This window comes from Dactylosporangium sp. NPDC000244, from assembly GCF_040300725.1.
Classification (GTDB): domain Bacteria; phylum Actinomycetota; class Actinomycetes; order Mycobacteriales; family Micromonosporaceae; genus Dactylosporangium.
The window spans coordinates 407,078-451,090 of sequence record NZ_JBEPEH010000001.1; the positions used below are offsets into that span (position 1 = coordinate 407,078).

Sequence of the window (44,013 nt, forward strand, 5' to 3'; positions counted from 1 at the left end):
ACAACACGGCCGCGAACACCGCGCACCCCGTGGCGGTGTCGGGCCGCTACGTCCGCCTGACGGTCGGCACGCCGACCCAGACCACGGACGCCGCGACGCGCATCTACGAGTTCCGCGCGCTCGGCTGAGCGACACGGGTGAGGAGCCGGGTGATTCGTCTGCTCACCCGGCTCGAACAGGATCGGCGAGGGCCGATGGGGCTTACGTTCCTTGCATGCCTCCGGCCCTCGTTCGCCCGTACGTCCGGGTCATCCCCATCGCCTATATCCCGCCCGCCCCGCCGCGGCGCTCGACGATCCCGCCGCGGCCCGCCCAACCCACGTATCACCCGCGCCACGTCAGCCCGGTCAACCTCAACCCACCGCAGCAGCCGCCCCGGCGACGACACGCCCGTCGCCGCCGGGCCCCGGCTCTGGCCTGGGGCGCGCTGCTGATCACGCTGACGGGCGGCGCGATCGCCCTCAAGGGCGGCGACGACCTGATGACCCAGGCCCAGGCCGCCGAGTCCTCCCGCCTGGAGACCGCGCTCGTGCCGGCGCCCCTGGACGTCGTCACCCTGGCGCCCGCCCCGCGGCACCCCGACGCTCCCACCCGGGCTCACCACTGATCCGCGGGTTCACCCGTGATCTGTATGCTCCGCCAGATGGAGCAGCAGGACCGTGAAGTGCTCGACTGGCCGACGTTCGGCCGGGCGGCCCGCGAGCTGGCGCAGGCCATCGCCGACGACGGCTTCCGCCCGGATCTGGTCCTGAGCGTGGCGAGAGGCGGCCTGCTGGTGGCCGGCGCGCTGAGCTACGCCCTGGACGTCAAGAGCATCCACATGCTCAACGTCCAGTACTACACCGGCGTCGACGAGCGCCTGGACGCCCCCATGATCCTCGATCCCCGGCCGGACCTCGCCGACCTGTCCGCGGCCCGGGTCCTGATCGCCGACGACGTGGCGGACACCGGCGCGACGCTGGAGGTCGTGCGCGACTTCTGCGCCGGCCGGGTCGCCGAGGTCCGCTGCGCCGTGCTGTACGAGAAGCCCGGCTCGACCGTGACCTGCGACTACGTGTGGCGGCACACCGAGCGCTGGATCAACTTCCCCTGGTCGAGCCTGCCCCCGGTGACCGACCCGGCGGCCCCGGTCACCGGCTGATCCGCCCCGGTGCTCGCCCCGGGCGGCGTCTCGCGGCGGCGGGCGGCCAGCAGGAACGGCAGCGCCACGAGCTGTAGCAGGCCCGCGAGGACGAACGAGTTCGGGTAGCCCCACACGTCCGCCGCGCGGCCGAGGGCCGGCTGGAGCGCGACCCCGCCGCTGGAGGCGACCAGCGAGTCGAACGACAGCACGGTGGCGCGCCGGTCGCTCGGGACGAGCCCGTTGAGGTACGCCTGCCGCGAGGGCAGCACGCCCGCGGTGACGAGGCTGTAGGCGGCGAGCAGGGCCAGCGCGAGGGGCACCCCGGTGACCATGCCGAACGCGACCAGGACCGCCGCGTTGAGCAGCGCCCCGGCGAGGAGCACCGACACGCGCCGCCGGAAGACCGAGCGGAACAGCGGCGACAGCAGCCCGCCGGCGGTCTGCGCGACGGCCTGCATCGCCGCCGCGACCCCGAGCAGGCCGTAGGCGCGGTCGTCGCCGTCGAGCTGCAGCAGGTACGGCTTCATCGTGAACGCGACGTAGTAGGACACGCCGGCCGCGGCCCAGGCGCCGAGCATCACCCAGCGGACGGCCGGGCGCCGCCAGCCGTACCGCAGCGACGCCGACACGACCGTGCGCATCCGCGCGAGCGGGCGCCCGCCCCGGCTCGGGGTGAAGCCGATGTCGTGCATGAGCCGCCAGGCCACGGCGGTGAGGGTGAGCAGGAGCGCGGCGCGCACGAGGAAGGGCACGCCGACGTTCGTGGCCTGGGCGATGAACGCGCCGCCGAGGGAGCCGGCGAGGGAGCCGAGGCCGTTGCAGACCTGGGCCTGGGCGAACACCGGCTCCAGCGCGCCGTCGTAGCCCAGGGACCGCAGCGCGTCGACCAGCCAGGCGTCGGTCGCGCCGGAGAAGAACGTGAACCCGAGCGCGAGCAGGACGGAGACCACCGCCCAGATCGCGACGCCCGCGTGCAGGCGCCAGGCGAGCCAGTACAGCAGCGTCGTGACGGTGAGCGTCCCGCCGCCGAGCAGGTAGGACGCGCGGCGGCCCCGGGTGTCGGCGACGGTGCCGGTCGGCATCTCGAAGAGGGCGAAGCCGAGCGTGAAGCAGGCGTTGGCGGCCAGGGCCTCGGTGTTGGACAGCCCGGCCTCGAACAGCAGCAGCGAGTTGACGCCCCAGATCGAGGAGACGGCGAGGGCGTTGAGCAGGACGAGCGTCAGGTAGGTGCGCCGGACCGGCCGCATCCGCGCCGCGCGGTCACGTCTCGGGCCGGCCGGCGACCAGGCGGACCGTGAACCGGCCGTGCTCCTGGCGCAGGTCGACGTAGGCGCAGGTCTGGTGCGCGATCCACAGGCCGAGGCCGCCGGTCGCCGAGCGGACCGGGCGCAGGCCGACGAGCGGGTCCCGCGGGCCCGGGCCGGCGTCGCTGACCTGCACCAGGATGCGCCGCTCGGCGGTCCACACCCGCACCTCGACCGGCGGGACGCCGTGCACGATCGCGTTCGTGACGACCTCGTTCGCGGCCAGCATCAGCCCGCGCACGTCGGCCTGGTCGACGCCGCCGTGCGCGCCCGCGGCGTCGACGGCGGCGCGGACCTCGGCCGGCATCGGGTCGACGAGCAGGAGCCGGGGCCGGGTGCGCTCCAGCGGGTCGCGCCAGGTCGAGGGGCGGCCGCGCAGGAAGTCCGCGGGGTCGGCGAAGTCCGGGTTCGGGTGGTGCCCGGCGGCGGTGGCGAGGAAGGGGTGCGTGCACCGCACCTGCTCGAGCGCGTCCGGCGGGGTGACGCGCATGTCGTACATGCACAGCCCCCACAGCGGGAAGTCGTCGTACGCGTGATTGCACGCCGCCTCGTAGCGGCCCCACCAGTCCCACGGCCCCGCGGCGCCCAGGTGCGGGATCTCCCCGGCGATGCGGATCTGGGCGGCCCCGGCGGCCACGTGCTCGGCGAGCAGCTCGCGGTACCGGCGGATCGCCGTGGCCGGCCGCGCGTAGTGCTCCTCGCCGGCCAGGTAGTCCACCGCCCCGCCGGTGCCATCGGTGCCATCAAGGCGGTCGCGCAGCAGGGCCTGGCGGCGGGGCCCGAACGCGGCCACCACCGGCTCGCCCGCGGCCAGGCCCTCCTCGACGAACGGCGTGACGATCGCGAGGAACTCCTCGTCGGAGTGGTAGAGGGCGGCCTCGTGGAAGAACCCGCGGTGCCCGGCCGGGGCGCCGGCCCTCACGCGTCGGCCTGCCGGACGAGATCGAGCAGCCCGGCCAGCCGCCGGCTCGCGCCGGCAAGCCGCACACCGGGCACCCGGCGGGCGGTGCGCACGAGCGCGGCGGCCGCGGCGACGTCGGCGAACTCCAGGCCGGACAGGTCGATGGTGAGCGGGTCGTCGCCGGGCAGGTCGTCGCGCAGACCGTCGAGGACGGCGGCGAGCGCGGCCCGGTTCGCGATGTCGGCCTCGCCGGTCAGCGCCAGGCCCCGGGGCTCGCTCGTGTGCCGCATCCGCAGCTGGGGCGGCTGGGGATCGCCGGGCTCGACGGTGCCGGGGTGGGTGGCGATGTACCGCCGCAGCCGCGCCGGCGTGAACGTGCCCCGGTCGTAGAGGCAGACCCCGCGGACGAAGCCGCCGGCGAAGATGCGGTTCACCTCGGCCTCGTACCAGGGCAGGCGATCGGTGCCGGGCACCGCGCCGGTGGCCCAGCTCATGTCGGCGATGACCCGCAGGCCCGGGTGGCCCTCGTCGCGGGCCCGGGCGATCACGCCGCGCCAGCCGGCCGCGGTCCGCTCGGCGTCGAAGCGCCCGGTGGCAAGGTAGCTCTCCGCGGCGCTGCCGATCATGAGCTGCCCCCGGGCGAGCGCGTCGGAGATCCGCGGGTCGTGGCCCGCGAACGCGGCGGCGAGCTCGCGCGGGTCGTCCTGGACGGTGCAGCAGATGACCTTGTCACCCTCGTCGAGGGCGCCGCGGACGAAGCTCTCCATGATCCCGGTGCGCACGTCGTCGCCGCTGAACGGGACGCAGACGTGGTCGCCGGCCTGCAGCCCGGCCAGGGTCGCGGTGCCCACCACGTCGTCACCTCACTCGCAGTGCTCGGATCATCACACGGTACCGTGGAACGGTGATCATCGCCGATGGCTGAGCGCAGGTTCCATCCCCGCGGGCTACACCACTTGGCCGAACGGCCCAGCCCGATCAGCCGTCCCGGCGCCCCTGGCGGAGCACCCGCCGGACGAACTGCTCGAACTCCGCGGCCGAGTCGCCGGTCCACACCATCCCGTGCTCGCGGATGATGAACCACTCCGTCGACTTCGCGCGCAGCTCGGCGAAGAACCGCCGCCCGGCCTCGAACCGTCCACACTCGACGGTGTCGGCGGTCACCAGCTCGCGGTGGCGGGACCCGCGGGTCAGCTCGCGGTGGTGGAAGTGCACGATGAGCCGCGGCCGCCGCCCGTGCATGCTCAGCAGCGTGCTCAGCATCAGGTACTCGGGCGCGTCCGAGCTCGGCAGCCGCGGCCCGGTGTAGGTCAGCGCCCGCCGCCCCTCGTCGTAGGAGGTGACGAGGTCGAAGTCGGCCGCGGTCATGAGGGTCTTGTCGGTGACCGTCTGCGACACGAACCAGTGCCCGTCGTGCGAGAACAGGATCGACCCGTCCGTCCACGGCTTGCGCTGCCAGAGCCGGTGCTCCCGGTGCACCCGGGCCAGGTGCGCGATCTCCCCGGCGTGCCTGGCGCCGAGCCGCTCCCGCGCCGCGGTGTCGACGGGTTCGAGGCTGCGCGTCGGGGTGTACTTCACCCGGATCGTCTCGCCGATGACGTTGACGTACACGTCCTGCCAGGTGTTCGTCCGGATTCCGCGCCGCCGGTCGATCTCGTCGGGGTAGATGGCGTTGACGTCGAGCTCGTCGCACAGCTCGGGCACGACGGTGCGGGCCCGCTCGTAGCCGGGCCGGTCCTGCCCGTCGGCGGTCAGCTCGTAGGCCGAGAGCACGCTCGTGCGCACCCCGGCGGCGGCGAGCGCGGCGAGGTACGCCTTCTCGTCCTCGCCCATGCCGAGCGGATCGGTCGGCCCGTAGACGACGTAGGTGATGAGGCCCGGCCGCGGCGTGGGCAGCTCCCCGAACGCGAGCGGCTCGACGGAGAGCCCGTATTCGGCGCGCAGCGCGAGGAACGCCGGCCGGACGACCTCCCGCAGTGCCCAGCCCCCGTGCGGCGAGCGCGGATTGATCACGTAGAAGCAGCGGACCTCGGCCGGGCCCCGTTTGTGGCAATAGTCGGATGCCTGTGCATCCCCCGACGTCAGCGCCGCAGTGACCACGCGGTCACTCTACATTGACCATCCGTTCTCGCACGTCGAGCGGATTCGCCCCGCGAACCGTGCGGCGGTTGGAACCCGCCGGCGCCCGGGGAACCGGACGGGTTCCGGGCGTCGCCGGCGTCAGGCGGTGTGCTGGTACACGACCTGCCAGTTGCCGGCCACGACCCGCAGCAGCATGCTCAGGTGGTGCTCGCCGCACCGGGCGGAGCACAGGGCCTCCCAGCGGCCGGTGCCGATCAGCCACGCGACGTCGTGCAGCGCGCGGTCGTCCCGGAGCAGCGCGGCGACCACCGCGTCACGCCCGCGCAGCGCGACCCCGTGCCGCCAGGCCACCGCACCGGCGTCGACCAGCTCCGGCAGCCGCTCCGGCGAGCGCGCGTAGGCCTCGAGGAACGTGGCCAGCTCGCGGTCCGTCTCCTGCGTCGCGTCGATCGTCACCGCCTCGCCCGCGCGCAGCGGCCGCAGTGCGACGTCGCAGCCGCGCTCGAAGTCCTGGTAGCACGACGGGTCGTCGGCGTGGTTCACGTAGCGGGCCGGCGCCGGATACAGGTAGCGGCGGCCCCAGTAGCTGTGCACGAAGAGGTGCTCGCCGGGCGGGAGCGCCGCGTACCCGGCCGCGTCGAGCTCCCGCAGCCGGTACGCGACGACGACCTCCCCGGCGGCGAAGTCGCGCGCCGCGTAGACCCCGCGCCCGCCGAGCGCCCCGTCGCCGATCCGAACACCCTCCACCCGGATCAATCTAGTGGCGCACGACGGGACCGGTGTTCGCCGCGCGTCGTTGTGCGGATCGAGGACTGAAAAATTGAGTACTTGACGCGTCAGCTCTGAGAGTGTTTTCTGCAAATACTTGCGCGCGCCGCTACGCGGGCAGGTTCCAGAGAGGACACCCTCATGCCACGAGCATCGATGCGTGCGGCGCGGCGGGCGGTGGCGCCCCTCGCCGTCGCCGCCCTGGTCGGCACCGCGCTCACCGTCGCCTCCACCCCCGCCCAGGCCGCCACCGCCGGGGCCACGACACCGTTCACCAGCTACGAGGCCGAGGCCGGGACCCTCGGCGGCGGCGCGACGACGGTCGCACTGACCGCGGCGCCGACCACGCAGTACTCCAGCGCGGCCCTGGAGGCGTCCGGCCACGCGTACGCGCACCTCGCCGCCACCGGCCAGAAGGTGCAGTGGACGAACACGACCGGCCGGCCGATCAGCGCGATCGTGGTGCGCGCCAGCATCCCCGACGCGCCCGGCGGCGGCGGGATCACCGCCTCGCTGAACCTCTACGTCGACGGCGCCTACCGCCAGGCGCTCACCCTGACGTCGAAGCAGTCGTGGGTCTACGAGGGCAACAACCACTACAACGACAGCGCCGACCAGAACCCGGCCGACGGGAACCCGCGGGTGTTCTTCGACGAGGCCCGGACCTTCGTCACCGGCGCGCCCATCGCGCCCGGCGGGACCTTCGCGCTGCAGCGCGACGCGGCGAACACGGCCGCCTTCTACGACATCGACGTCGTCGACGTGGAGAACCCGGCCCCGATCGCCCAGCCGGCGAACTCGATCTCGATCACCTCGTGCGGCGCGGCCGCGGACAACCCGAACCTGGACAGCACCGGGCCGATCCAGACCTGCATCAACCAGGCGCAGTCGCAGGCCAGGACGCTGTGGATCCCGGCCGGGACCTTCTACCTCAAGGGGACCAGCGGCCTGCACGCGACCGGCATCACGATCGCGGGCGCGGGGCCCTGGTACAGCACGATCTACCGGGCCGTGCCGCTGCCGAACCCGCAGCCCCTGGGCGCCGTCTTCGACCTCACGTCGTGCACGGTGAAGGACTTCCACATCGACTCCAACGCCACCAGCCGGGCCTCGGTGGACGGCGCCGGCGGCGCGATGGACACCACCGGCACCAACTGGGTCGCGGACGACATCTGGACCCAGCACACGCTGTCCGGCTTCTGGGCCTCCGGCACCGGCGGCCAGGTCCGCAACAGCCGGCTCACCACCATCTGGGCCGACGGCATCAACCTCAACAACGTGTCGCTGAACAACTCGGTCGGCAACAACCTCAGCGCCACCAACAACTTCGTGCGGGGGACCGGCGACGACGGCATGGCGATCAACTCGGTGAACTACAACACCGACGCCAACGGCAACCGCACGTACTACACCCCGATGGCGAACATCTCGTTCACCAACAACACGATCGTCGCGCCGTGGGGCGGCAAGGGCATCGGGATCTACGGCGGCGGCGGGCACGACGTGCAGTACAACGCGATCAGCGACACCGCCCGCTACATCGGCCTCGGCGCCGGCCGCTTCGGCGTCAACGGCAGCGACCTGCTCGGCGCGACCGTCTCCAACAACGTCGTGACCCGCTCGGGCGGCAACGGCTACAGCCAGGGCCAGCCGGCGCTGCAGATCGGCAACGGCGGCGACGGGCAGAACGTCGGCGCCGTCGACCGCGTCACGGCGGCGAACAACACCGTCGTGAGCTCGCTGTACGACGGCATCGGCTTCTCCCAGTCGACGAACACGCTGCTGCAGAACAACACCGTCACCAACCCCGGCCGCAACGGCGTCGTCGTCGCACCGCCGTTCTACCCGGCCCCGAGCGGCTCGGCGAGCATCACCGGCAACACGGTGACCGGGCTCAAGAGCGGTTCCACGGCGTACCTCAACAACTCCGCCGGCTTCGCGGCCACCCTGAGCGGCAACAGCTGGCAGGGCGGCGGCGGCCCCGTGGAGGCCCCGTTCGGCGGCACCCCCGCGGCGATCCCGGGCACCGTGCAGGCCGAGAACTACGACACCGGTGGCCAGGGGCTCGCGTACAGCGTGAACTCGGTCAACGGCACCGGCAACGGCTACCGCGCGGACGGCGTCGACCTGGAGTCCACTTCGGACACCGGCGGCGGCTACAACCTCGGCTGGACCAGCGGCGGGCAGTGGTTCCGGTATACGGTGAACGTCGCCGCGGCCGGCCAGTACACGCTCACGGCCCGGGTCGCGGCCCCGAGCGCGGTGACCGGCGCCCTGCACATCGCGAACGCGGCCGGGGCCAACCTGACCGGCGCGGTGAACCTGCCGGCCACCGGCGACTGGCAGGCGTGGGGGAGCGCCACGGCGACGCTCACGCTCCCGGCCGGCCAGCAGGTGCTCACGCTCGTGCAGGACAACGGCGGCTGGAACCTCAACAGCCTCCAGTTCACGCAGGGCGGCGGCACGCCCACGCCGACCAACCTCGCGGCCGGGCGGGCCACCTCGGAGTCGTCGCACAACCAGGTGTACGGCTCGGGCAACGTCACCGACTCGAACCAGGGCACCTACTGGGAGAGCGCGAACAACGCGTTCCCGCAGTGGGTGCAGGTCGACCTCGGCTCGGCCCGCTCGGCCACGAAGGTCGTGCTGCAACTGCCGGCGACGTGGGGCGCGCGCAACCAGACCCTGACGCTGAGCGCGTCCGGCGACGGCACCTCGTTCACCACCGTCGCCTCGGGGACCTACACCTTCAACCCGTCCGTGACGCTCACGTTCCCCGCGACGACGCAGCGGTACTGGCGCGTGACGATCACCGCCAACACCGGCTGGCCCGCCGGGCAGATCTCGGAGTTCCAGGTCTGGAACATGTAGATTTCATGTGACAAGTAACAACGTAAGGCCACGTCCGGCGGCGGGTTTATGCCTCGCTTAAGTTTGGTTTACCGCCGCCGGACGCCCCATTTCGGCCCCTATATTCGCCGCGTGAACCTCGCCTTCTCTCGCCGGCACGTCGTCATTGCCGCGATCGCCGGTCTTGCGGTCGCGGCAAGCATCGGCGCCGTGGCCGCCTTTTCGTCCTCCTCGGCTCCGCCCGGGGAGCCGGCGGCCTCGGTCCAGTCCTCATCGGACGGTGGCGACACCGCTGCGCTGGCCGCGGCCGGGGCGCCCTCGAGCGCCGCCGCGAGCAGCGCCGCCCCGGCGAAGGAGACCGGGCCGTGCGGCCGCGCCGCGAGCGGAACCCCCGTGGTGAAGGTGACCGACGTCGCCGTCGGCAGCGCGGTCACCGGCTACGGCCGGGAGGGCGACACCGACCCGCTGCCGATGGCCATCGCCGCGACCCCGAACGGCGGCTCGTGGCTGGCCTGGCTCGGCACCAACGGGAAGGTGTACCTCGGCCGGCTCGGCTGCGACGACAAGCTCGTCGGCACGCCGACCAGCTTCGACGGCATCGACCTGCAGGACGTCTCGGCCGACGCGAACGGCGGCGTGCTGCTGCTGACCCGCAAGGGCGAGTGCCACGCCGGCCCGCTCTGCGGCGGCTCGTCGAGCCCGTGCAACACGATGCACATGGTCCGGTTCGACAACAACGGCCGGCAGGTCTGGGAGCGCCAGGTCACCAACCTGAGCTCGAGCCTCGGCGGCTACGACGACGGCGCCCGGTTCGTGTGGTGGTACCAGCACCACGGCCGCCTCGCCTCGGACGGCAGCAACTACGCGGCCTACTTCGGCGTGGCCATCACCGTGCGCAACGGGTCCTGTGTGGACATTCACGAGGGCGACCGCATGCAGGTCGTCAACTCCGGCGGCGGCCTGGTCAACCACAAGGACGCCTTCGAGGTCGGCTGCAGCCACAGCTGGGGCACGCGGATCGTGTGGGACCCGCGCACGAGCCACTACGCGATGGTCTGCGCGACCGACAACAACTGCCGCATCGCGCAGCCGCATCCGTACCGCACCGTCGCCGCCGGCGCCTGCGACAACACGCTCTTCGGCGGCGACCTGGTGCTGGCCCGCAGCTCCGGCTACTGGACCGCGTGGAGCCAGGGCGGCCAGGCCCGCCTCGACCACTTCGGCACCGGCGCCTCGGACGCGACCGTGAAGACATCGGCGAAGACGGCCCATCCGCACCTGGTGACCTACGGCACCGGCCGCATGCTGCTCGCCTGGGAGTCCGGCTCGTCGATGGCGGCGCAGGTCTACGACTCCGGCAGCGGCTCGGCGGTCGGCGCCCAGCTCACCATCGGCGTGAAGGACCACAACTACCAGGCGTTCAAGGCCTACCCGGACGGCAGCGCCGCCTACCCGGCCGCGGGCGCGAACAGCACCTCGATTCGCATCGCCCGCGTCATGCCGATGGCGTAGGCGCTCAGCTCTCGACCGTCAGCCCGGTCAGCCGGCCCTCGGTGTCGAAGACGGCGACGAGCAGGTTGTCGGTCAGGTCGCGGCCCGTGGTGTAGTCGAACACCACGGGCCGGTCGGACGAGTCCGGGTAGATGCCGATCCGCACCAGATGCAGGCGGTTCACGAAGTCGGCCGCGCTCAGGCCGGCGAGGGACGGCTCTTCGTCGAGGTAGTAGCGGACGGCCGAGTCCGGCAGCGCCCAGTCCTCGAGCATGCCCCGGTGCGCGCGGAGGTGGTAGCCGCCCAGGTCGGCGGTCACCCGCACGACGCTGGCCAGCACGTGGTCGCCCATCCGGTCGCCGTCGAACCAGAGGTCGATCTCGGTCTCGCGGCCGAAGAAGGCGGTGCTGGTCTCCCACACGATCTCGGCCATGCCGACCCCCTCGGAGAGCGCTCTCTCAAGTTTGGCTTACGACCCGCTTAAGTCGGTTCGTACCGCTTGACGAGGTCGCGCGGCATGGACGAGCTTAAGCCTCGCCAAGGTTCGCGAACCATCGAGGAGTGCCATGCGGCTCGGCCGAAAACCCCTGATCGCTCTGCTCGCCGCCGCCGTGGTGGGCGTCGGGATGGTCGGGCTCACCAACGCCCTGGCCGACACCGGCGCGCCGATCACCGGCATCGCGGGCAAGTGCGTCGACGTCGCCGCGGCGAACACCGCGAACGGCACCGCCGTGCAGCTGTGGGGCTGCAACGGCACCGCCGCCCAGAAGTGGACGGTCACCGCCTCCGACGCGAGCATCCGCGCGCTCGGCAAGTGCCTCGACGTGACCGGCGCCTCGAGCGCGGACGGCGCGAAGGTCCAGCTCTACGACTGCAACGGCACCGGCGCGCAGAAGTGGGCGGCGGGCGCGGGCAACCGGCTCGTGAACACCGGCTCCGGCAAGTGCCTCGACGCCAGCGGCAACAGCTCCGCCGACGGCACCCGGCTGCAGATCTGGACCTGCACCGGCAACGCCAACCAGCAGTGGAAGCTCCCGGGCGCCCCGGCCTCGCCCACGGCGACAGCCACCCGGACCGCGTCGCCGGCGCCGAGCGCGAGCCGCACCACGGGCCCGGTGGCCAAGAAGAAGGGCGTCAGCACCTGGCAGTTCACCGGCCTGTCGGACGCGGTGCGCAACGTGGGCGCGGGCTGGTACTACAACTGGTCCACGAACAACGACTCGATGCCCGCGAACGCCGAGTTCGTCCCGATGATCTGGGGCGCCGGCGCGGTCACCGACGCCGACTTGGCCAAGGTCAAGAGCGAGGGCACGGTGCTGCTGGGCTTCAACGAGCCCGACCTCAAGGAGCAGTCGAACATGACCGTGGAGCAGGCGCTGAGCCTGTGGCCGCGGCTGGAGGCGACCGGCATGCGGCTCGGCAGCCCGGCCGTCGCCTACGGCGGGGACACGCCCGGCGGCTGGCTCGACCGGTTCATGACCGGCGCGCGGCAGCAGAACCGGCGGGTCGACTTCATCACGCTGCACTGGTACGGCTCCGATTTCTCCGACGCCGCGGTGGGCCAGTTCCTCGGCTACGTGCAGCGGGTGCACGACCGGTACAACCTGCCGATCTGGATCACCGAGTACGGCCTGATGAACTTCAGCGGCACCCCGAAGTTCCCGAACACGGCCCAGATCACCTCGTTCATCACCCGCACGACGACGCAGATGCAGGCCACCTCCTACATCGAGCGCTACGCCTGGTTCTCGCTCCCGGCCGTCGGCGACTCGCTGCCCTACGGCCTCTACAAGGACGGCTCCACCCCGACCCCGGCCGGCGAGGCGTACCGAGCCGCGGGCTGACCCCACGGGCTGAGACCGGGGGCCACCCGGATGGGCATGCCGCCCGTACGCTGGCGGCATGTCCTTCCCGTCCGCAGTCGCACCGCCGCCGGCCGCCCGGCGCGTCCCGATGTGGTTCTGGCTGGTGCTCGCCCTCGTCGTGGTCCTGCTCCTCGCGGCCGGCATCACGGCCACGGTCCTGCTCGTCCGGCGCTTCGGCGGCGGCCCGGTGAAGGGCGACGTCGCCTACACGCTGCGGGTGACCGGCAAGGACGGCGCCGCGGCCGACGCCGGCGCGGTGGAGCGGACGCGGACGCTGCTGCTGGACCGGCTGCGCAGGCTCGGCGTCGGCCGGCCGAACGTCACCGCGGTTGGCCCCGACACCCTGAAGGTGACCGCCGCGCACGAGGACGCCGACCGGGTCCGGTCGGTGCTCTCGCCCGGCAACCTCACGTTCCGCCTGGCGACGGCTCAGACCATGGCCCGGCCCACGGACCAGCCCGGCGGCGACTGCAAGAGCGGCGCGCAGGCCCCGGCGAGCGCGGACAGCCCGCTGGCCTCGGCCCGGCAGAAGCTCGGCGAGTCCGTCTACCAGGCCGCGGCCGCGCTCACCGGCCCGGAGGACCCGAAGGCGGCCCAGTTGCAGGGCTTCGACCGGCTCAGCTGCGCCGAGATCGCGGCGCTGCCCCCGGCCATGCAGTTCGCCGTGCCCGCGATCACCTGCGCGATGCTCAACCGGCGCCCGGCCGGCGCGCTGCCGAACGACGCCGGGGTGACCGCGTGCGGCGACTCGGTGAAGTACCGGCTCGACGCGGCCAAGGCCACCGGCGCCGACGTCGAGGACGCCGAGGCGGCGCTGAACAAGGACATCGGCCGGTGGACGGTCATCATCCGCTTCACGCCGTCCGGCCAGGACCGGTGGGCGGCGCTGACCGAGGAGGCACTGCACCAGCAGGTCGCCATCCTGGTCGACGACGAGGTCGTGTCCGCCCCGACCATCCAGGCCGTCATCACCGGCGACGCGGAGATTTCCGGCGGGAGCCTGGACACGAAGGACGCCGCGTCGGCGCTCGCGGTCACGCTGGGCTCCGGCGCGCTCCCGGCCCAGGTCACCATCACGGCGACGGACACCGTCGGGTGACGGCCGAGCGCATCGCGATCGCGCGGCGGCGGCTGGGCGGGCCGGGCCGGTTCCCGCGGGCGTTCTGGCTCGCCGCGATCCTCGTCGGCGGGGTGGCGCTCGTGCTGCGCCTGATCAACCTCGGGCATCCGCCGCAGGTCATGTTCGACGAGGTGTACTACGCCAACGAGGCCCAGGACCTCCTGCAGCACGGCGTGGAGTGGAACCCGGAGACCATGCAGCCCGAGTACGTGGTGCATCCGCCGCTCGGCAAGTGGATGATCGGGATCGGCGAGCAGCTCTTCGGGTACAACGCCTTCGGCTGGCGCATCATGGCCGTGGTCTTCGGCGTCGCCGCGATCGTGCTCGTCATGACGGCGACCTGGCGGCTGTTGCGCTCCACGGTGCTGGCCGCGACCGCGGGGCTGCTCATGGCGCTGGACGGCATGCACTTCGTGATGTCGCGGGCCGCGCTGCTGGACATCTTCCTGCTGTTCTGGATCGTCGTGGCGTTCAACCTGCTGGTGCTGGACCGCGAGCAGCGCCGCGCGCGATGGCTGGCCGCGGTGGAGACCGGCGGGAAGGGCCGCGCGAAGCTCGGGATCCCCTGGTACCGCATCGCCTGCGCGATCTCGCTCGGGCTCGCCTGCGGCGTCAAGTGGAGCGGGCTGTGGTACCTGATCCTGTTCGCCCTCGCCGCCGTGGTCTTCGACATGAGCGCCCGCCGCAGCGCCGGCGTGCGGCACTGGATCTCCGAGAGCATCCCGCCCGCGGTGGGGTGGACCCTCGCGATCGCCGGCATCGCCCTGTTCGCCTACGTCAACGTCTGGTGGGGCTGGTTCCTGTCCGACGACGGCTACTTCCGGCACTGGTACGCCGCGACGCACAACCTGCCGCACGACCGCCTCATCGACCCGCTGGTCAACCTGGCCCACTACCACGACACCGCGTACGCGTTCCACACGACGCTGGACAAGCCGCACCGCTACCAGTCGTGGCCCTGGCAGTGGCTGCTGCTCGGCCGCCCGGTCCCGTTCTACTGGGACCCCAACGTCTCCTGCGGCGCGCCCGACTGCACCGCCGAGATCCTGCTGCTGGGCACCCCGGTGCTGTGGTGGTCGTTCACGCCCGCGCTGGCGGCGCTCGGCTGGCTCGCCGTCGCCCGCCGCGACGGGCGCGCGTGGCTCGTGCTCGCCGCGGCCCTGGCCGGGATCGTGCCCTGGTTCCAGTCGATGCCGGAGCACCGCACGATGTTCTTCTTCTACGCGCTGCCGGCCGAGCCGTTCCTGGTCCTCGCGGTCGTCTACGTGCTCGGCGCGATCATCGGCGCGCCCCACAGCGCGCGGCGCCGGTCCGGGGCCGTGATCGCCGGGGCGTACGTGCTCGCGGTCGCGCTGTGCTTCGCGTACTTCTACCCGATCTACGCGGGCACGCCGATCCCGTACAGCGACTGGCTCGACCGTCTGTGGCTTGGCAACCGCTGGGTGTAGCTATCCCAGCGCCGCGGCCACCCCGGCGCGCAGCAGGTCGCGCAGCCACGCGTGGGCGGGGTCGGTGTCGTCGCGCTGGTGCCAGGTCAGGATCACGGGCACCGGCGGCGCCGGCAGCGGCAGCGGCACGAGCCGCATCCCGTGCCGGGCCACGGCGTGCGCGGTCATCCGGTCGGGCACGGTGACCGCGGCGCCGATCGCGGCGGCGAGGCCCAGTGCGGCGTCGACGGTCGGGGCCGAGGCGACGGTGCCGCGGGAGAGCCCCAGCGCTTCCAGGGCATCGTCGAGCGGATCGCGCAGCCGCCCGCGGCGCGAGACGATGACGTGGGGGACGGTGGTGTACCGCCGCAGCGTCAACGACTTCCCGCGCCACCGCGCCGGGATCGCCACGACCCGCTCGGCGTGGCCGAGGACCTCGCCCCGGATCTCCGGCAGCTCCGGCTCGGCCGAGCCGAGCTCCGCGTCCACCCGCCCGTGCCGCAGGTCGCTGGTGTCGGCGCCGGCCTCGGCCAGGAACCGCAGCCGCACGCCCGGCGCCCGCGCGCGGACCGCGGCGAGCAGCCCGGGGCCGGCCGCGGCGGTGATGGCGTCGTGGAAGCGCAGCGTGAACGTGCGCGTGAGGGTCGCGGGGTCCACGTCGGCGTCGGGCGCGAGCAGCGCCCGCGCCTCCTGCACGAGCCGGTGCACGTCGGCCCTGATCCGCACCGCGTACGGCGTCGCCGTCATCGTCCGCCCGGTGCGCACGAGGATCGCGTCGCCGGTCGCGCGCCGGATCCGGCCCAGCGTCCGGCTCATCGCGGGCGGCGACAGGTGCAGGCGATGAGCCGCGCCCAGGACGCTGCCCTCCTCCAGCAGGGCGTCGAGCGCGGTCAGCAGGTTCAGGTCCAACGAGTGCACGGAGGTAACTTTAGAGGTACCAAGGATGCACTTGCCGCAACGCCGGCGCCGCCGAAGACTCGAAGGCATGGAGCTGCTGCAACCGGTCATCGAGACCGCCCGCGACGTCGGCGGGCGGCTGCTGGAGCTGTACTCGCCCGACGCCCGCCTCCCCGGCCGCAACGCCATGCTGGAGGCCGCCGCGCGCCTCGACGCCACCGTGCGCGACCCGCTGCGCGAGGCGCTCGGGCGCCTGCGCCCCGCGGCCCGCTGGGTCACCGACGACGAGGAGCGCGCGAGCCTCGACGCGGGGGAGTGGTGGGCCGTCGACGACGTCGAGGGCGCCGTGAACCTGCTCCACGGCCGGCCCGAGTGGTGCGTGAGCATCGCCCTCGTCCGCGACGGCGCCACCGCGCTCGCGGTCGTCTACCAGCCGGTCGGCGACCGGCTCTGGACCGCGGCGCCGGGCGGGGGCGCGTTCGGCGACGGCCGCCCGCTCGCGGTCTCGCCGAAGGCCGCGTTCGCCGACGCGATCGTCGAGACGAGCCAGGTCGGCGATGAGCCGGCCGAGCTGCGGGCCCGCATCGGCCGCGCGCTCGGCGCCCTCATGAGCCGCGCGCTGCTGGTGCGCACGACGATCCCGACGACGTTCCCGCTGCTGTCGGTCGCGTCCGGCCGGTCGGACGCGTTCTGGCAGTACGCCCCGGCGGTGACCGGCGTGGCCGCGGCGACCCTGCTGGCCACCGAGGCGGGCGCGGTCGCGACGGACCTGTCGGGCGCGCCCTGGCGCCCGGGCGCGGCGGATCTCCTGGTCGCACCGCCCGCACTGCACGCCGGGGCGCTCGCGGCGCTGGCGGACCTGTGATGGAGCTGACCGTGCTCGGCGCGACCGGCGGCACCGGCCGCGAGCTGGTGCGCCAGGCCCTCGATCGGGGCCACGCGGTCCGCGCGGTCGCCCGCGACCCGTCCCGCCTGCCCGAGGCGCCGGGCCTGATCCCGGTGGCCGCGAACGTCCTCGACCCGGCCGCCGCCGCCCGGGCGGTGCGGGGTGCCGAGGTCGTGCTGTCCGGCCTCGGCATCGCCGCGGGCGAGGCGCCGGGCGTGCTCGCCGCCGGAGCCCGGGCGGCCGCCGCCTCCGGCGCGCGGATCGTGTGGCTGGCGGCCCTGGGCATCGGCCCGTCGGCCCCGGCGGCGGACCCGCTGAGCCGGATGCTGCTGCGCACCTTCATGCGCCGGGAGCTGCCGGACCGGGAGGCGGCCACGGAGGCCGTCCTCGCGGCGGGCGGCACGGTGCTGCACGCCGGACCGCTGACCGACGGCCCGCTCGCGCCGCGGCGGCGCACCCTGGCGCTGCCGGACGTGCCCCGCCACCTCGTGCCGCCGCGCGTGAGCCGCGCGACGGTGGCGGCGGCGATGCTGGACGAGGCCGAGTCGCCCCGGCACGCGGGCGAACCCGTCGTCGTGCTCTAGGAACCGCTGCCGAACGCGTACAGGACGGTGCCGCCGTCCGGGGTGCGGATCGTGACCGGGAGCCGGCCCGGGCTGCCCGCGCGGCCGGTGAGCGTGTCGGCCAGGGCGGTCACCGACACCGGCTGGTAGTCGTAGGCGGCCAGGTAGGCGGGGGCCTGCGGGAAGTACGCGATGTCGTAGGGGCCGCCGACCGACGTCACGACGACCGGCCGGCCGGTCGCGAGCAGGGCCTCGACCAGCGCCACCTGGGTCGGGTCCGACCACACGTTGTTCGTCGTCACCACCGTCGCGTCGGCGGTCCCGGCCGCGGCCACCGCCTGGGCGATGACGGCCGGCGACGGCGAGCCGGTCCACAGCCGGGTCGCGGCCACCCCGCGCGCGTTGAGCCCGTCGGTGAGGTTCTGCGTGGTGCTCACGCCCCAGCCGGTGACGAGCACGTGCGCGCCGGGCGCGAGGGGGAGCCCGGCGCCGCGCAGCCGCGTGATCGAGCGGGCGGCGATCGTGGACATGGTCCGCAGGTGCTCGGGGGTGCCGATCACGGGCGTCGGCACGTCGCCCCGCCCGAACAGCCCGAGCTCCAGCTTCATGCGCAGGATCCGGCGGACCGACTGGTCGATCCGCGCCGTCGGCAGCGTTCCGGCCGCGACGGCGTCGAGCACCGCCTGGATGGCCGCGGGCGGGTCGGCCGGCATGAGGAGCTGGTCGACGCCCGCGTTGATCGCGTCGAGCGCGATCCGGTCCGGCGGGATGTCCGCGAGGGCGGCGGCGTCGAGCGCGTCGGTGATGACCACGCCGTCGTAGTGCAGCTGCTCGCGCAGCAGGCCGGTGACGATCGGGCGGGACAGGCTGGCCGGGGCGCCGGACGGGTCGAGCGCGGGCGCCACGATGTGCGCGGCCATGATGCTCGGCACCCCGGCGGCGATGGCGGCGCGGAACGGCGGGACGTGCGTCGCCATGATCTGGGCCCGGGACTCGTCGGTCACCGCGACGCCGTTGTCGGTGTTGACGGTCGTGTCGCCGAGCCCGGGGAAGTGCTTGGCCTGGGCGCCGATCCCGGCGAGCCGGTAGCCCGCGACGGCCGCGGCGCCGAAGAGCGCGACCTGGGCGGTGCGGTCGCCGAACGCGCGCGGCCCGTCGGCGGCGTTGCGCGGGTTGGTGTTGACGTCCACGACGGGTGCGTCGACCACGTTGATGCCGAGCGCGAGCAGCTCCTGGCCGCTGACCCGGGCCGCCTGGAGCGCGGCGGCCGGGTCCTGGGTCGCGCCGATGGCCATGTTGCCCGGCGACACGGCGAGCGGCGCGCCGATCCGGGTGACGATCCCGCCCTCCTGGTCGGTGCTGATCTGCAGCGGGATGCCGGTGTCGGCGCGGGCGGCCGCCTGCAGCTGGTTGGACAGCGTGGCTACCTGGGCCGGGGCGGCGAGGTTGTGGCTCCAGCTGAAGTAGATGACGCCGCCGAGGTGGTAGCGCCGCAGCACCTCGGCCCCGGTCCCGACGCCGTAGCGGGTCGTGTTCGCGGCGACGTCGGCCGGAGCGGGTGCGGTGGCGTTGTCGCCGTAGACGTACCCGACGAACATCTGCCCGACCTTCTCCGGCAGCGTCATCCCCGCGAGGAGCCGCTCCACCTGGTCGGCGGGCGCGGCCGAGGCCGCCGCCGGCAGACCCGCGAGGGAGAGGGCCACTACGGAACAGACCACCACCGACCGTCGCAACATGCATCAATCTCACTCTTGTCGATGTCCCGGGTCAAGTGGGCGGCCCTCGACGAGGGCCGCGACGCCGTCCAGGACTCGGTCCAGGCCGAACGCGAACTCGGCGGCGGCGTCGTATTCGGCGTCGTCGTCGATCGCGCCCGCCGCGATGGCCGCGGTGATCGCGGGAAAGTGCTCCGGGCCGGTCAGGCGGGTCAGGGCGCGGCCGTAGTCGACGGGCCGGCGCTCGCCCGGGTGCAGGGCGGCGGCCGCGGTGGTGGCGAAGCTGCGCAACGTACCCCGACAGCAGCATCACCACCGAGAGCTTCTCGCGCTCGGTCAGCCCGGTGCCGCCCAGGGCCGCGAGGCAGCGCTCCAGCCACCGGATCTGGTTGGGGAGGGTGTCATGCGCGTGCTGATCTCGGGTGCGGGCGTCGCCGGGCCGGCGCTGGCCTACTGGCTGCGGCGCGGGGGCGCCGAGGTGACCGTCGTCGAGCGGGCGGCCGGCCTGCGCACGGGCGGGCACGCGGTCGACTTCCGCGGCGAGGCCCACCTGTCGGTGCTGCGCCGCATGGGCGTGCTGGAGCAGGTCGAGCGGCACCGCACCGGGATGGGGGCCATGCACTACGTCAGCGAGCGTGGCCGGCGCATCAGCCGCCTGCCCGCCGACCTCTTCGCCGGCGACGTCGAGATCCTGCGCGGCGACCTCGGCCGCATCCTGCACGACGCGACCGCGCCGCTCGGGGTCGAGTACCGCTTCGGCGACGCGATCACCGCGTTGAACCAGGACGCCGACGGGGTGACGGCCGCGTTCGAGCACGCCCCGGCGCGCCGGTTCGACCTGGTCGTCGGGGCGGACGGGCTGCACTCGCGGGTGCGGGCGCTGACGTTCGGCCCGAACGGGACTACGTGCGCGAGCTCGGCCTGCACTGCGCGATCTTCCCGGTGCCCAACGAGCTCGGGCTGCGCAACACCGCGCACGCCTACCGCACGGCCAGCCGCCTCGTCATCGTCGGGCACTCGGACCGTAGCGAGTCGGCCTGGGCCCAGCTGTTCTTCCCCTCGCCTGCGAAGAACGACGACTCGAGCCGGAACGACGACCCGAGCCGGAACGACGACCCGCGCCGGAGGGTCGCCGAGGCGTTCGAGGGCGTCGGCTGGGTCACCCCGCGGCTGCTGGAGGTGCTCGGCCGGACCGAGGACCCCTGGGTCGACGCGGTCGCGCAGGTCCGCATGCCCGCCTGGCGCAAGGGCCGCATCGCGCTGCTCGGCGACGCCGCCTGCTCGCCGTGCCTGCTGTCCGGCCTGGGCTCCGGGCTGGCCGTCGTGGGCGCCTGCGTGCTGGCCGGCGAGGTCCTCCGCGGCGGCATCGCGGACGGGCTCGCGTCCTACGAGCGGATCATGCGGCCGTACGCCGAGGGAGCCCAGCGCGGCGCCGAGGGCACCGCGAGGATGATGGTGCCGGCGGGGCGGGTGGCGACGGCGCTGCTGAACCAGTACATGCGGCTGGTGCCGTACCTGCCGGGCAAGCGGATGATCGCCGACGCGACCCGCCGCACCGCCGAGAACGTGCGGCTGCCCGGCTACGCCGCGACGGCCTCGAGGTCGAGCACGAAGACCGAGCCGCCGTCCGGGTTCGGCTCGTAGTGCACGTCCGCCCCGTTGGCCTGGGCCAGGTTGCGCACGATGTAGAGCCCGAGCCCGGTCCCGCGCACCTTCGCCGCGTCGCGCTCGGCCCGGGCCAGCCGCTCGAAGAGCCGGTTGCGGAACTCCTCCGGCACGCCCGGCCCGCGATCCTCCACCGCGACCCGCACCCGGCCCTCGCCGAGGCGCACGCGCACCGCGGTGGCGCCGCCGCCGTACTTCGCCGCGTTGCTCAGCAGATTGGTCAGGATCTGCTGCAGCTGCACGGGATCGGCCAGCGCCGCCGCGTCCGGCCCGCGCACCGGCACCCCCTCGGCGCCGGTGTTGGCCAGGGCATGCGCGATCTGGCCGCGCAGCGGGGTCGGCACCCGCTTGGCGTGCAGGGTGCCCGCCTCGCTGCGGACCATCGTGAGCACCTCCTGCACGATGCCGTCGAGGCGGTGCGCCTGCCGGGAGATGCCCTCGACGACCTTGGTGCGCATGCCCTCGCCGAGGGCGGACCAGCTGTCGGAGGCGATCTCCGTGTACCCCAGGATCGCGGCGAGCGGATTGCCGAGCTCGTGACCGAGCATGCCGATGAGGTCGCGCTTGAGCCGGTTGGCCTCCTCGAGCTCGGCGTTGCGGGCGGCGAGCACGGCCGCGTCGTCGGCGTGGCGCAGCGCGGAGCCGAGCGCCTCGGCGAGCAGGGCGAGCTGCTGCTCGTCGGCGTCGTCGAACACGTCGGCGTGCCGTGAGGAGACCTTGAGCGCGCCGACCACGGCGTCGTCGGCGTGCAGCGGCGCGATGAGCATCGCCGCGATGCCGAGCCGGGCGCACGTCTCGCGGTCCACGCGCGGATCGCGGGCCGAGTCCCGGCAGTGCGCGGGCGCGTCGGCGTCGAGCACGGCGCCGCTGAGCGAGGCGTCGGCGCGGACCCGGGTGCCGAGCGCCCCGGCGAGGCTCCCGGCGGTCACGGCGAACACCAGGTCGTCGCCGTCGGCCAGCTCGACCGCGGCGCCGTCGGCCGCCGGGAACAGCTCGACCGCCCGCTCGGCCACCACCCGCAGCGCCGCGTCCCGGTCGGCGGCGGCCGCGATCAGCTCCCGCTGGACGCTCAGGGTGTGCTGCAGCCGGCGCAGCTCCCGCTCGGTCGCCTCCGCGGCGGCGCGCTCGGCGGCGATGTCCTCGACCTGCATCAGCCGCCACGGCTCGCCCGCCGGCCCCGGCACCACCGACAGCGTCACCCGCGCCCACACCGTCCGCCCGTCGGGGCGCAGGATCCGCTGCTCGTAGCGCGCCTGCCCGCCCGTGCGCAGCCCGGTTCGCGCGTCCGCGGCGGTCGCGAGGTCGCGCGGGTCCGTGACGTCGCCGAAGCGCAGCCCCGCCAGCTCCCCGGCGCTGCGCCCGGTCAGCGCGGCCGCCGCCGGGTTCGCCTGCCGGAACACGTCGTGCTCGTCGCACAGCACCAGCCCGAGCGGGCTGCCCGCGAACGCGGTGCGGAACTGCTCCTCGCTGCGTGCGAGCGCGAGCGCGGCGGTCCGCTCCCGGGTCACGTCCATGAGCTGCACCACGGCCGCCGCCGGGCCCTCGCCGTCGCTGATCACCGAGGTGTGCGCGGCGACCCGCACCTCCGTCCCGTCGCGGCGGCGCAGCACCGTCTCGCGCGCGCTGCGGCTGCGCCGGCCGTCGGCGAGGGCGGCGACCGCGGCGTCGAACCGCTCTTGGGGCACCGCCACGAGCCCGGCGAGCTCCAGCCCCACGACCGCGGCCGGCTCCCAGCCCACGAGCTCGCTGAAGGCCGGGTTCGCCAGCATGATCCGGCCGTACTGCGGCCCCCGCAGCCCCAGCACCGCCTTCGCCACCGGGCTGTGGTCGAACACCTCGGCGAAGCGCCGCTCGCTCTGCTCGTGGCGCTCCACGGCCGCCAGCGCCGCCGCCCGCTGCCGCGCGAGCTCGGCGTTGGCCTCGGTCGCCTCGTGCAGCAGCTCGCGGTTGCGCGCCGCGTGCTCGGCGTGCTGCAGCGCCCCGGTGAGCGCGTCGGCCAGCAGCGTCAGCTGCTGCTCGTCGGCCTCGTCGAACGCGTGCGGCCGGCGCGCCAGCACGACGACGACGCCGATCGGCCCCTCCGGGCGCAGCAGCGGCGCGACGACGAGCGAGCGGACGCCGGTCACCCGCCCGACCGCGGGGCCGATGCCCGCCCGCGGGTCCGTGGCGGTGTCGTCGCAGCGCAGCGTCGAGCGGGTGGACAGGGCCAGGCCCGCCACCGAGTCGCGCAGCGGAATCGCCGGCCCGTCCGGCATCTGCCCGGCGACGGCCGCCCGGGTCAGCGCCTCCCCGTCGAGCAGGTGGATCGCCGCGCCCTCGCTGCCGGGCATGATCTGCAGCGCCCGCTCGGCGGTCAGCGCCAGCAGCGCGTCGCGGTCGCCGGCGGCCGCGGCGATCTCGCGCTGCACCGCGATCGTGGTGCGCAGCCGCCGCGCCTCGTCCTGGGAACGCGCCGCGCGGTCGGCCAGGGCGTGCCGCTCGGTGCTCTCCACCGACTCCAGCACGACGAACCCGCCCCCGCACACCGGCAGCGACCGCGTCGAGATCCACAGGCGGGAACCGTTGCGCCGCACGATCTGCCGCTCGCAGGTCTCGTCGGCGAACCCGCGCCACGGCTCGTCCGGGTGCAGCAGCAGCGTGACCGCCCGGCCGGTGAGCTCGTCGCGGCGGTACCCGGTCAGCAGGCAGAAGGCGTCGTTGACCTCGATCAGCTCGCCGGCGACGGTGGCCACCGCCTTGGCGACCGTGCTGCGCTCGAACAGCTCGGCGAGCAGCCGGGCGCGCGACTGCTCGTCGAGCCGCTGGAGCAGACCGACGGTCACGCCTTCAGGATCGACCGGCCGGGACCGGATCTGAGCCATCGCGGAATGCCGCCCGGGCCGCCGCCGGCGCCGATATGTTGGAGCGGATGGCGACGGTACTGCTGGTCGACGACGACCACGGCGTGCGCACCATGCTGCAGGTCGTGCTCGACACCGCCGGCTTCGAGGTCGCCGCCCACGACAACGGCTCGGCGGCCGTGCGCGACGCGCTCGAGCGGGTGCCCGACGTCGCCGTCCTGGACGTGTCGATGCCCGGCATGTCGGGCCTGGACGTGTGCCGGGAGCTGCGCGCCGATCCGCGCACCGCCCAGCTGCCGATCGTCCTGCTGACCGCGCTCGGGCAGTGGCTGGACGTGGCCTCGGGCTTCGAGGCCGGCGCGGACGACTACGTGGTGAAGCCGTTCAGCCCGCGCGACCTGCTGCAGCGGATCGAGCAGCTACTGGGGCAGGCCTGAGGGCGCTTCCCTCGGCAGCCGCAGCTCCACCGCCCCGCCGTCCTCGGAGGTCGCCATCCGCAGCGTCCCGCCGTGGCGCGCGACGACCGCCCGGGCGAGCATGAGGGCCGTGGACGTGCGCGCCCCGCCCGTGGCCGTGAAGAGGCGGTTGCTGGTGAGCTGTTCATGCAGCGGTACCCGCACGAGCCACCCGTCCGCCGAGGACTCCGCGCTCACGTGCACCGCCGCGTCCCCGGCCGAGGCCACGGCGACCGACAGCAGCCGCTCCACCAGCGCGTCGAGCCAGACCGGGTCGGCCGTGATCGTGAGCCGGCCGGGGTCGGTGACCCCGAGAGTGACCGGTGCCGCCGGGTCCTGCCGCGCGTTCCAGGCCGCCACCGCGTCGCGCAGCAGCGTCCCGAGGTCCACCGGGCGCACGTCGAGCCCGACCGACCCCTGCTCCAGCGCGTTGAGCGTGGACAGCTCGTCGACGACGTCGCCGATGCGGGCGGCGTTGCGGCGGACCACGTCCAGCAGGTCATGCAGGTCCGGCTGCGCCGAGGTGTCCGGCAGCAGCTCGAGCATCGTGTTCGTCGACGTGAGCGGCGTGCGCAGCTCGTGGCACAGCGCGGCGACGAGCTCGGTCTTCTCCGCCACCTTCTCGGCCAGCGCCCGGTTGTGCTCGCGCAGCCGCTGGCGGATCTGCGCCTGCAGCGTCACGTCCCGCACCACGAGCACCCACCCGGACTCGAGCCGGTGCCAGGCCGCCTGCACGCTGCGCCCGCCGGCCAGCCGGAGCTGCCGCGGGTGCGTGACCGGCGGCCAGGCCAGCGCCGCGGCCACGGCGTGCGCGCCCCGCGCGACGAGGTCCCCGGCGAGCGCGGCCACGGACCGGTCGGGCGCCACGTCGGCCGCGCTGAGCCCGAGCAGGCCCGGCAGCGCCCCGTTGACCTGCGTCAGCCGCCCGTCGGGCCCGGCCACGGCGACGCCGACGTCGAGGACGTCGAGCACCTCCGCCACGGTGACGCCGACCGCGGTGCCCATCTCAGGACCGCGCCGACGGCTGGTGGGCCCGCCCGGCCGGCCGGTCTTCCTCGCCGGTGTTGCTGTCGCCGGTGCTCCCGTCGCCGGGGTCCCCGGGGCGGGCCAGGAAGGCGTCCACGCGGGCCAGGAGGTCGCCGGCACCGAAGGGCTTCACCACGTAGTCGGTGGCCCCGGCGCTGAACCCGTCGGCCACGTCGCCGTGCATGCCGCGGGCGGTCACCAGCAGCACCGGCGTGCGGGCGGTCGCGGGCGCCCCGCGCATCGCCGCGCACACCTCGAGGCCGCTCAGGCCGGGCATGTTGACGTCGAGCACCGCGATGTCGGGCCGGTGGGCGTTGGCGAGCCGCAGCGCCTCCTCCCCGTCGCCGCACGCGAGGACGGCGTGCCCGGCGCCCGCGAGCATGAACTCCATCAGCTCGCGCACGCCGCAGTCGTCCTCCGCCAGCAGCACCGTCGCCATCCCAGTCCCAGGCCCTTCCGGGTCGGTTGCATTCCGTCCGACGGTACCGAAAATGCCATGATCCAAATGCTACGTTCGGCAGGATAAAGCCGACATGCCGGAATGACACCCGTACGGGAGGACCACCGTCCATGCCCGCGACGCCGCGGGGCGAGCTGCTGCGCATCGCCTCGCACGAACTCCGGACGCCGCTGACCTCCATCCGCGGGTACGGCGAGCTGCTGGCGACCGGCCGCGCGGGCGCGCTCACCGAGCAGCAGCAGCGCATGGTCGGGCTCATCGACCTGTGCGCCGGGAAGGTGTACGGCATCGTCGAGGACCTCATCGTGCTCACCGGGCTCGAGGAGGGCACGTTCGGGCTCGCGGTGGAGCCGATCCGCCTGGCCCCGCTGGTCGTCCGGGTCGCGGGGGAGCTGGCGAGCGTGGCCCGCGCGGCCGGCGTGGCGATCGACGCCGCCGTGCCCGGCGAGGTCGCGCTGCTCGCCGACCCCCGGCACCTGCAGCGGGCCCTGGCCAACCTGCTGTCCACGGCGATCGGCTACGCCCCCGAGCACGAGACCGTCCGCCTCGCCGCCACCCAGGAGCCCGGCGGCGCGACCCGCCTGGTGCTGAGCTGCCCGAGCGCGGGGGCGGCGGCGGGGGAGCAGCTGGAGCTGTACGAGCGCTGCCTCGTGCACGGCCCGGGCGCGGCCGATCTCGAGGGCGCCGGGCTCGCCCTGGCCGTGGTGCACGCGGTCGTCGGCCACCACGGCGGGCGTCTGCGGGCCGAGGCCGGGGACGCCGGCGTGGCCGTCACCGTGCTGCTGCCGCCGGCGCCCCCGGCCGACCCCGCGCACGTGGTCCTGCTCCGCCGCAGCCCGGTCCGCGCCTGACGGCGTTCGTACGGCGTTCAGCCCGTGGTCGCTCCCGCACCCCAGGATTCCTCAATCGACGTCTGCTGATCGATGGACGCCGCGAACGCCTTCGGCGAGAACCTCAGCGGCCTGTCCTACGAGTCCGCCGGCGTCGTGTGGGCCGTCAAGAACGGCCCCGGCACGCTGTACCGCCTGGTGCCCAACGGCAACGACAAGAGCCGCGCCATGCGCTCCGGCACCCTGTCCTGCTGACGGGCCCTGTGCTTCGGCGAACCCGCCCGCGCGGCTGGTTCGCCGGGCCGGCGATGTGCACCAGGCGCGAAAAAAACCAAGCGCTCAGCTGCTCAGCGATGAGCCCAGGGACGCGAAGAAGTCGCCGAAACCGTTGGCGATGTCGAGCAGCCCGCCGCCGATGGAGCTCACCACGTTGGCCGCGGACTGCGGGCGATACGCGACGAAGAACACCAGGAACGCCAGGCCACCCCATCTGAGGATCTTCTTGACCATGGTCGCCTTTTCCTCCCCATCAAGGACGCCGAGCATTCAGCGTAGCCGTTGAATGACGCTCAGTGAAGTTGCCCTATGTCATTGAACGACCCGCAGAACGATAGCAACACACGAACCTCGCATTCACGATCGTTCACTCACCGCCCGCCGTCGCCCGGCGGGGCACATCGCCGCTGCTGTGTCGGCTTTCGGGCACGCCGGTGTCCCCGGTTGGAACGCACCTCCGGTGTCCATCGATCGACGAGGAGTTGCCAATGTCATACCCCGGATACCCGCCTGCCGCCGCCGTGGCCCCGCCCGCGAGCCGCCCGACGACGCTCACCCTCGCGTTCCTCGGCGCGCTCGTCTCCGGTCTCGCCGGCCTCGTCGCCTCCGTGCTGCTCATGGTGCACGCGCACGACCTGGCCGCCGACACCGTCGACGACATCGCCGGGGACCTGCTCGGCGACGAGCTCACCAAGGCCACCGTCGACGAGGCCGCCGCCACGCTGCAGACCCGCGGCGTGGCCGGCATCGTCTCGGCCCTGCTCATCATCGGCTTCGCGTTCGCGATCCGGGGCGGCGCCATGTGGGCCCGGATCGTGCTCGCCGTCGTGCTGGCCGGCTTCCTGTGCGCGGGCGGCCTGCAGGTCGCCGACGTCGCTCCGGCCGCGACCAAGGCCCTCGACGTGCTCGCGTGGCTGCTCGGCCTGGCCACGATCGTCCTCATGTTCCTCCCGCCGTCCAACGCATACGCCCGGGCGCGCAAACAGGGGGTCGTAGCATGAGCTGATGGCCTACGACGAGGTGCTCGCCGAGCGGCTGCGCGAACGGCTCCCGGCCGCGGCGCGGCGGCGCATGTTCGGCGGCCTGGCCTTCCTGACCGGCGGCAACATGACCGTCGGCGTGTACCGCGACGACCTGCTCGTCCGCCTGAGCCCCGAGGACGCCGACGCCGCCCTGGACCGCCCGGGCGTGCGGCCGTTCGACATGACCGGACGCCCGATGCGCGGCTGGGTCCTCGTGGCCGGCGAGCACCTCGACGACGCCGACCTCGACCGGTGGGTCGCGACCGCCTCCGCGTTCGTGGCCACGCTTCCCCCGAAGTAGGGTGCAGCGGATGGGTCACGTGCGCACGGCGTTCTTCCTCGACTTCGACAACGTGTTCAGCGGGCTGTTCAAGCTCGATCCCGAGGTCGCCGTGCAGTTCGCCAGTGAGCCCGGGGTGTGGCTGCAGCGGCTGTCCACCACCCTGACCGCCGCCGAGGCGCCCCGGCGCTGGCTGATCCTGCGCTGCTACCTGAACCCGGCGGGCTGGGTGAACACGCGCGACGCGGCGGGGGAGCCCAACCGGCTGTACTTCTCGCGCTTCCGCCCCAGCTTCGTGCGCGCCGGCTTCGAGGTCATCGACTGCCCGCGGTACAACGCCACGAAGAACGCGGCCGACATCCGCATCGTCGTGGACGCCGTCGACGCGCTGGCCGACGACACCCGCTACGAGGAGTTCGTCATCGCCTCCGGGGACTCGGACATGACCCCGCTCCTGCAGCGCCTGCGCCGCGCCGACCGCCGCACGATGATCGTCTCCCCGGCCGACGCCGCCGAGGCCTTCACCTCGATCGCCGACCAACTCCTCGACAGCCAGCAGCTCATCGCCCTCATCCAGGGCGAGCCGGTCGACCTCGACGACTTCGAGGGCGGCCCCGACACCGGCGCCGACTTCGTGCCCGACGAGGCCTACGAGCAGTTCCGCGCCATCGTCACCGCCGAGTACGAGGCCGCCGATGCGCCCCTGAACATGGCGGCGCTCGCGTACCGGCTGCGCACCGAGGTCGGCCCGGTCGTCGGCAGCACCAACTGGTTCGGGTTCGGCTCCTTCGCCCGCGCGCTGGAGACGCTGGAGCTGCCCAACCTGCACCTGTCCCAGCACCTGCTGTGGGACGAGAGCCGGCACGAGGCCCCGGAGCCCACCGCCCCCGGGGCGCCCCGCACCGTCCTGCCCGAGCCGGTCGAGCGCCTCGCCGACCAGCTGAGCCTGCCCCGCCTCCCGCAGGCGTGGTGGCCGTCCATCTACGAGACGCTCGCGGCCTACGCGCGCGAGCACCGGTTCAACCTCACCCAGTGCACGAGCTGGTCGCGCGACCGGCTGCGCGACAACGGGGTGCCGGTCAGCCGGGGCGCGGTGGCGTTCGTGGTGCGGGGGACGTCCTTCGGCGGCTACCCGCTGCACCGCCAGCCCCCGCCCACGCCCGCCGAGATCGCGTCGGCCTTCGTGAACAACGTGCTCTCCCGCGCGGAGGCGGCGCAGATCCCCTTCACCGATGAGGAGGCCGCCGCGGTGCGCGCCTGGCTCGGCGAGTCGGCCTGACGCGATAAGTCGGGCGCTCCGCGCCGGCCGGCGAGGGGGTCGCCGTGGTGCGCTCGGCCTGACGCGATAAGTCGGGCGCTCCGCGCCGGCCGGCGAGGGGGTCGCCGTGGTGCGCTCGGCCCGACGCGATAAGTCGGGCGCTCCGCGCCGCGACTTATCGGACTTATCGCCCGCCGGGCCATATGTCGGTTCTCAGGCGTTCTGCAGCACCCGCGGCTCCGCGACCGGCTCGGTGCGGCCGCGCGCGGCCAGCGCCAGGCCCGCGAGCACCACGACGGCGAGCCCACCCGCCGCGAGGAGCGTCAGCGCGTCCGGCTCCAGCAGCGGCTGCCCCCGCAGTGCCTGCCACGTCAGCAGCGCGATCAGCCCCGCATAGCCCACCGCCGCCACCCGCACGACCCGCAGCCGCGTGCGCACCGCCCCGAACCGGGCCGGGTACCGTGCGGCCAGCAGGGCCAGCACCAGGGCCAGCAACGGCAGCGCCTGCAGCGCGTGAATCCCGGCGAAGTGCGGGATGCGCAGGTCCCCGCCGGTGGTCGACCAGCCGGTCACCGGCATGGCGGGCCCGCCGTCGGCGACGCCCACGCTGTGCGCGCCGACCATCGCGGGCGCGCCGCCGTTGTCGAGCTCGACCTGCTGCGCGCCCGTCGGCTGCGTCATGAGGAAGCCGAGCGCCATCCCGGCGAGCGAGAGCGCGAACCCGAGCCGGGCCGCGGAGCGCACCACCGGATCGGTGTCGCGCTGCACCGCCACCACGACCGCCACCACGAGGCTGGCCGTCCAGAGCACCATCACCGTGGCGCCCATGAGGTTCCAGATCATCGCGTCGAACGGGGTGGCGACGTCGAAGTGGCTCGCCCGGCCGCGCACCGCCTGCAGCACGATGGCGACCATCTCGCCGGCGGACGCGAGCGCGACGACGGTCGCGGCCCACCAGCCCGTGCGGCGCCAGCGGTTCACGAACCGCAGGAGCCAGGCCAGCGTCAGGGCGTACAACCCCAGGGAAACGGCGAATTTGCACGGCTTGAGCCACGCGGGGCTGCCGCCGATGCTGCGGTCGTCGACGGCCAGGCCGACGAGCGCCACGATGGTGAGCACGCCCATGACGGCGGCCAGCCCGACCAGCGGCCGGTGCCAGCGGGCGGCGGTGACGGGGGAGTTCGACATGCCTCGACCATCCCGTTCGCGGCGCCACGAATCAGCCCCGCGCACCCCCGAATCGATGCTGAGGCTGTCCCTACCATCGACTACCGTCGGCGAATGACCAACACCTATGCGAACGCCGCCGGGCTGGACGGCACGGCGTGCATCGTCACCGGGGCGGCCCAGGGCATCGGGCGGGGCATCGTCCAGGCGCTGACCGAGCGGGGCGCCGCCGTGCTGCTCGTCGACCACAACGCCGAGACGCTCGAGGCCACCGTCAAGGGCCTGGAGGGCCGGCGGGTCGCGTCGCTGCTGTCGGACATTCGCCAGGCCGGCGAGGCGGAGCGGATCGTGGCCGCGGCGGTGGAGGCGTTCGGGCGGCTCGACGTGCTCGTGAACAACGCGATCGCCACCCGGGCGGCCGGGCCGTTCACGGAGCACAGCGACGACGACTACGACCTGGTCTTCGAGACCGGGCCGCGGGCGACGTTCCGGCTCATGAAGGCGGCCTTCCCGCACCTGGCCGCGAGCGGCCGCGGGTCGGTGGTCAACCTCGGGTCGAGCGCGGGGACCGAGGGGCAGGCGGGCTGGGCGACCTACGCGGCGGCCAAGGAGGCCGTCCGGGGCCTGTCCAAGGTGGCCGCGACCGAGTGGGGCGCGGCGAACGTGCGCGTGAACGTGGTGTGCCCGTTCGCGAACTCGGAGGGGGCGCAGCTGTGGGAGCGGTTCGACCCCGACGGGTACAACGCCGCGCTCGCCAAGGTCCCCATGCAGCGCATCGGCGACACGCGGACCGACATCGGGGCGCTGGTGGCCTTCCTGGCGAGCGACGACGCGACGTACATCACCGGCCAGACCATCATGATCGACGGCGGCTGGGGCATGCACCGGATCTAGCCGTTTTTGGGGGGCCGGTTGCTGGGTAGTGACCCTTTGAACGCGATTTCGCCGGTTCGAGGGAGATGTGATGAGTGTTGCCGCGGATCCAGCCACCGTCGACAAGTGCCTCCGGGTGGGTACCGGGTTCTCGCAGGGCGATCGCAACTGGATCGCCGAGCAGTTCGCGACGCTCGACACCCGGCTCGCGGCCTTCAGATCCGACGCGACCGAGCTCGAGGTGTCGGTGAAGGACCGTGAGGCGCCCGGGCAGAAGGTGACGCTGGAGTGCTGGATCGCCGGCCGGCAGAAGATCGTAACCACCTCCGGCGAGGAGGAGCTCCTGGCCGCCCTCCACGACGTGCGCGACGACCTGCGCCGCCGGCTCAACGACGCCAAGACCCGCGAGGAGCCGCGCAACAACCGCCACCTGCGCGAGCGGGCGGAGGCGGAGGACTACTCCGAGCTGCAGTGACCGAGACGGTCGCCCCGCCTACCGGTGTTGTGCGGTGGGCGGGGCGGTCGACTCGCGAACCACCAGGTGCGTCGCCAGCTGGACGTGCATCGAGTCGGGCGTGCCGCCTCGGGCGATGGTGTGCAGGGTGCGCACCGCTACCCGGCCCATATCCGCGATCGGCTGGTGCACGGTGGTCAGCGGCGGCGAGGAGAGCTTCGCCGGCTCGATGTCGTCGAAGCCCACGATCGACAGGTCCTGCGGCACGCGGCGGCCGAGGCGGCGCGCGGCCTCGAAGACGCCGAGGGCGGCCCCGTCGCAGGCGGCGAAGATGGCCGTCGGCGGGTCGGGCCGGGTCAGCAGCTCGATCGCCATGCGGCAGCCGGCCTCCGCCGTGAAGCCGCCGTGCACGACCAGCGCCGGGTCGGCCTCGATGCCGGCGAGCTCGAGGGCGTTGCGGTAGCCGTGCAGCCGCTCCCGCGAGGCGGCGATCTCGGCGGGCAGCCCCGCGAAGCCGATGCGCCGGTGGCCGAGCGCGACGAGGTGCTCGGTGGCCTGGGTGCCGCCGGCGAAGTTGGTCGCGGCGACGCTGGCCAGGCCCGTGCCGAAGGCCCCGGTGAGGTCCACGGAGACCAGCGGCAGGCCGAGCTCGTCGACGGTGCGGACCTGCCCGGCGGTGAGCGCGAGGGACACGACGATGACGCCGAGGCGGCGGCGGGCGGCGGCGCGGAGCAGCCACGCGTCGCTGAGCGGGAGACCCGGGCGGCCCTCGCGGTCGAGCACGTCGACGGCGATCTCGACGCCGAGCTCGCGGGAGGCGGTCAGGATGCCGCCGAGGACCTGCAGGGAGTACATGCTGACCATCGAGTCGAACACCACGTCCACGACGGTCTCGGTCTGCGGCTCGCGCGGGCCGGTGCTGGGCACGTAGCCGAGCGCCGTGATCGTCTCCTCGACCTTCGCGCGGGTGCGGGGATCGACGTTGGGCCGCTTGTTCAGCACCTTCGACGCGGTCGCCTTGGACACGCCGGCGGCCTGGGCGACGTCCTCGAGGGTGACGCGCACAGGCTGTTCACTCATGCACCCTCCCAGATCGATAGAGCGCTCCCCGAAACTGTTTCATCGCGTTGACAGCAGAGTAGGTTACCCATACCGTCGATACAACACGAAACTCCACGAAAAAGTTTCTGGCTATGACGACCTAAGAGGACGACGGATCGTGACGACTGTGACCGAGAGACTCCCGTACCAGGACGCATCACTGCCGGTCGCGGAGCGGGTCGAGGATCTGGTCGGGCGCATGACCCTCGCCGAGAAGGTCGGGCAGATGCTGCAGCTGGACGCGCGACTCGACCTCGCCGAGGCGGTGCTGACCAAGACGACGGGCTCGCTGCTGCACGCCTCCCCCGCGCGCATCCGCGAGTCGATGGCGATGGTCGCCGCGACCCGGCTGCGCATCCCGCTGCTGATGGCCGACGACTGCATCCACGGCCACGCGTTCTGGCCGGGCGCGACGGTGTTCCCGACCCAGCTGGGCATGGCCTGCAGCTGGGACCCCGCGCTGATCGAGCGTTCGGCGCGGGTGACCGCGGCCGAGATCTCCACGACCGGCGTGCACTGGACCTTCTCGCCCGTGCTGTGCGTCGCCCGCGACCTGCGCTGGGGCCGGGTGGACGAGACGTTCGGCGAGGACCCGTTCCTGATCGGGGAGCTCGGGGCGGCCATGATCAGCGGGTACCAGGGCGGTGGTCTCGGCGACACGACCGCGGTCCTCGCGACGGCCAAGCACTTCGCCGGCTACTCCGAGACCCAGGGCGGCCGCGACGCCAGCGAGGCCGACCTCACCCCGCGCAAGCTGCGCTCCTGGTTCCTCCCGCCGTTCCAGCGGGCGGTCGAGGCGGGCTGCGCCGTGTTCATGCTCGGCTACCAGTCGATCGACGGCGTGCCCGTCACCGCCAACCGCTGGCTGCTCGACGGCGTGCTGAAGACCGAGTGGGGCTTCCCCGGCACCCTCGTCACCGACTGGGACAACGTCGGGCGGATGGTGTGGGAGCAGAAGGTCTGCGCCGACGACGTGGAGGCCGCCGTCATCGCGGTCGAGTCCGGCAACGACCTCATCATGACCACGCCCGAGTTCTTCGAGGCGGCGCAGACGGCGGTCGCGCAGGGGCGCCTGGCCGAGGCGAAGATCGACGATGCCGTACGCCGCATTCTCCGCCTGAAGTTCGAGCTGGGCCTGTTCGAGGACCCCCGCGGCGCCGACGCCGAGCGCCAGGCCGCGGTTATCGGCTCGGCCCCGCACACCGCGCTCAACCTCGAGGTCGCCCGCCGCTCGCTGGTGCTGCTGCGCAACGACGGCACCCTGCCGCTGGCCGGCCCGGTGCGCCGCATCGCGCTCGTCGGGCCCAACGCCGACGACCCGCACGCCCAGCTCGGCGACTGGGCCGGCGCCTCCGGCCAGGTCGACTGGATGCCGGACGGGCACCCGCGCGAGACCGTCATCACCGTGCGCGACGGCCTGCGGGCCGCGCTCCCGGACGGCTGGGACCTCGCCTACTGCGAGGGCGCCCAGATCGGCAGCCTCGAGCCCGACCCCGAGGGCACCCACTTCCCCGACGGCCAGCCGCGCCCGCCCCTGTTCCGGGCGGCCCCGGCCGACCCGGCCGCGATCGCCGAGGCCGTGGCCCTGGCCGAGGCCAGCGACGTCGTCGTGGCCGTGCTCGGCGACAACGTGGCCCTGACCGGCGAGGGCAAGTCGACCGCGACCCTGGACCTGCAGGGCGGCCAGTCCGCGCTGCTCGACGCGCTCGTGGCCACCGGCAAGCCCGTCGTCGTGGTGCTGGTGCAGGGCAAGCCCTCGACGCTACCCGCCTCGGCCGAGCGCGCCGCCGCCGTCATCGCCGCCTTCAACCCGGGCATGCAGGGCGGCCGGGCCATCGCCGAGCTGCTCCTCGGCGAGATCGAGCCGAGCGGCCGCCTCCCGATCTCCTTCGCGCGCCACGCCGGGCAGCTTCCGGTGTACTACAACCAGCTCCGCGGCCAGCACGGCAACCGCTACGCCGACCTGACCCAGGAGCCGCTCTTCGCGTTCGGCGAGGGCCTGTCCTACTCGACGGTCGCCTACTCGGACCTGCGCATCGCCGACGCGGTCGTCCCGGCCGACGGCGTCATCCGCGCGAGCGTCACGATCGCGAACACCGGCACGCGCCCGTCGCTGGAGACGGTCCAGGTGTACGTGAGCGACCTCGTCACGAGCGTCACGTGGGCCGAGCGCGAGCTGAAGGCCTTCACCCAGGTGACGGTCGCCCCGGGCGCGACGGAGACGGTGGAGCTGGAGCTCCCGGCGTCGTCCTGCTCCCTGGTCACGGCCGACGGCCGCCGGGTCGTCGAGCCCGGGCGCTTCGAGCTCCAGGTGGGCCGCAGCTCCAAGTCCGCGGACCTCCTGCGCGCCCCCTTCGAGATCCACTAGCCCGCCGGACCGCTCCCCGGCCGCGGCCGTTACGGCGTGCAATGCGTCCGCCGGGAACGATGACGCGGCCGGGGTAGTGTCGGCGGGTGCCCGAGGAACCGCTGGGATTCGTGCTCGCCGCCGTCGGCAGCGCGGCGGCGTCGGCGTTCGAGGCCGCGCTGGCCGAGACCGGCCTGCACCCGCGCCACTTCGCGGTGCTGCGCGGCCTGCGCGACGCCGAGGCGCAGTCGCAGCAGCAGCTCGCGCACGACCTCGGCATCCCGGCCAGCCGGGTCGTCGGGCTGCTCGACGACCTGGTGCGGCGCGGCTACGTGTCGCGCCGCGAGTCGCCGACCGACCGCCGGGTCAAGCTCGTCGCCCTGCTCGACGAGGGCCGGGCGGCGCTGGGCCGGCTGACCGCCCTCGCCGGGCGCTCCCAGGACCGGCTCACCGCCGGCCTGACCGACGCCGAGCAGGCCGAACTGCGGCGCCTGCTCGGCGTCGTGCACCGCAACGCCGCCGCGGAGCCCGAGGGCGTCCGCGGCGGCCGGTGAGCCGCGGCTAGGACAGCGGCTCCAGCCCGGTCCAGGTCTCGGCGGTGGTGGTGACCACGAGCCGGACCGGCGCGTCGAAGAGCAGCCAGAGCAGGCCCGGCCCGGAGCCCGCCAGCAGCGGGGCCTTGCCGGGCAGCGCCGGGCCGAACACCTGGCCGATCACGCCCCCTTCGGGCACATCTCGCTCCTCCCTTTGCCAGGTCCACTCGCGGGAGCGCCGTTCGGTTCCATCTACGCGGTTCCAACTAGACTCAGGACTCGTGATCTTCCGCCCGGCCGTGCGCGCCGATCTGCCGGCGATCGTCGCACTGCTCGCCGACGACGTGCTCGGGCGCGACCGGGACCGGGCCGTGGTGGACGACGCCTACGAGCGGGCGTTCGCGGCCATCGACGCCGACCCGCGCAACGAGGAGATCGTCGCCGAGGACGGCGGCGAGATCGTGGCGTGCCTGCAGGTGACCTACATTCCGGGGCTGGGCCGGCACGGCATGCAGCGCGCGCTGGTCGAGTCCGTGCGGGTGCGCCCGGACCTTCGCGGGCGGGGCGTGGGCGCGGCCCTGATGACGTGGGTCGTCGACCGCGCCCGGGCCCGCGGCTGCGGCCTCGTGCAGCTGACGACGGACAAGGCGCGCGCCGACGCCCACCGCTTCTACGAGCGGCTCGGCTTCGTCGCCTCCCACGAGGGCATGAAGCTGCACCTCACGAGCTGAGCCGCGGCCCCGGTGGGCCGAAAGAGCAACTAGGCCGCGGTGATGCGCGCGAGGCGCTGCGGGGTGGGCCAGCGCACGTCCCAGGCCCAGCCGAGCTTCTCGAACAGCCAGATGGTGCGGGCCGAGATGTCGATCTGGCCGCGCAGCACCCCGTGGCGGGCGGAGGTCGGGTCGGCGTGGTGCAGGTTGTGCCAGGACTCGCCCATGCTCAGAATCGCCAGCGGCCAGAAGTTGGCCGAGCGGTCGCGGGCCGCGAACGGGCGCTCGCCGATCATGTGGCAGACCGAGTTCACCGACCAGGTCACGTGGTGCAGGGCCGTGACGCGCACGAGTCCGGCCCAGAAGAACGCGGTCACCGCGCCCTGCCAGGACCACGAGATCAGGCCGCCGAGCACGGCCGGGGCCGCGAGCGTGACGATCGTCAGCGGGCCGAAGAGCCGGTGCACGAGCCGGATGTCGCGGTCGGCGAGCAGGTCGGGGGCGAAGCGCTCCTGGTTGGTGAGGTCACGCTCGAGCACCCAGCCGAGGTGGGCGTGCCAGAAGCCGCGGGCGAGCGCGACCGGCGAGGTGCCGAAGAGCCAGGGGGAGTGCGGGTCGCCCTCCCGGTCGGCGAACGCGTGGTGGCGGCGGTGGTCGGCGACCCAGTGCAGGATCGGCCCCTGGACCGCCATGCTGCCGACCACCGCGAGGCCGATGCGCAGCGCGCGCTTGGCCTTGAAGGCGCCGTGGGTGAAGTACCGATGGAAGCCCACCGTCGCCCCGAGGCACGTCACGACGTAGAAGGCCGCGGCGAGGATCACGTCCAGCCACGCCAGCCCCCAGCCCCACGCGATCGGGACCGCCGCGAGCAGCGCGAGGAACGGGATGATGACGAACGCGTAGACCGCGACGTGCGCCGGAATCGGGCGCTTGCGGCCGAGGAGGGGCTTCACCGCCGTGGTCATGGCCGCGACCATAGGCCGCCGTCATGGCTGGCATCCCGCGGCAACAATGCCGGGCCGCGGCGGCGACGTTACAGGTAGACGTCCAGCCGGCCGGAGAACAGCGACGTCGTCTGCAGCCGCTGCTGCTGGATGGCGTCGAAGTTGGCCCGCGCCTCCTCCGCCCGCTGCCGGAGCTGGTCCTCGAGCGCCTGCTGCTGCTGGATGCGCTGCTGGTCGTCGAGGCGCTGCTGCTCCACCGTCCGCTGGTCGGCGAGGCGCTGGTCGGCCTGGCGCTGCTGCTGCAGCTGGTACTGCTGGTCGCCGGCCTGCTGCACGTCGCGCGCCCGCTGGTCCTGCTGCCGGACGAGCTGCTGGCGGTCGGTGGCCTGCAGGTCGTCGGCCCGCTGCTGCTGCAGCCGCTGGTCGTCGACGCGCTGCTGCTCCAGCCGCTCCTGCTGGAGCCGGTCCTGCTGCAGGTTCTGCTGCATGTCCCGCGAGGTCGGCGTGCCGGTCGCATTGGCCGTGGCGGCGCTCGTCGCGGTCGCCGTGGTCAGCGTGGTCGGTGTGGCCGGCGCAATCGGTGTGATCGACATGGCAACCTCATTACTCCTTGCAAGATCCCGATAACTCTAAGTTACCACGAACGGGTGACGTCAAACGCCCCGCTCGGCCAGCCCGGCGAGGTTCAGCAGCTGGCGGCGCATCATCACCAGGTCGCCGGCGCACAGCAGCGGGCGGGTGGCGCGCTCCAGGGGGCCGCGGGGGTCCGGGAGGTACAGCTTCCCGATGAGCCGGGACCGGTCGGGCCCCAGCTCGCGGACCAGGTAGCTGATGACGATGTCGCCGAACAGCTCCCGGGCCGGCGGGGTCGCCATGCGGAAGGTGAGCTGCTCGCCCGGGACGAAGGCGATCAGGTCGAAGATCGTCATCCAGCGCTGGCCGGCCGCGAGCTCGTCCACGCCGGGCACGAGCTCGCGGGGGCTGCGGCGGCCGCCGTTGTCGATCCAGTCATAGCTGTACGGCGCCACGCGCAGCTGGCACAGCCAGCGGAACGTCACGGACGCGGGCGCGTGCACGTCCACGGCGCGGAACCAGGCCTCGCGCCCGGGCGCGAGCTCGTCACCGGCGTAGGCGAGGGCGGTCTCGCCGGAGCGGGTACCCCACACTTTTAGAGACATGTCTCTAAAATTAGCACCGCCGTCTCCTCCGCGAGGTCCTCGGCCCGGGCCGGGATCTCGTGCCCGGCGCGCAGGTGCCGGCGGACCAGGGCCGCCGGCAGGTCGGTGAGCGCGAGCACCACCTTGTCGAAGTCGCCGCCGAGGGCGCGCATCGCGGCCACGGCCCGCCCGTTCATCGCGTCGAGGGCGGCGCGCTCCTCGTCGCTCCAGTGCTCGCGGTCGAAGTCGTCGGCGCGGTACAGCAGCACCGCCGCCTGCCCGGGATGCTCCCGGCACCAGGCCACCACGTGCCGGGCCGCGCGGGCCGGGCGGCCCTCGGCCAGGGCCGCGAAGAACCCGGCCTGGAACCGCTCGACGGTGCGCAGCCACAGCGCGGCGGCCAGCGCCGGGTGCCCGGAGAAGCGGTGGTACACCGACCCGCTCGGCCCGCCCGCCTCCCGAGCCACGGCCGCGACCGTGAGCGCCTTGGGCCCGCCGGTCCCGACCAGTCGCACGGCCGCGTCCAGGAGGCTGTCGGCGTCATGCCGAGCGGGTCGTCCCATGGTGCCCAACCTACTGACTAGGCTTGGCGGAGGCCGTGCAGAGACGCCGGTCACGTTCCGGAATCGTTGCTGCCCGCCTCGGTTGGCTCGTAATGTCACGGCGGCAGTCCGACGGAGAGGCACACCCCATGTCCAGCGAGACGGTCCTGCAGGAATCCGACAACCGGCACGCCCCGCCGGCCACGGTGGTGATCTTCGGTGCGTCCGGCGACCTGACCCGGCGCAAGCTGATCCCGGCGATCGAGAGCCTGGCCCGGCACAACCGGCTGACCGAGCGGTTCGCGGTCGTGGGCGTGGCCCGCACGCCGATGGACGACCAGCAGTTCATCCACAACGTGCTCGGCGACCGCGGGGTGTCGGGCATGCCGCAGCTGGCCGGCGCGGTGCGGTACATCGCCGGCGGCTACGACGACCCGGAGACCTACAAGAACCTCAGCGCCCTGCTCGACGAGCTCGACGAGCAGCGCGGCACGGGCGGCAACCGCATCTTCTACCTCTCCACCCCGGCCGAGGCGTTCCCGCTGGTCATCAACGGCCTGGCCGGCGCCGGGCTGAACCAGACCCCGGAGGGCTCCTTCGCCCGCCTGGTCATCGAGAAGCCCTACGGCCACGACGAGCGCAGCGCGAAGGCCCTCGACCAGACGGTGCACGCGTCCTTCGACGAGTCGCAGGTCTTCCGCATCGACCACTACCTGGGCAAGGACACCGTCCAGAACGTGCTCGCGCTGCGCTTCGCCAACTCCATCTTCCAGCCCATCTGGAACCGCACCTGGGTCGACCACGTGCAGATCACCGTGGCCGAGACGCTCGGCGTCGGCACCCGCGGCTCCTTCTACGAGCACGCCGGCGCTGTGCGCGACATCCTGCAGAACCACGTGCTGCAGGTGCTGGCCCTGGCCCTCATGGAGCCGCCGGCGTCGTTCGCGGCCGAGGCGGTGCGCAACGAGAAGGTGAAGCTGCTGCAGGCGATTCGCCTGCCCCGCGGCCGGGACATCGACGACATCGCGGTCCGCGGGCAGTACACCCGCGGCGGCACCCGCGAGGAGCTCATGCCCGGCTACCGCGAGGAGCCCGGCGTCGACCCGCTCTCGCGCACCGAGACCTACGCCGCCCTGCGACTGGACGTGGACAACTGGCGCTGGGCCGGCGTCCCGTTCTACGTACGCACGGGAAAGCGGTTGCCCAGCCGCGTGACCGAGGTCGCCCTGCAGTTCCAGCGCCCGCCGCACCTGCCGATCCCCGACTCGCAGCTCACCGAGCTGCAGCCCGACGCGCTGATCCTGCGCATCCAGCCCGACGAGGGCATCGCCCTGCGCTTCGGCGCCAAGGTGCCGGGCCACTCGTTCCGGGTCCGCTCGGCCAGCATGGACTTCTCCTACGACAAGACCTTCCGGGAGGAGTCTCCGGAGGCGTACGAGCGGCTGCTCCTCGACGCCCTGATCGGCGACACCACGCTGTTCATCCGCTCCGACGAGGTCGAGCAGTGCTGGCGGATCGTCGACCCGATCATCGAGCGCTGGGCCCAGGACACCAGCCCGATCCCGACCTACGAGGCCGCGTCCTGGGGCCCGACCGACGCGAACCGCCTGATCGAGCGCAGCGGGCGCGCCTGGCGCAACACCGTCGCCTGACGACGGCTGCGCAGCAGGCCCGGGCGACGCCTCGCCCGGGCCTTCGCGTATGCGCCGTCAGCGTTCTTCGAGCCCGAACGCCGCGGCGACGGCCCGCGACAGTTCCAGCTCCTGCTCGGGCCGCAGATATCCGAGCAGCCGCCCTACCTGCTCGACCGGCATCGTGGTGATGTTGTCGCAGCTCACGACCGACGGTTGCGCGAGCCCGTTCGTGCCGTCGACCGCCACTTCGGTGGACAGGCCGCGGACCCGGCTGGTGATGGGCGCGACGGTGACCGATCGCAGATGGGGCCGCACTTCGGGTCTGGTCAGGATCAGCACCGGCCGTGTCTTGTCGAGCCGGGCAAGGTGAATCGGGCGCATCAGTCGATGTCGAGCGGCTGCTGAGCCGCCCAGGCGGCGAGGTTGTCGAGCCCGTCCTCGTCGCCGCCGGCCGGCGTCGCGTAGATGCGCGCGTCCCGCTCGGCGATCGTGCGCCGGCGATCGCGGATCAGCGCTCGGGTCACGACCGCCGCCCGGCTGGCGGAGGCGCCCGACGCGACTTCCTCGTCGATGTACTCGAGCAGGTCCTCGGGCAGGCGAACGGCAATCTGGGTCGTCATACCAGAACGGTACCGAATTGGGATGCATTCTGATGGCATGGCGTTCACTATAAGGCCATGTGGCCATTTGTTGCCAAGCTGAACTCTCGCCTCCCGACGCAGCTTCGACCTGCTCGCGGAGGGCTTCGGCCCCGGCTTCAACGGCCCGCTCACCACCGTCGTCGCCCTGGACCCGCCGGCCGCGGGCCCCTCGGACGCGCGCCTGGCCGACCTGGGCGACGCCGTCGCCGCGGTGCCGGGCGTCGCCGGGGCGTCCCCGGTGCGGATCTCCGGCGGCGGCGGGGTCGCCTCGCTGCGCGTCACCCCGTCCACCGCGCCGGGCGACCCCGCGACCGCCGACCTGGTGCGCCGGATTCGGGCCCTGCGGGTGGCCGGGGCGCCGGTGCACGTGGGCGGGCCCGTGGCCACGAAGGCCGACCTCGCCGAGCGCAGCGCGGGCCGGCTGCCGGTGGTCATCGGGGTCGTCGTCGCGCTCTCGGCGGTGCTGCTCCTGCTCGCCTTCCGCGCCCCCGTGGTGGCGGTCAAGGCCGCGGTCATGAACCTCGTGTCGATCGGCGCCGCGTACGGCGCGCTCACCGCGGTCTTCGCGTGGGGCTGGGGCGTGCGGCTGACCGGGCTCGACGGGCCGCTGCCGATCGAGAGCTACGTGCCGACGATGCTCATCGCCCTGCTCTTCGGGCTGTCGATGGACTACGAGGTGTTCCTGCTGACGGCGGTACGCCAGGAATGGCGGCGAACCGGCGACAACACGGCGGCGGTGCGGGCCGGCCTCGCCCGCACCGGCCGGGTCATCACGTCTGCCGCCTGCATCATGGTGGTCGTGTTCGCGAGCTTCACGGCCAACGTCGACCCGATCATCAAGATGTTCGGGCTCGGGATGGCGGTCGCGATCGCCGTGGACGCCACCGTGGTCCGGGGCCTGCTCGTGCCGGCCACGATGGCGCTGCTGGGGCCGGCCAACTGGTGGCGCCCACGGCGGCGGGGGACTACTTCGACGCCGCCTCCAGCCGCGGCAGCAGCTGCAGCGCCGTCCGGCGGGCGACGGACAGGTTAGCCTGGTCGCTCGACTCCGAGGAGACGTACACGTCCACGTCCCGCCCGTCCTGCCACACGTAGAGGTGCCCGGCGAGGGAGTACGCGGTGGTGCCGACGCCGATCACCGGCTGGGCCTGCTTGTTGCGGACGTCGAAGTTCTCGCGGGTCTCCAGGCTCACGGTGACCGTGAGCTGGCCCTGGGAGAGCTGCCACTGGCAGTAGCGGCTGGTGGTGCTGGAGCCACCGTCGTCGGTCATGAGGGTCACCGACTCGCCGGTCAGCGTCTGCACCTCGGCCTTGGACATGAGCTTGCAGATGTCGGGCACCGCGCCGGCCTCCTTGGTGCCGGTCGACGGCTTGGCCGAGCCGCTCGCCTTCGACGAGGGCTTCGCGGAGGCCGAGGCCGGGGCGGAGGCGACGGCCGCGGCCGACGCCGGGGTGGACGGCTTGGCGGTGGCGGTGCCGGCGTCCTGCTGACAGCCGGCGAGCCCCAGCGCCCCGAGGGCGGCCGCGGCCAGAACGATGATGCGACGAGTCACGGTGCGCTCCTCAGATCGGTTTGGTACGACCAAAGGTGCGCGATCGCCGCCCCGCCGCACGCACGTATGGTGCGACCTGGCACGTTTCCGTGACCCGGTCAGTCCCACCGGGTCGCGTTGGCCTCCGACAGGGTGCCCGGACCGTCCAGCACCACGCAGAACGGCAGCCCGGCCGGGTCCCGCATCACCTGCCAGTTCCCGGCCCGCTCGACCCGCGTGGCGCCGAGCGCCTCGAGCCGGGCGACCTCCGCGTCGAGGTCGTCGGTGTGGAAGTCGAGGTGCATCCGGGCCTCGCCGTCACCGAGCCGCTGGGCGAGCAGCAGCATGTCGTGCGTCGGCAGCCGGGCGCCGTTGAACTCGGGGTATTTGCCGACGACCGGCATCTCGGCCCCGGCCGCGCCGGACCAGAACGCCACGGTGGCGTCGTGATCGTGCGCGGGCACGTCGACGCAGATCGCGAAGAGCCTACTGAAGTGAGCCACGCCCAGCAGTATGCTCGCGCGATGTCGACCTTCATGGCGGTGGCCGCGGTGGACCTCTCGCGCGCCGCGGATCCCGCCGGGTTCGTGGACGCGCTGAAGCTCCCGCAGGAGCCGGTGCCGTACTGGATCCGCCCGCAGGGCTCGGCGCACACGCGCGTGTCGCTCTACGCGGACCGGGGCAACACCTGGCTCGCCGAGGCCATCGCGGACGCCCCGGACTGGGAGCGGGCGATCATCGCGCTGGACCACGACGAGTACGGCGGCGAGCACCTGATCCTGTCCAGAGTGGACGGTGTGGTGTCCCGGGTCCAGCACGTGTTCCTGCACTGGGACGGCGAACCGGGTCCCGATTTCGACGAGGTCGCACTGCCCCGGCTGCTCCCGGCGCCGACCGCCGACGGCATGCTGAACACGCCCGCGTCCTGGGCCGCGGTGGCCGCCCTCTACGGTGCCGACCCCGCGGCCGTCGAGCGGGCCGGGCGCGCCGCCGCCGAGGCCCACGAGGAGCTCGGCACCATCTTCACGCCGTTCGAGGGGTTCTGGGACGCCGTCGGCGCCGAGTACCCGCTCGAGCTCGACGGCGAGATCGACGGGATCATCGTTCCCTGACCAGCGACGTCTCGGCGGTCAGCGCTCTTTGACCAGCGACGCCTCGGCGGTCAGCGCTCCCTGACCGGCGACGTCTCGGCGGTCAGCGCTCTTTGACCAGCGACGCCTCGGCGGTCAGCGCTCCCTGACCGGCGACGTCTCGGCGGTCAGCGCTCTTTGACC

Annotated in this window: 49 protein-coding genes and 1 pseudogene (1 of these 50 running past the window's edge); 26 read left to right on the forward strand and 24 right to left on the reverse strand. The window is 73.6% G+C overall.

Annotated features, from left to right (window positions below):
• From ABT369_RS01890 to ABT369_RS01900, 3 genes are all read left to right on the forward strand, one after another.
• Nucleotides 1-128: the end of a GH92 family glycosyl hydrolase gene (locus ABT369_RS01890; protein WP_350609605.1), read on the forward strand. The gene continues 3,085 nt to the left of window position 1, outside the view; the window shows 128 of its 3,213 coding nt (coding positions 3,086-3,213); its start codon lies beyond the left edge, outside the window; its stop codon occupies nt 126-128.
• An 86-nt stretch (nt 129-214) separates the two neighbouring features.
• Nucleotides 215-607, forward strand: coding sequence for a hypothetical protein (locus tag ABT369_RS01895; RefSeq protein ID WP_350609607.1), 393 nt, complete (start codon nt 215-217; stop codon nt 605-607).
• 36 nt (nt 608-643) lie between these two features.
• Entirely contained in the window at nt 644-1,141 is a 498-nt protein-coding gene (locus ABT369_RS01900) for a phosphoribosyltransferase (RefSeq protein ID WP_350609609.1), read from the forward strand.
• On the opposite strand, the gene ABT369_RS01905 is transcribed toward ABT369_RS01900, so the two are convergent.
• The 5 genes from ABT369_RS01905 to ABT369_RS01925 form a co-directional block, all read right to left on the reverse strand.
• Complete coding sequence (locus ABT369_RS01905) at nt 1,051-2,370, reverse strand: MFS transporter (protein WP_350609611.1); 1,320 nt, start codon at nt 2,368-2,370, stop codon at nt 1,051-1,053. The two genes, ABT369_RS01900 and ABT369_RS01905, sit on opposite strands and share 91 nt — an antisense overlap.
• A 13-nt stretch (nt 2,371-2,383) precedes the next feature.
• Nucleotides 2,384-3,349: an anti-sigma factor RsbA family regulatory protein gene (locus ABT369_RS01910; protein WP_350609613.1), complete on the reverse strand. Its 966-nt coding sequence runs from the start codon at nt 3,347-3,349 to the stop codon at nt 2,384-2,386.
• Nucleotides 3,346-4,182: an MEDS domain-containing protein gene (locus ABT369_RS01915; protein WP_350609615.1), complete on the reverse strand. Its 837-nt coding sequence runs from the start codon at nt 4,180-4,182 to the stop codon at nt 3,346-3,348. The genes ABT369_RS01910 and ABT369_RS01915 overlap by 4 nt, the downstream gene beginning before the upstream one ends.
• A gap of 124 nt (nt 4,183-4,306) precedes the next feature.
• Complete coding sequence (locus ABT369_RS01920; RefSeq protein ID WP_350609617.1) at nt 4,307-5,428, reverse strand: hypothetical protein; 1,122 nt, start codon at nt 5,426-5,428, stop codon at nt 4,307-4,309.
• A gap of 120 nt (nt 5,429-5,548) precedes the next feature.
• Entirely contained in the window at nt 5,549-6,157 is a 609-nt protein-coding gene (locus tag ABT369_RS01925; RefSeq protein ID WP_350609619.1) for an SET domain-containing protein-lysine N-methyltransferase, read from the reverse strand.
• A 162-nt stretch (nt 6,158-6,319) separates the two neighbouring features.
• On the opposite strand from ABT369_RS01925, the gene ABT369_RS01930 reads away from it, so the two are divergent.
• Both ABT369_RS01930 and ABT369_RS01935 read left to right on the forward strand, forming a co-directional pair.
• Nucleotides 6,320-9,049, forward strand: coding sequence for a carbohydrate-binding protein (locus ABT369_RS01930; protein WP_350609621.1), 2,730 nt, complete (start codon nt 6,320-6,322; stop codon nt 9,047-9,049).
• A gap of 111 nt (nt 9,050-9,160) precedes the next feature.
• Complete coding sequence (locus ABT369_RS01935; protein ID WP_350609623.1) at nt 9,161-10,540, forward strand: hypothetical protein; 1,380 nt, start codon at nt 9,161-9,163, stop codon at nt 10,538-10,540.
• Between the two features lie 4 nt (nt 10,541-10,544).
• On the opposite strand, the gene ABT369_RS01940 is transcribed toward ABT369_RS01935, so the two are convergent.
• A complete protein-coding gene (locus tag ABT369_RS01940; protein ID WP_350609625.1) occupies nt 10,545-10,952 on the reverse strand; it encodes a DUF2004 domain-containing protein in 408 nt (135 codons plus the stop codon).
• A gap of 133 nt (nt 10,953-11,085) precedes the next feature.
• Between ABT369_RS01940 and ABT369_RS01945 the strand changes: the two genes are divergently transcribed.
• Genes ABT369_RS01945 through ABT369_RS01955 form a run of 3 tightly spaced genes read left to right on the forward strand, consistent with a single transcriptional unit; the run spans nt 11,086 to nt 14,952 of the window.
• On the forward strand, nt 11,086-12,363 hold the full coding sequence (locus tag ABT369_RS01945; RefSeq protein WP_350609627.1) for a glycoside hydrolase family protein: 1,278 nt from the start codon (nt 11,086-11,088) through the stop codon (nt 12,361-12,363).
• A gap of 58 nt (nt 12,364-12,421) precedes the next feature.
• Nucleotides 12,422-13,483, forward strand: a complete 1,062-nt coding sequence (locus tag ABT369_RS01950; protein ID WP_350609629.1) for a SecDF P1 head subdomain-containing protein — start codon at nt 12,422-12,424, stop codon at nt 13,481-13,483.
• Nucleotides 13,480-14,952 (forward strand): dolichyl-phosphate-mannose--protein mannosyltransferase, encoded by a 1,473-nt coding sequence (locus ABT369_RS01955; RefSeq protein ID WP_350609631.1) that lies wholly within the window; start codon nt 13,480-13,482, stop codon nt 14,950-14,952. Before ABT369_RS01950 ends, ABT369_RS01955 begins: the two co-directional genes overlap by 4 nt.
• Here the strand turns inward: ABT369_RS01955 and ABT369_RS01960 are convergent, their stop codons facing one another.
• Complete coding sequence (locus tag ABT369_RS01960) at nt 14,953-15,849, reverse strand: LysR family transcriptional regulator (RefSeq protein ID WP_350609633.1); 897 nt, start codon at nt 15,847-15,849, stop codon at nt 14,953-14,955.
• Nucleotides 15,850-15,916: 67 nt separating this feature from the next.
• On the opposite strand from ABT369_RS01960, the gene ABT369_RS01965 reads away from it, so the two are divergent.
• Both ABT369_RS01965 and ABT369_RS01970 read left to right on the forward strand, forming a co-directional pair.
• A complete protein-coding gene (locus tag ABT369_RS01965; RefSeq protein WP_350609635.1) occupies nt 15,917-16,693 on the forward strand; it encodes an inositol monophosphatase family protein in 777 nt (258 codons plus the stop codon).
• Nucleotides 16,693-17,298 (forward strand): NAD(P)-dependent oxidoreductase, encoded by a 606-nt coding sequence (locus ABT369_RS01970; protein ID WP_350609637.1) that lies wholly within the window; start codon nt 16,693-16,695, stop codon nt 17,296-17,298. The genes ABT369_RS01965 and ABT369_RS01970 overlap by 1 nt, the downstream gene beginning before the upstream one ends.
• Here ABT369_RS01970 and ABT369_RS01975 read toward each other — a convergent pair.
• Together ABT369_RS01975 and ABT369_RS01980 are read right to left on the reverse strand one after the other, a co-directional pair.
• Nucleotides 17,295-19,013, reverse strand: a complete 1,719-nt coding sequence (locus tag ABT369_RS01975; protein ID WP_350609639.1) for a glycoside hydrolase family 3 protein — start codon at nt 19,011-19,013, stop codon at nt 17,295-17,297. The genes ABT369_RS01970 and ABT369_RS01975 overlap by 4 nt on opposite strands.
• 9 nt (nt 19,014-19,022) lie before the next feature.
• Complete coding sequence (locus tag ABT369_RS01980) at nt 19,023-19,283, reverse strand: hypothetical protein (protein WP_350609641.1); 261 nt, start codon at nt 19,281-19,283, stop codon at nt 19,023-19,025.
• A 112-nt stretch (nt 19,284-19,395) separates the two neighbouring features.
• On the opposite strand from ABT369_RS01980, the pseudogene ABT369_RS01985 reads away from it, so the two are divergent.
• Both ABT369_RS01985 and ABT369_RS01990 read left to right on the forward strand, forming a co-directional pair.
• A pseudogene (locus ABT369_RS01985) lies at nt 19,396-19,860 on the forward strand (FAD-dependent monooxygenase); the annotation flags it as partial.
• A gap of 38 nt (nt 19,861-19,898) precedes the next feature.
• Complete coding sequence (locus ABT369_RS01990) at nt 19,899-20,636, forward strand: Rossmann-fold NAD(P)-binding domain-containing protein (RefSeq protein WP_350609643.1); 738 nt, start codon at nt 19,899-19,901, stop codon at nt 20,634-20,636.
• Here the strand turns inward: ABT369_RS01990 and ABT369_RS01995 are convergent.
• Nucleotides 20,573-23,479: a PAS domain S-box protein gene (locus tag ABT369_RS01995; RefSeq protein ID WP_350609645.1), complete on the reverse strand. Its 2,907-nt coding sequence runs from the start codon at nt 23,477-23,479 to the stop codon at nt 20,573-20,575. The two genes, ABT369_RS01990 and ABT369_RS01995, sit on opposite strands and share 64 nt — an antisense overlap.
• An 86-nt stretch (nt 23,480-23,565) precedes the next feature.
• On the opposite strand from ABT369_RS01995, the gene ABT369_RS02000 reads away from it, so the two are divergent.
• Nucleotides 23,566-23,934 carry a response regulator transcription factor gene (locus ABT369_RS02000; RefSeq protein ID WP_350609647.1) on the forward strand — a complete coding sequence of 123 codons (369 nt, stop codon included), beginning with the start codon at nt 23,566-23,568 and terminating at the stop codon, nt 23,932-23,934.
• Here the strand turns inward: ABT369_RS02000 and ABT369_RS02005 are convergent.
• Both ABT369_RS02005 and ABT369_RS02010 read right to left on the reverse strand, forming a co-directional pair.
• Complete coding sequence (locus tag ABT369_RS02005; RefSeq protein WP_350609649.1) at nt 23,917-24,957, reverse strand: sensor histidine kinase; 1,041 nt, start codon at nt 24,955-24,957, stop codon at nt 23,917-23,919. The genes ABT369_RS02000 and ABT369_RS02005 overlap by 18 nt on opposite strands.
• Before the next feature lies 1 nt (nt 24,958).
• Nucleotides 24,959-25,417, reverse strand: a complete 459-nt coding sequence (locus ABT369_RS02010) for a response regulator transcription factor (protein WP_350609651.1) — start codon at nt 25,415-25,417, stop codon at nt 24,959-24,961.
• A 131-nt stretch (nt 25,418-25,548) separates the two neighbouring features.
• On the opposite strand from ABT369_RS02010, the gene ABT369_RS02015 reads away from it, so the two are divergent.
• Together ABT369_RS02015 and ABT369_RS02020 are read left to right on the forward strand one after the other, a co-directional pair.
• Entirely contained in the window at nt 25,549-26,289 is a 741-nt protein-coding gene (locus tag ABT369_RS02015) for a sensor histidine kinase (protein WP_350609653.1), read from the forward strand.
• A gap of 72 nt (nt 26,290-26,361) precedes the next feature.
• The gene (locus ABT369_RS02020) at nt 26,362-26,523 is read left to right on the forward strand and encodes a hypothetical protein (protein WP_350609655.1); all 162 of its coding nucleotides are present in this window, start codon (nt 26,362-26,364) and stop codon (nt 26,521-26,523) included.
• An 84-nt stretch (nt 26,524-26,607) separates the two neighbouring features.
• On the opposite strand, the gene ABT369_RS02025 is transcribed toward ABT369_RS02020, so the two are convergent.
• Complete coding sequence (locus ABT369_RS02025; protein WP_350609657.1) at nt 26,608-26,778, reverse strand: hypothetical protein; 171 nt, start codon at nt 26,776-26,778, stop codon at nt 26,608-26,610.
• Nucleotides 26,779-27,032: 254 nt separating this feature from the next.
• Here ABT369_RS02025 and ABT369_RS02030 point away from each other — a divergent pair, with 254 nt between their 5' ends.
• The 3 genes from ABT369_RS02030 to ABT369_RS02040 are packed head-to-tail and all read left to right on the forward strand — an operon-like array spanning nt 27,033 to nt 29,125.
• On the forward strand, nt 27,033-27,545 hold the full coding sequence (locus ABT369_RS02030) for a hypothetical protein (RefSeq protein WP_350609659.1): 513 nt from the start codon (nt 27,033-27,035) through the stop codon (nt 27,543-27,545).
• A gap of 4 nt (nt 27,546-27,549) precedes the next feature.
• Nucleotides 27,550-27,867: a TfoX/Sxy family protein gene (locus ABT369_RS02035; RefSeq protein ID WP_350609661.1), complete on the forward strand. Its 318-nt coding sequence runs from the start codon at nt 27,550-27,552 to the stop codon at nt 27,865-27,867.
• 10 nt (nt 27,868-27,877) lie between these two features.
• A complete protein-coding gene (locus ABT369_RS02040) occupies nt 27,878-29,125 on the forward strand; it encodes an NYN domain-containing protein (protein ID WP_350609663.1) in 1,248 nt (415 codons plus the stop codon).
• A gap of 192 nt (nt 29,126-29,317) precedes the next feature.
• On the opposite strand, the gene ABT369_RS02045 is transcribed toward ABT369_RS02040, so the two are convergent.
• Entirely contained in the window at nt 29,318-30,292 is a 975-nt protein-coding gene (locus tag ABT369_RS02045) for a hypothetical protein (protein ID WP_350609665.1), read from the reverse strand.
• 93 nt (nt 30,293-30,385) lie between these two features.
• Between ABT369_RS02045 and ABT369_RS02050 the strand changes: the two genes are divergently transcribed.
• On the forward strand, nt 30,386-31,165 hold the full coding sequence (locus ABT369_RS02050) for an SDR family NAD(P)-dependent oxidoreductase (RefSeq protein WP_350609667.1): 780 nt from the start codon (nt 30,386-30,388) through the stop codon (nt 31,163-31,165).
• Nucleotides 31,166-31,235: 70 nt separating this feature from the next.
• Nucleotides 31,236-31,619 (forward strand): HPF/RaiA family ribosome-associated protein, encoded by a 384-nt coding sequence (locus ABT369_RS02055; protein ID WP_350609669.1) that lies wholly within the window; start codon nt 31,236-31,238, stop codon nt 31,617-31,619.
• Nucleotides 31,620-31,637: 18 nt separating this feature from the next.
• Here the strand turns inward: ABT369_RS02055 and ABT369_RS02060 are convergent, their stop codons facing one another.
• Nucleotides 31,638-32,678, reverse strand: a complete 1,041-nt coding sequence (locus ABT369_RS02060) for a LacI family DNA-binding transcriptional regulator (RefSeq protein ID WP_350609671.1) — start codon at nt 32,676-32,678, stop codon at nt 31,638-31,640.
• A 148-nt stretch (nt 32,679-32,826) separates the two neighbouring features.
• Here ABT369_RS02060 and ABT369_RS02065 point away from each other — a divergent pair, with 148 nt between their 5' ends.
• Nucleotides 32,827-35,067, forward strand: a complete 2,241-nt coding sequence (locus tag ABT369_RS02065) for an exo-beta-d-1,3/1,6-glucosidase (RefSeq protein WP_350609673.1) — start codon at nt 32,827-32,829, stop codon at nt 35,065-35,067.
• 86 nt (nt 35,068-35,153) lie between these two features.
• A complete protein-coding gene (locus ABT369_RS02070) occupies nt 35,154-35,600 on the forward strand; it encodes a MarR family winged helix-turn-helix transcriptional regulator (RefSeq protein WP_350609675.1) in 447 nt (148 codons plus the stop codon).
• A gap of 7 nt (nt 35,601-35,607) precedes the next feature.
• On the opposite strand, the gene ABT369_RS02075 is transcribed toward ABT369_RS02070, so the two are convergent.
• Nucleotides 35,608-35,778: a hypothetical protein gene (locus ABT369_RS02075; protein WP_350609677.1), complete on the reverse strand. Its 171-nt coding sequence runs from the start codon at nt 35,776-35,778 to the stop codon at nt 35,608-35,610.
• Between the two features lie 82 nt (nt 35,779-35,860).
• Here ABT369_RS02075 and ABT369_RS02080 point away from each other — a divergent pair, with 82 nt between their 5' ends.
• A complete protein-coding gene (locus tag ABT369_RS02080; protein WP_350609679.1) occupies nt 35,861-36,310 on the forward strand; it encodes a GNAT family N-acetyltransferase in 450 nt (149 codons plus the stop codon).
• A 29-nt stretch (nt 36,311-36,339) separates the two neighbouring features.
• Here ABT369_RS02080 and ABT369_RS02085 read toward each other — a convergent pair whose 3' ends face one another.
• From ABT369_RS02085 to ABT369_RS02100, 4 genes are all read right to left on the reverse strand, one after another.
• A complete protein-coding gene (locus ABT369_RS02085) occupies nt 36,340-37,254 on the reverse strand; it encodes an acyl-CoA desaturase (protein WP_350609681.1) in 915 nt (304 codons plus the stop codon).
• A gap of 68 nt (nt 37,255-37,322) precedes the next feature.
• Complete coding sequence (locus ABT369_RS02090) at nt 37,323-37,826, reverse strand: hypothetical protein (RefSeq protein ID WP_350609683.1); 504 nt, start codon at nt 37,824-37,826, stop codon at nt 37,323-37,325.
• Nucleotides 37,827-37,886: 60 nt separating this feature from the next.
• Complete coding sequence (locus ABT369_RS02095; RefSeq protein WP_350609685.1) at nt 37,887-38,411, reverse strand: hypothetical protein; 525 nt, start codon at nt 38,409-38,411, stop codon at nt 37,887-37,889.
• Nucleotides 38,402-38,953: a TetR/AcrR family transcriptional regulator gene (locus tag ABT369_RS02100; RefSeq protein ID WP_350609687.1), complete on the reverse strand. Its 552-nt coding sequence runs from the start codon at nt 38,951-38,953 to the stop codon at nt 38,402-38,404. The genes ABT369_RS02095 and ABT369_RS02100 overlap by 10 nt, the downstream gene beginning before the upstream one ends.
• A gap of 128 nt (nt 38,954-39,081) precedes the next feature.
• Between ABT369_RS02100 and zwf the strand changes: the two genes are divergently transcribed.
• Nucleotides 39,082-40,584, forward strand: a complete 1,503-nt coding sequence (zwf, locus tag ABT369_RS02105) for a glucose-6-phosphate dehydrogenase (protein ID WP_350609689.1) — start codon at nt 39,082-39,084, stop codon at nt 40,582-40,584.
• A gap of 57 nt (nt 40,585-40,641) precedes the next feature.
• Here the strand turns inward: zwf and ABT369_RS02110 are convergent, their stop codons facing one another.
• Complete coding sequence (locus ABT369_RS02110) at nt 40,642-40,947, reverse strand: type II toxin-antitoxin system PemK/MazF family toxin (RefSeq protein ID WP_350609691.1); 306 nt, start codon at nt 40,945-40,947, stop codon at nt 40,642-40,644.
• The gene (locus ABT369_RS02115) at nt 40,947-41,186 is read right to left on the reverse strand and encodes a hypothetical protein (protein ID WP_350609693.1); all 240 of its coding nucleotides are present in this window, start codon (nt 41,184-41,186) and stop codon (nt 40,947-40,949) included. Before ABT369_RS02115 ends, ABT369_RS02110 begins: the two co-directional genes overlap by 1 nt.
• Nucleotides 41,187-41,418: 232 nt before the next feature.
• On the opposite strand from ABT369_RS02115, the gene ABT369_RS02120 reads away from it, so the two are divergent.
• Entirely contained in the window at nt 41,419-42,240 is an 822-nt protein-coding gene (locus tag ABT369_RS02120; RefSeq protein ID WP_350609695.1) for an MMPL family transporter, read from the forward strand.
• On the opposite strand, the gene ABT369_RS02125 is transcribed toward ABT369_RS02120, so the two are convergent.
• Both ABT369_RS02125 and ABT369_RS02130 read right to left on the reverse strand, forming a co-directional pair.
• The gene (locus tag ABT369_RS02125) at nt 42,173-42,760 is read right to left on the reverse strand and encodes a hypothetical protein (RefSeq protein ID WP_350609697.1); all 588 of its coding nucleotides are present in this window, start codon (nt 42,758-42,760) and stop codon (nt 42,173-42,175) included. The two genes, ABT369_RS02120 and ABT369_RS02125, sit on opposite strands and share 68 nt — an antisense overlap.
• 98 nt (nt 42,761-42,858) lie before the next feature.
• Nucleotides 42,859-43,242 carry a VOC family protein gene (locus tag ABT369_RS02130; protein WP_350609699.1) on the reverse strand — a complete coding sequence of 128 codons (384 nt, stop codon included), beginning with the start codon at nt 43,240-43,242 and terminating at the stop codon, nt 42,859-42,861.
• A 21-nt stretch (nt 43,243-43,263) separates the two neighbouring features.
• Here ABT369_RS02130 and ABT369_RS02135 point away from each other — a divergent pair, with 21 nt between their 5' ends.
• Nucleotides 43,264-43,851: a hypothetical protein gene (locus tag ABT369_RS02135; protein WP_350609701.1), complete on the forward strand. Its 588-nt coding sequence runs from the start codon at nt 43,264-43,266 to the stop codon at nt 43,849-43,851.
• Nucleotides 43,852-44,013: the final 162 nt, after the last annotated feature.

Coding starts and splice junctions, on each gene's coding strand:
- ABT369_RS01895 (WP_350609607.1), top strand. CDS start 215: ATGCCTCCGGCCCTCGTTCGCCCGTACGTCCGGGTCATCCCCATCGCC.
- ABT369_RS01900 (WP_350609609.1), top strand. CDS start 644: ATGGAGCAGCAGGACCGTGAAGTGCTCGACTGGCCGACGTTCGGCCGG.
- ABT369_RS01905 (WP_350609611.1), bottom strand. CDS start 2,370: ATGCGGCCGGTCCGGCGCACCTACCTGACGCTCGTCCTGCTCAACGCC.
- ABT369_RS01930 (WP_350609621.1), top strand. CDS start 6,320: ATGCCACGAGCATCGATGCGTGCGGCGCGGCGGGCGGTGGCGCCCCTC.
- ABT369_RS01940 (WP_350609625.1), bottom strand. CDS start 10,952: ATGGCCGAGATCGTGTGGGAGACCAGCACCGCCTTCTTCGGCCGCGAG.
- ABT369_RS01945 (WP_350609627.1), top strand. CDS start 11,086: ATGCGGCTCGGCCGAAAACCCCTGATCGCTCTGCTCGCCGCCGCCGTG.
- ABT369_RS01950 (WP_350609629.1), top strand. CDS start 12,422: ATGTCCTTCCCGTCCGCAGTCGCACCGCCGCCGGCCGCCCGGCGCGTC.
- ABT369_RS01965 (WP_350609635.1), top strand. CDS start 15,917: ATGGAGCTGCTGCAACCGGTCATCGAGACCGCCCGCGACGTCGGCGGG.
- ABT369_RS01970 (WP_350609637.1), top strand. CDS start 16,693: ATGGAGCTGACCGTGCTCGGCGCGACCGGCGGCACCGGCCGCGAGCTG.
- ABT369_RS01975 (WP_350609639.1), bottom strand. CDS start 19,013: ATGTTGCGACGGTCGGTGGTGGTCTGTTCCGTAGTGGCCCTCTCCCTC.
- ABT369_RS02000 (WP_350609647.1), top strand. CDS start 23,566: ATGGCGACGGTACTGCTGGTCGACGACGACCACGGCGTGCGCACCATG.
- ABT369_RS02005 (WP_350609649.1), bottom strand. CDS start 24,957: ATGGGCACCGCGGTCGGCGTCACCGTGGCGGAGGTGCTCGACGTCCTC.
- ABT369_RS02010 (WP_350609651.1), bottom strand. CDS start 25,417: ATGGCGACGGTGCTGCTGGCGGAGGACGACTGCGGCGTGCGCGAGCTG.
- ABT369_RS02015 (WP_350609653.1), top strand. CDS start 25,549: ATGCCCGCGACGCCGCGGGGCGAGCTGCTGCGCATCGCCTCGCACGAA.
- ABT369_RS02020 (WP_350609655.1), top strand. CDS start 26,362: ATGGACGCCGCGAACGCCTTCGGCGAGAACCTCAGCGGCCTGTCCTAC.
- ABT369_RS02025 (WP_350609657.1), bottom strand. CDS start 26,778: ATGGTCAAGAAGATCCTCAGATGGGGTGGCCTGGCGTTCCTGGTGTTC.
- ABT369_RS02030 (WP_350609659.1), top strand. CDS start 27,033: ATGTCATACCCCGGATACCCGCCTGCCGCCGCCGTGGCCCCGCCCGCG.
- ABT369_RS02035 (WP_350609661.1), top strand. CDS start 27,550: ATGGCCTACGACGAGGTGCTCGCCGAGCGGCTGCGCGAACGGCTCCCG.
- ABT369_RS02040 (WP_350609663.1), top strand. CDS start 27,878: ATGGGTCACGTGCGCACGGCGTTCTTCCTCGACTTCGACAACGTGTTC.
- ABT369_RS02045 (WP_350609665.1), bottom strand. CDS start 30,292: ATGTCGAACTCCCCCGTCACCGCCGCCCGCTGGCACCGGCCGCTGGTC.
- ABT369_RS02050 (WP_350609667.1), top strand. CDS start 30,386: ATGACCAACACCTATGCGAACGCCGCCGGGCTGGACGGCACGGCGTGC.
- ABT369_RS02055 (WP_350609669.1), top strand. CDS start 31,236: ATGAGTGTTGCCGCGGATCCAGCCACCGTCGACAAGTGCCTCCGGGTG.
- ABT369_RS02060 (WP_350609671.1), bottom strand. CDS start 32,678: ATGAGTGAACAGCCTGTGCGCGTCACCCTCGAGGACGTCGCCCAGGCC.
- ABT369_RS02085 (WP_350609681.1), bottom strand. CDS start 37,254: ATGACCACGGCGGTGAAGCCCCTCCTCGGCCGCAAGCGCCCGATTCCG.
- ABT369_RS02090 (WP_350609683.1), bottom strand. CDS start 37,826: ATGTCGATCACACCGATTGCGCCGGCCACACCGACCACGCTGACCACG.
- ABT369_RS02095 (WP_350609685.1), bottom strand. CDS start 38,411: ATGTCTCTAAAAGTGTGGGGTACCCGCTCCGGCGAGACCGCCCTCGCC.
- ABT369_RS02100 (WP_350609687.1), bottom strand. CDS start 38,953: ATGGGACGACCCGCTCGGCATGACGCCGACAGCCTCCTGGACGCGGCC.
- zwf (WP_350609689.1), top strand. CDS start 39,082: ATGTCCAGCGAGACGGTCCTGCAGGAATCCGACAACCGGCACGCCCCG.
- ABT369_RS02110 (WP_350609691.1), bottom strand. CDS start 40,947: ATGCGCCCGATTCACCTTGCCCGGCTCGACAAGACACGGCCGGTGCTG.
- ABT369_RS02115 (WP_350609693.1), bottom strand. CDS start 41,186: ATGACGACCCAGATTGCCGTTCGCCTGCCCGAGGACCTGCTCGAGTAC.
- ABT369_RS02135 (WP_350609701.1), top strand. CDS start 43,264: ATGTCGACCTTCATGGCGGTGGCCGCGGTGGACCTCTCGCGCGCCGCG.